Genomic DNA, 55,151 nt, shown 5'->3' with positions numbered 1-55,151 from the left:
CGTCGGTATCGACAACATCACCTGGGAAGGTGACTACCCGCACTCGGATTCGAACTGGCCGAACAGTCGCAAAAAGGTACACGACGCGATGATCGACGTACCCGACGACGAGGTCGAGAAGATGGTCGAAACCAATGCCCGTGCACTACTGCACTTCCCGCGCACCTAACCCCATCCTGACTGAGAGGGATCTCAAGACCGTGATCACACGTTCAGTTTTACGTACCGGTGTAGCAATTGCCGCACTGAGCTTGGTGCTCTCTGCCTGTGGCGGTGCAAGTTCCGATGACTCGACGCCGGCGTTGGGAGGCTCGATCGGGGCTGCAGTCGAAGACGCCGATTCAAACGGCAACCTCCGTGTCGGTCATACGGTGCCGACTCCAGCGTTGAATCCCCACAAGATGCCGTCAGCTCCTGCAGCGTACCCATATTTGACTCCGGTGTACGACAGGCTCACGCAGATGGTTGACAAGGAAGGATCGCTCGCTATTGCCCCAATGGTTGCGACTGAGTGGGACTTCTCCGAAGACGGCCGCGAGGTCGTCTTCACCCTGCGTGACGGGGTCACGTTCACCGATGGGGCGGTTCTCGACGCGGCTGCAGTCAAATCGACGTTGGATCATGCGAAGACTGCGGCGGGATCGACTGTTGCGACGACCTTTTCGATGATCGATTCGGTGGAAGTAGTCGATGCCAAGCGGGTGAAGGTCATCGCGAACCGACCCGCTGCCGACCTGCCGTACGTCCTTGCGGGTGTGGAAGCTTCACTGATCAGCCCGAAGGCCCTCGACAATCCGGATCTGGATGTCAATCCGGTGGGCTCGGGTCCGTATGTCGCGACCTCGGTCAAAGTGGGAGACTCCGCAACATACGAGCGTCGGGAAGGGTACTGGGATCCTGCGGCGCAGTTGTCGAAGACGATCACGATCACAGGCATTGTTGACGACAACGCCCGTTTGAATGCCCTGCGATCCGGTCAGATAGACCTGATGATCTCCAAGATCGGACAGTATCCGCAGTCGTCCTCTCTTGGCACCGGCTACGGATTCTTCTCGTACCCTCCTGCGCAGCTCTACACCATGACGATGAATACCGATAGCCCGGAATTCTCGGATGTCCGCGTCCGTCAAGCGCTGAACTTTGCGATCGATCGGGAGGGAATCAATTCGTCCTTGCTCAGTGGTCAGTGCCAGGTTGCGGGGCAACCGATCGTCGAGGGCACGGATGGGCACCTCTCGGATCCGCCATTTGATTACACCTACGATCCCGACCGGGCGCGTGCTTTGCTCGAAGAAGCCGGGGTTAACGGGTTGACGTTCAACACGCTCCTAGGCGCAGGACTATCACCACAGGACGAGATAGCGGCCGCACTGCAGGCGCAGTTCGCGGACATTGGTGTCACGATGAGCGCCAAGCCGGTAGATCTGGTCGATATGACTGCGAAGTTCGCGGCAAAGGCCGAACCGGCGCTCGTGAACGTGCGGGTGGGCGATCCGAGTTCCGCGCAGTTCCTCAACCGCAACTACACGGTTCCCAGACTATTTCCCGGAACACTGCCAGTCGAGTTCAGGGAGTCTTTGGTGCCGGCCTTCGATCCCAACGTGTCGGACGCTGAGCGCACCGCTGCTCTGGAAGCGACATCAGCTGTTGTGGTCGAGAATGCATTCGATGTTTTTCTCTGCGCTGTCAGTACCCAGTTTGCGTTCTCGGACAACGTAATTGGTGCAGCCAATATGGGTGTCTCGCATTACACTGGGGTGATGGACCTGCGCTACGTCGGTATAGCGAAATAAGTCGGCTTCGATAAACGACAGGCAATCCACTGTGTCATGAGGTTGTGTCGCGCGAATTTCGATGCGGCACAATCTCAGCCGGCATCGCCAGGCTTGTCGAGTGCAGTTCGATGTATGCCACCGTCGGTCTGCTGTTTCTTCCGGATGTTCATGGATCCGCCCCTGAATAGCGCCAGCGCAATCGGAGCACCACCAAGGCGATAGGACCTTCGGAATTGTTCTCCGGGAATAGGTTCGGGAACCACGCCCACGAGCGCTGCTGGAAGGGTTCGGCCCGCTTCGGTGTAGGCCGTCGATCTCGATGTGCACGGGTGCGAGGGTACGGAAGTGGCGGTATTGCGCGACAAGGCGGTTCGCGTATGCGGTTCGTCAATCTATAACTAAGTTGTCATCTATATAGAAGTTCACTTATTTGTACTGTATGTTGTGAGTCACGTTACCTCTGCTGTTTTGATACGTCTGGACTGCATGGCTGAGCCATCGTCCTTTGCCTGGTCCGAGGAGATCCTGTTCATGGCGACTGATCTACCGTTGTTGCTGCCCGACGAGGCGGATGACGATGTCCTGCGGATCGAGAATCTCTCGGTCGAATTTCCTACCGATCATGGATGGACCCGCGTCGTCGATGACGTGTCGTTGCGAGTGCCGGCTGGAGCTGCGGTCGGTCTGGTCGGAGAATCTGGATCCGGAAAAACTGTAACTTCCTTGGCTGCAATGGGATTACTGCCATCTCGCGGTTGCCGGGTGTCCGGATCGATCCGAGTCGCGGGCAGGGAAATTGTCGGACTGACAGAGCGGGAACTGTCGGACATTCGCGGTATCGACATGTCGATGGTCTTCCAGGAACCCAGGCGTAGCCTGTCTCCGGCATTTACAGTCGGCGACCAGATCGCCGAGGTGGTACGTCGGCACGAAGGCGTGTCGAAGAAGGACTCGTTTGCTCGCGCCGTCGAGATGCTCGATGCAGTAGGAATTCCTGATGCGCATCGCCGTGCCAAGTCCTACCCGCACGAATTCTCGGGTGGCATGTGTCAGCGCGTAATGCTGGCAATCGCGATGGTATGTCGGCCTAAGCTGTTGATAGCAGATGAGCCCACGACAGCGCTGGACGTGACGGTGCAGCGGGAGATGTTGCGATTGATGAAGGATCTGCAACATGAGTACGACGTGTCAATTCTGTTTATCACCCACGACTTGGGAGTCGTCGCTGAGATGTGCGACAGCGTGGCTGTGATGTATGCAGGCCAGGTTGTCGAATCCACTTTGATCGACGATCTTTTCGACGACCCCCGTCATCCTTACTCGGAAGGATTGCTTGCAGCGATTCCGGACCCAAGCGTCAAAGGTACGCGTCTGTCCTCGATTCCCGGGGCGGTGCCCGCTCCGTGGGACTGGCCACAAACATGTCGGTTCCAGACTCGCTGCAGTCACGCAGAGGCAGGCCTGTGTGACTCGGAACCGATCACGCTGGAGAGCATTGCTCCCGGGCGATCAGTTCGTTGTGTGCGCGACGGCCAGCTTGAGCTGAGAGGAATAGCCGGATGACGCCGTTGTTGGAAGTGACGGGATTGCACAAGTCTTACCCGGCCAAGCGGAATCTTCTGGGCCGTGTGACCGAGAGGTCCATTGTGACCAACGATGTGAGCTTCACAGTTGCGCGTGGTGAAACGCTCGGCATCGTCGGGGAGTCCGGTGCAGGAAAATCCACAATCGGACGTCAGGTTCTTCGCCTGATCGAGCCCGATGCCGGTACGATCCGGTTCGACGGACAGGATGTGCGTAGGTTCAAAGGTAAGGAATTGTTGGCCTTTCGGCAACGTGCTCAGATGATCTTTCAGGATCCGTTCAGCTCGCTCGACCCTCATATGACGATTCGCAACGCCGTTGGGGAGCCTTTATCAATTCACTTCGGAATCGCTGGGGCAGAGCGTGATCGCCGCGTAGTGGAGATTCTGCAGCGAGTGGGTATGCGTGAAGACCAACTCGACAAGTATCCGCGCGAATTCTCTGGAGGTCAGCTTCAGCGGATTGCTATCGCTCGCGCGCTCACGCTTGATCCCGACTTCATAGTGTGCGACGAACCTGTGGCTGCACTTGATGTTTCGATTCAAGCTCAGGTTTTGAACCTTCTGCTCGATCTCCAGGTGGAGCGAGGGTTGTCATATATTTTTATTTCGCATGATCTCTCGCTCGTGAGGTTTCTCGCCCACCGCGTCATGGTTATGTACCGGGGCGAGGTTGTCGAATCCGGCACCGCAGAGGAATTGTTCGAGAATCCGCAGCACCCGTACACCAAGACGCTGGTCTCAGCCGCTCCGGACCCGAGGTCCCGACGTCGCAGCGGCTCTGTTCCCACGCTGGAGGCATGATGGTCAACTTGCTCACCAAACGCCTACTCTCGGCGATTCCTCTGCTGTTGTTTCTGAGCTTCTTTGTCTACGTGCTGGTCGACTTCATGCCGGGTGATGCGGCAGCGGGCCTTGCCGGTGACAATGCAACCCAGGACGAGATTGCCTCTGTGCGAGAACAACTGGGTCTTGATCGGCCGCTGCTGCTTCGGTATATCGAGTGGCTTGGCCATATCATGACCGGTGATTTCGGTACGTCGCTCTACAGTTCGCAATCCGTCGCCCAAATTCTCGCAGATCGAATACCGATCACTCTGTCATTGACTGTGGTGACAATGGTGATCGTGATCCTGGTCGGTCTTCCGCTCGGTATCATTGCTGCGATGCGCGCAAACTCCCTGCTTGATCGGGCGCTGACAGCAGTCTCCTCTATCGCAATGGCGGTGCCACCCTTCATCATCGGCCTGGTCCTGGTTATCACCTTGGCTATCTCCGCACAGGTCTTTCCGGCGACCGGATACGCCCCGCTCAGTGACGGGTTTGGGCTGTGGCTTCAGCATCTGATTCTTCCTGCTCTCGCCATCGCTGCAATCTCCACTGCCGAGGTTGCGCGCCAGACTCGTGCCGCGATGGTCGACACGCTTGCCAAGGACTTCATCCGAACGACCCGGGCCAAGGGTTTGCGGTCCAAGCAGATTGTGCTGAAGCACGCACTCAAGGTTGCCGGTGTCCCAATCGTGACCGTCCTGGGCCTGCAAGTCAGTCGGGTATTCGCCGGTGCGGTGACAGTCGAGTTCGTATTCGCTCTACCCGGGCTTGGAACTCTCGCCGTCAACTCTGTCTTCAGCCGGGACATTCCAGTGATCCTTGGCATCGTCATGGTCATGGCGGTTGCGATCGTCATTATCAATCTGATCGTCGATATGGCCTATGGCTACTTCAACCCGCGGGTCCGGGTCTGACCCGGTCGGCTTTCGAAAGGTAATTCTCATGAGCGACACCACAATTGTCACGGGTCTGGAGAAGTCGGTAGCGGTGGCACCCCCTTCCAGTCGCGGTCGTTTTGTGCACACGCTACGGACCTCCCGGCCACTTCGGTTGTTGCGCAGGAACATACCGGCCCTGGTCTCTTTGGTATTCTTGATGCTGGTGTTGTTGCTCGCGGTTTTCGGGTCCGTGATTGCGCCACACGACCCGAGTTCTCAGAATCTGAGTAACAGCTTGGCGGGGATGTCCGGTGAACACTGGCTCGGCACCGATGTCTACGGTCGTGACGTACTCAGCCGATTGCTCGCCTCCGCCAGTGTCACGATGCTCGCGGTAGTCCAGGCTGTGGGTGTGGCGGCGCTGATAGGTATTCCGACGGGACTGTTCGCCGGGTTGGTAGGCGGATGGGCTGGAGGACTGATCAGTCGTATCTCTGACGCGTTGCAGTCTCTGCCTCCTTTGATTCTTGCCATCGCTATCATTGGAATCTTCGGTCCCGGTCTGACCAATGCGATGTTGGCGATCGGACTGGTCATGGCGCCGTCGCTGTACCGATTGTCGCGCGGTGCTGCGGAATCGGTGGCGACCGAAACGTATATCGAGGCAGCTCGCGCACTAGGCTGCGGCAAAGGTCGTCTGCTGTGGAGCCATGTGTTGCCTAATGCGGCTTCGCCGCTGTTGGTTCAGCTTTCGTTCTCGGCGGGAGTCGCAATTGTCGCCGAAGCAAGTCTGAGTTTTCTCGGACTCGGTGTTCAGCCGCCACAGACTTCCTGGGGTTCGATGGTGCGTGAGGCGTTCGACAATGTCTACACAGCTCCGGAGTTGATTGCTGCACCGGCGATCATGATTGTCCTGACGGTTCTGGCATTCTCAACGTTCGGCGACGGTTTGCGCGACGCACTCGAAGGTTCGGCCTCAACGTCGAAGCGTGACTGAGTACCGACCACGTGGTTCCAGAGTCTCTATGTAGGTAGAAGTTTCGAGGCCATCGTCAGATCCTCGTGATGGCCTCGAAACTTGTTTCCATGCATGTAGTGTGAATCAGAGTCTGTATCGGAGAAGTTAGTATCAGCTCGGTAGGTTCGCCGGTATCCAGTACGCGTCACGCTTTTCCATGAATGCTTGCATGCCCTCACGTGGCTCTGGCGAGGTTTCGAGTGCGCCGAACATGGTTTCGTAGTCGAACGATCCGTAGCGCTCGTTAAGCATTCGTTTGACTTGAGCTCGAGCCACAGGGGCAGTCTGCAGGACCTCGCGGGCGGCCTCGAGAGCTGCGGTTCGGAGACTCTCATGCGGCACAACCCGAGAAATGACGCCAAGCCGAAGTGCTTCTGCCGCATCGAACTTACGCGCGGAAAACATCAAGTCGCGCGCTGCGGCAATTCCGATGTGGGCCGGTAACACGGCAGCGAAGGTCGCGTCCGGTATACCGCGTAGAAGTTCGGGAACACGGAACGTGGCCCTATCGCTCGCGACAGCAATGTCCGACATCATCGCGATCAGAAGTCCGCCGGCCTGGCAGATTCCGTTGACTGCGGAGATGACGGGTGCGCGACTGTCGCGAATAGTCAGGAAGGGCACTATATCGATACTCGAAAGTCCCTCCGGCAATGCGTCTCCTGGATCTGATCGCCTTCCCAGATCTCCTCCGGGTGCGAACACGTCGTCAACTCCCGTGATGATCAATGCAGACAGATCCGGGTCGGAATTTACGAGACGGACTGCTCGCTTCAGTCCGTAGTACATCGCGGAGGTCAACGCGTTTCTGGCAGCCGGACGGTCGATGATGCACCATCCGATTGAACCCTCGCGTTCAAACCGTAAACCATTGGCACCAAGGGTATTTGACATATTCGGAGCGTATCGCATTCGCTATGTCTTGACCAGTAGCCGCGAACAATCCCGCGATGCGATTGGAGCACTGCGGTTCGAAAAGGCGCGTGCATTCGTAGTCGACTCAACGTCGCAGCGTGTCTTTGATCAGCGAACCGACACGGCGTGTTCCAGCTGGTGTGGTACCACCACCAGTCGACCGGACAGTCTGGGCTGTAGTACGACAATGCATCAGTACGACAATGCATCGATTCCCATACCGTAATTCCTGTCCAGCAGAGAATTTGGTGGCTGCCCGTTGTCCGTCTGCGTTTAGCCAACCGAATCGTGGATGACTGGTCGACGAGACGTTCCGGCTAGCGGAATGAGGATCGCACTCGGGTCTGCAAAAAGAGATACAGTCGGCCTGTCGGGACGAAACCTGGCACAGTTCAGGCAGATACACCTCTGGGAAGTTCGGCTACCCAGAGGCTCGTTTCAGATTGACCTGAAGGGTTTGAATCGCTCAGTTTCTTCGATTTCGACGAATATGTGTGACAAAATCGAACGACAGTACCGGAATGTACGATCGACATACCCAGTGTGTGACGATGATTCGATTCAGGACTACTTGCAACTCGACCGCTGCATTGGGTCGTTGTCAGCCTGGCTCTGCCCTTTCGGAATGAATATCAGCTGATTCTGCCCCTCGGAAACGAACATGGAGAACGCATGACAGTCGACGACCTGGAAACCGATCCCCTCGCCCCGTGGCTCCGTAAGATCAAGGACCAGCACGATTCATCCCGACACGTGGACGGTGTGCAGTGCCGCGGCTCTGTGGACCTCATCGATGAACCGGCCCGACTACGCGGCGTCTCCACAGTCAGATTCGGCAAAGCCATCTCCCTCGAACGTGAGGTGGAAACCCGCCCCGGGCGTCTGGCCGATGGTCGAGCTGTGGCGGAACTCGAGGCAGCGCAGTGGGAAAAGCTGGGGCTTGCCGAGATGCCGACCGGTCACGGATCAGTAGAACTGGATGTGCAGGTCGGCGTCCGCGGTATGCGCTCGGCCCATGGCGGTGACGTGATCAAGTACGACGCCCATGGAGTTCACAACACACACATGGACGGTTTGGCGCACATCGGTGCCGAGGGGTCGTGGCACGGACCGATCCCCGCCGAGGCATCCCTGACCGACGAGGACACCATGGTGGCGTGGGCGAACCACGGTATCGCCACGCGTGGTGTAGTCCTCGATGTTGCCGGAGCGCGAGGGGTTGAGTGGATCGATGCCGAACACCCCGTTACCGCCGAGGATCTGGACGCAGCGCTCGCGGCGACAGGGGTCACCCTCGAGCCTGGCGATGCGCTGATCATCTACCAGGGGCGCGATCGCTATGAGGCGGCCGGAAATATCTACCCGAGCGGCGCCGCCGCAGTGGCGCGCCCAGGTATCGGTGAGGACGGTGCAGTTTGGATCGCATCGAAAGATCCAGGCTTGGTGCTGTGGGACTTCCACGATGCCCGGAACAACCCGGCCGGTTCTCTCGAAGTGCACAACCTGATCTATGCCATCGGTCTGTGCCTTGTGGACAATTGCCTACTCGGTCCAGCCGTGTCCGCGTTGAAACAGACGAATACTTCGACAGGCCTTGTCGTCGCGGCCCCGACTGCGATCCACCGCTCGACGGGTGTCCTGATCAATCCGTTGTTCCTTTACTGACCTCTCGAGGAAGGTTGTCGGTGTTCGGATGCAGTGGCACCGTCTTTCGAGGATTGTGCTTCCGATAGTCCGAAATCTGCCGAGCTCATGATGCAAGTTGGCAAATCTGCTCGGCGCCGCACTGATTCGAATCAACCCAAGCTGTAACAAGGAGTGTGCTGTGACGATTTCCGCGATTCTGGACCTGCGACTCAAGAAAGAGAGTCTTGCTACCGCCCGCGAAGTAGTGGGACGAATCTTGACTGAAACCCGTGCTTTCGAAGGTTGCGAAGGTGTCGACGTATTGATCGATGCCGACGACGAAACGCATTGGCTGTGTTGCGAGAAATGGTCTACTGCCGAGGCAGATGCCGCATACCGCGAATGGCGCGCCGGCCCAGGCATGATCAAGGATTTGGGACCGCTTCTCGCAGGGGCGCCCGGTCTGGCCAAGTACGCACTCGACCCCGCGATCTGACTATTTGTTTGTCCAGATGGGGCGTGTCCTTCGTGCACAGTGTCGAAGAGCATGCCCCATTTCTTGGTCCTTGACGAATACTTTCGGGTAGGAGCCTCAGTCTTGTTCGGCCCGAATCGTTTTGTCAGTTATCTCGATCTTTCAGGAGTGTCATTGTGTCCCTTGTGACTGAAGCCATCAACGTATCCAAGGTCGAGCTGACCGACGAAGAAATCTTTGCCGCTCACGTCGGTGGCAAACTGTCGGTCGAGACCACCGCGCCGCTCGATACGCAGCGCGCCCTGTCGATCGCGTACACGCCGGGTGTGGCTCAGGTGAGCCGCGCTATCGCTGCGGACGAGACTCTTGCCGACCGTTACACGTGGACCAACCGACTCGTTGTCGTTGTCAGTGACGGCACAGCGGTTCTCGGTCTGGGCGATATCGGACCCCGCGCGTCGCTGCCCGTCATGGAGGGCAAGTCCGCACTGTTCAAGAACTTCGCCGGACTCAATTCCATCCCGCTGGTGCTCGACACCACCGATCCCGACGAGATCGTCGAGACCTTGATCCGCCTGCGTCCGAGCTTCGGCGCGGTCAACCTCGAGGACATCTCGGCGCCGCGTTGCTTCGAGATCGAAAAGCGTGTCATCGAGGCACTGGACTGCCCGGTCATGCACGACGATCAGCACGGCACCGCGATCGTGGTTCTCGCTGCACTCAAGGGCGCTGTGAAGGTGCAGAGCCGCGACATCACCACGCTCAAGGTTGTCATCTCCGGCGCCGGTGCTGCGGGTGTCGCGTGTGCGAACATCCTGCTCGCCGCGGGTATCAGTGATGTCGTCGTGCTGGACTCGAAGGGCATCATTTCCAGCGAGCGCGGCGATCTCAACGACATCAAGGCCGAGTTGGCGGCGCGCACCAACCCGCGCAGCATTCACGGTGGTGCTGTCGAGGCGCTGGCCGGGGCGGATGTCTTCCTCGGTGTCTCGGCGGGCAAGATCCCCGAGGAGCTCATCGCGTCGATGGCTCCGGAGTCGATCGTGTTTGCGCTCTCGAACCCGGACCCGGAGATTCACCCCGATACCGCGTCGAAGTACGCGGCGATCGTGGCGACGGGTCGTAGTGATTTTCCGAACCAGATCAACAATGTGCTTGCCTTCCCCGGTGTGTTCAAGGGTGCGCTCGACGCCGGTGCCCGTCGGATCACCGAAGGTATGAAGCTCGCTGCTGCCGAGGCAATCCTGTCGGTGGTCGGCGACGAGTTGGCCGCGGACAAGATCGTCCCCAGTCCTCTCGACCCTCGCGTGGCGACCGCTGTTGCGGAAGCCGTCGCGGCCGCAGCGCATGCTGAGGGCGTGACCAGCTAAGAGAGACTGAAGAGTAGCCGGAACCCGTCGCTTGAAGACACACCGGATTCACGCAGATTGTTGTGGGAGAGTTCTTCTCAACGCGGCCAATGGATCTGAATCGTCGCGCCGGCCGCGGGGGCCGGCGCTCTCGGGATTCACGAAACGGCCTTCATCGGAGCGGGTCCATTCGCGTACGGCCCAGCGTTCCTTGATCGCCCAACGCCCGTTTCGGCGCTCCATGTGGTCGATGAAGCGTGCGCCGCTGGTGAAGTTGATCATCCCGACGCCTTCGGGGCCGCCCCAGTGCGTAGACATCGAGTAGGCCTCGCTGATCGCGTGATCACCGTGCAGTTCGACGAGGTGGTTGCCGATGTGATGCATGGTGCCGCCGATGGCGGAGAGCTTCGGCTTCACCCAGGCAATGTACTCGTCGATGTTGCCGTCGAATCCGGTGTGATGATCGATGGCGTCGGGGTGATAGGCGCTACGAACGAGATCGAAGTCGAGCCGATCGATGCCACGGGCATACGTCATGACAACTTCGCGAATAGCCTGCTTGTCCAACAGATCCTGTAGCGATTGCTCCATTTCAGGCCTCCCTCACGCTGATCATCCAGTCGAGCAGTTCCGGTAATTCCTCGGCGGCGCAGTCGAATACGACCGGCCGGAAGACGACAACGGAGGCGCCACGATCAGACCAGTCGTGAGCTTTCTCGGCAGTGGCTTCGAGGTCGACGCTTCCGTTGTCGCGACGAACCGGTGAAGCGGATACCTGCACGCGAGCGGTATCCGGATCGCGATCATGTGCTTCGAATGTGTTGCGCAGCAGTGCAACACTGTCCGTGAAGGTGGCCAAGTCGGCGGGATTGACGGTCCAGCCGTCGGCGACGCGTGCGACACGGTCGAAGTTCCGCTGGCTGGGCCCGAACCCGAACAGGACGGGAACACGCTCTTGGGTGGAGAGCGGAATGCTGTGATAGTTCTCGAAGGCGAAGTCGCGCCCCTTGAAGGTGGCGGGTGCCTGCGTCCAGAGCTCGCGGCACGCCGCGACGGTTTCCTCCATGCGCCCGAACCTGGCGTCGAAAGGCATGTTCGTGGCGGTGTATTCGGCTTCCTGCCAGCCGACTCCGAAGCCCATGGTCACCCGTCCGTCCGACAGCGCGTCGAGGGTGGCGACCTGTTTGGCGAGCAGTGCCGGTGGGCGAACCGTTGCGATCAGAACAGACACTCCGAGGCGAGCGCGTTCGGTGACTGCAGCGATGGACGAGAGCAGTGAAATCGGCTCGTACCAAGGATGATCGAGTGGAAACAGGAAGTTGTGTTCGCTGACGCGCTGCGCATGGGCATCGGCATTGAACCCGAGGTGATCGCCCGTGCAGATCAAGTCGACCCCGACGCGATCGGCGGCAGCGGCAAAATCGAGGACCGGTCTGATCTTTCCCTCGAACAATGCTTCGAGGCCCAATACGTTGACACCGATTTCCATGCGGAGAAGTCCTTTTCGACGATCTACGGGAACGACAGGCGAGTTTCAGCTCTGCGGCAGCTGGCACTCGTCGACGACGAATTGGATGATCTTGGTCTGATCGATGAAGTTGGCTTCGTCGGCTCGGATGCGGTTGCCGACCTCTGGTCGAGCGTGAGTGGCCAGCATGTCGGCGTACCCGTCCTTGTCCTGGAACCACATTTCGGTGATGACATCAAATGTCGGGTCGGGGGTTTCCGCGGTGCGCAGAACCTGAGTGAGATCGGGGAAGTTCCGGCGGTATTCGATGATCTGCGGGAAGGTTTCGGTAATCAGCGGGGCATGGTTGTTCTCGTAGTAGTCGATGAACTCTTCCCTCGAGAGTCCAGGCTTACGAGTGAGTAATGCGATTGCTTTGAACATCGTTCGTCTTCCCGTAGAAGGTGCTGCGAGGTGTATTCAGAGTGATCGGTTGGCGTGAGCTGACAACTCGCCCATGCTGTCCATGCAGAGAAGCCGTGAGCTGAACTGCCACGATCCGTCAACGCAGGTAAATCGATCGAAATAGCGACCCGATAGAATCGGTTGCAGGGCAAAATCTTCGGTGCCCTGTATGACCGTGATGTAAGACAGCGCCGCGGCCACGTTCCCGTCGACCGACACGCGGGTATTGGTCAACAGGTGCTTCGTTTTCGGGGTCGGGGGAGTGCCGTACATCCGGATGAAGCCGGTGCACGCCGCAAACACAGCGTCGGCGTCGGACGAAATGACAGTGGTGGCAACGCCGTCGGGTCCGCACTGGCCGTAATCGGAATGCGCGAATAGTGCTGCTACTTCACGCAACCTGCCCTGATCGATCAGGTGCGTGTATTCGCAGAGCAAGTCACGGATCGCCGACTCGGCGACGATCCGTGACAGCTCTTCGGTCATACCGTGATCTCGCGGCGAACCATCTTTCCGGTTGCGTTGCGGGGCAACAGATCACTGGTGATGCGCCACTTCGACGGCACCTTGAAGTAGGACAGGCGCTCGGCAGCGTATTCCCGGAGTTCTTCTTCTGTGGTGGTCGAGCCGGGACGCAGGACGACGACGGCTGACACTTCCTGGCCGAGGTCCGCGTGAGGTGTACCGATGACGGCGCACTCGATCACGTTGGGGTGCTCGTCGAGGGTCTGCTCGATCTCGGTGGGGTAGACGTTTTCTCCGCCACGCAGGATGAGGTCGGAACGGCGGCCGGTCAGACGGAGTCGACCGTTCTCGATGACACCGAAATCGCCTGTGCGGAGCCAACGTCCGGAAGAAATTGCCGAAGCGGTAGCCTCTTCGTTTTCCCAGTATCCGAGCATGACGAACGGGCTGCGTACACAGACCTCGCCCTCGATGCCGTCGGGGAGCCACTCACCGAAGGGGTCACGGATTTCCATGGACACGGTGATGATCGGGCGTCCGAGAGTGCCGGGGAATTCTTCGAGTTCGGCTCCCACGGCGACGGCGATGGCCGTGCTGCACTCGGTGAGACCGTAGCTGTCGACGAGGGCGTTGCGCGCGAACGGCACCTGCTCCTTGAGACGCTCCTTGAACGCCGGTGACGACGGTGCGGATGCCAGCGAGAAAGCAGTCAGCGACGAAACGTCGTACTTGCCGATGTTGCCGTGCTCGAGCAACCGCGACGCCATGGTGGGAACGGCGCCCCAGTTCGTGATTCGTTCGCGCTCGACCAGGCCGAGCACCTTGTCCACGTCGAAGCTGCCTTCGGTCATGACCACGGCGCTGCCAGTTGCCAGGCGCGGGATGACCAGGTTGTGGAGGCTCGCGATGTGGAACAGGGGAGACGTCAGCAGGTAGCGCAGCGGGCTGGGCTTGGAACCGTCGTACTCGCGTCCCGTGAATGCAGCGCCGATAGCGTCGCTGTACTTGTGGTAATCGACAACAGCCATCACGTTGCGGTGTGAGTGCAGCGCGCCCTTGGGCCGGCCGCTGGTGCCACTGGTGAACAGGATGACAGCCGGATCGTCCTCGTCGATGTCCACGGCGGGCACATCGGCGCCGGCGTATTCGGCGATGAGCGCGGGCAGATCCTCTTCCATGGTCAGAACCGTGACGTCTGACGGCAACTCAGGAAGCGCTGCGCCGCGCTTCGCGTCGACCACCAGCACCTTCGGGCTCGACAGCTCGATGCCGTGTGACACCTCGCGAGGAACCCACCAGCCGTTGAGGCCGACAGCGATGGCACCGAGCGCCTGCGCCGCGAAGAAGGTCATGACCCATTCAGGGGTGTTGGCCGCGAGGATTCCCACCCGATCGCCCTTGCGGACGCCGAACTTGTCACGCAGAGCCGTCGCGAGCGCGGCTACGGCGTCGGCGTGCTCCGTGAACGAGATACGACGGTTACTGGTGACCAGGTAGTCGCCGTCGCCCCAGGCCCGAGACGCGGAGATGAGCTCACCGATGGCATGTCCGCGATTCTTCATCACGGGCATGACGGTGCCGAGAACCTCTTCTTCGACGATCTCGAACGGCCCACCGGGACCGGTGAGGCGCGAGACCGCCTGGTCCAGGAGCAACTGCGGATCTGCGGGGGCAGTCATGGATTGGCCTTTCGTATTGTGGCGCTTTTCACGTCACAAAATGTCACGGGACAATCTTATCTGTGGGGCGGTTACCACTGAGCGAGACTGAGCGCGTTGCTCCCATATCGCGCAGTTAGCGTTCCGAAAGAATCGCAGCCGAAGGAATGAGCGTGAGCGCACACGAATTCCTTCCCCTCTCGAGTAGGACACAGGATCACGATGACGAACACCGCCACCGAAGCACCGACGAGTAGTTCCGTTGCCACTCCGCAGCGTGAGGACGTCGCACAGATGTTGATCGATCGTGTGGGCGATCAGCATCTGGGTCTGCGGACGCGCACTCAGGACTGGACGTGGGACGAAGTTGTCCATGAAAGTGCTGCCCGCGGTTCGTACGCCAAGTCGCTTCGCGCACCTGGTCCCTTCCACATCGGTGTTCTCCTCGAGAACGAGCCCGAGTTCCTGTTCTGGCTCGGCGGCGCCGCGCTGACGGGTGCCACGATCGTCGGCATCAACCCGACTCGCCGTGGAGCCGAGCTCGAAGCCGAGGTTCGATACGTCGATTGCCAGATGATCGTCACGGACAAGGCCGGCCACGAGAAGCTCGCGGGTCTCGACCTCGGTCTGACCGAAGACCGCTTCATCCTCGTCGACGACGCGTCGTACGCCGAAACTGTTGCTGCGCATCGCGTCGAGACGCCACAGATCGACCTGGGTGTCGACGCGTCGACACTCTTCCTTCTCCTCTTTACCTCCGGAACAACCGGTATGTCGAAGGCTGTGCGATGCAGCCAGGGACGTCTGACCCGGTTGGCGTATGCAAACTGCGCAAAGTACGACATCGATCGCGACGACGTCTGCTACTGCTGCATGCCGCTCTTCCACGGCAACGCACTGATGGCGCTGTGGGCTCCCGCGCTGTCACAGGGCGCTACTGTCTGCCTCGTCCGTAAGTTCACGGCCTCGGGTTTCATGCCGGACGTTCGGTACTACGGCGCAACGTATTTCACGTACGTCGGGAAGGCGCTCGGCTACCTGATGGCGACGCCGGAAAAGTCCGACGACATCGAGAACACCCTCACGCACGGTTTTGGCACCGAAGCGTCGCCGGGTGACAAAGCCGAGTTCATTCGCCGCTTCGGCGCACAGCTTTTCGAGGGTTACGGCTCGAGTGAGGGGGCCGGTTCGGTGGTCCTCGATCCGAATCAGCCTGCGGGAGCGCTGGGACGTCCGGCCAACGAGAACATCGTCATCGTCAATCCCGACACGAAGGAAGAGCGTCCCCGCGCGATCCTGGACGAGCACGGTCACGTACTCAACTCGGACGAGTCCATCGGCGAAATGGTCGACAAGGCAGGTTCGCAGAAGTTCGAGGGCTATTACAAGAACGAAGACGCCATGGCGGAGAAGATCCGTGACGGCTGGTACTGGACAGGCGATCTCGGTTACGTCGACGAAGCAGGATTCATCTACTTCGCCGGACGCAAGGGCGACTGGATCCGCGTGGACGGTGAGAACACGTCGGCTCTGATGATCGAGCACATCCTGCGCCGCCACCCCAAGGTGATCGCAACCGGTGTGTTTGCCGTTCCGGACCCGCGCTCGGGAGATCAGGTCATGGCGGGCATCGAGGTTGCGGATCTGACAGACTTCGACCCGGTCGAGTTTGCCGCTTACCTTGCCGCACAGGCAGATTTGGGAACCAAGTCGGCGCCGCGCTTCATTCGCGTGTCAACCAACCTGCCCGTCACAGGTTCCAACAAGGTGCTCAAGCGTGACCTTCAGGTCGATCGCTGGCGCAGCGATGAGCCCGTGTACCACTGGGTGGGTCGCGGCGCTCCCGAGTACACGCTGATGACAGAAGCCGACATCGAAAGCCTCGAGAAGGAGTTCGAGACTCACGGCCGTTCGAGGTTCCTGTGAACCGAGTAGCGCTGGTAACCGGCGCTTCTCGCGGTATCGGCCGCGAGTGCGCGCTGGCGTTTGCGCGCGCCGGGTTCGACGTCGCGATCACCGCCCGCACTGTCCGTGAAGGTGAAGGCCGCGCGGCACCGCGAACGCGCGACGGCGAGCAGGTTATCCCGGTTACCGGAAGCCTCGAGACGACAGTGGCCGAAATCGAGGCCTGCGGCGTGCGGGCATTGGCGGTTCCGATGGATCTGCTCGATCGGGCATCGGTTGTTGCGGCCGGGGAGCAGGTCCTGCGCGAGTGGGGCCGGGTGGATGTGCTGGTCAACAACGCCTACGCACAGACAGTCGGCAACATGGACCGGATTCTCGACATCGAGATCGACGATGCGCAGGCGATGGTTATCGGAAACTATCTCCACCAACTCGCGTTGGTCCAGGTGGTCCTGCCGTCGATGGTGAAGAGCGGCAACGGTGTTGTCATCGGCCTCGCATCCGGTTCGGCTACCATGGACCCACCGGCGCCTCCTGGTGAAGGCGGCTGGGGCTTGTCGTACGCCGCGTCGAAGGCCGGCTTCGGACGCATCGCCGGTGCGATCAACGCGGAGTACCGCGGCGCCGGAATCAAGGCATTCAATCTGAGTCCGGGGTTTGTGATCACGGAATCAGGTAAGGCTCGCGGCGGCTCGGACGCGATCGTGGACGCAGGATTTGCAGCCACACCGGCGTCGGTTCCGGCCGCGGCCGCAGTCTGGCTGGCAACCGATCCCGACGCCGACCGATTTCTCGGCCGGGTTGTCGACGGTCCGAAATTGATGGCGACGCTTCAGAAGACGGAGTGAAGCTCGGCGGCGTCGAACCGGTGGCACTCGGAACGTGGTGGTGATCCGGGCTGCGGCCTGACGAACCGAGAGCAAATTCGTAGCACCCCACAGCACTCGATCGCGGTGTTAGCATCCGATGGTGCTTGGGTGAACAGCTCGGGCACGGGCATTTTTTGCTGTCCTATGTCAGCGAAAATGCAAGTACAGCAACCCGCTTCACATTATTTTCACATAAGGAGTTTCACATGGGATCGATCTCGGATCTTCTCGCTCAGAGCCAGTCACTGGCTGCACTCAAGTACCTCCTCGGTGTGCTCGGTGGAGCGTTCGGTAGCTGATAGCGCGCCCGGACTGCGGTGACTCTCGGTAGTCGCCACCGCACTTCACACTGCGCTCTATCCGAGCGCGATCAACTTTTCTTTGCGGGCCGTTCCTTCGGCCTGGTCAATCATGGAGGCACACAATGGGTTCCCTTTCCACAATTCTGATGATCCCGGTCGGCAGTGCAGACCTCGTTCTCAAGGGCGTGTTCGAGTCGCTCACGAACACCGTGAACAGCCTCGTCGTTGTTTTCGGTGGTCTGAGCTAGTTCCGCATCGGAATTCACCTGCAGAAGGTCCGCGTGCCAGTGGCGCGCGGACCTTCTCGCGTTTGAGGTTACGGCCGTGCGCTCGTGTCGTAGGCGTACACCGAGACCCAATCGAGCATCAGGTTCCCGTTGCTGGTTCCGGTGCCCTTTGTCTCGGTCTGCAATTGCCAGCGCATCGGCGTCGACGGAACCCATGAGGTGCTTTCCAGCACTACCTGGTCGTCGAGTAGATATTTGATCCGGCCGGGCGACCACTCGATCGTGTATGTGTGCCAGTCGGTGAACCGTGCTCCGATATCTGTCGCGAGTTCCTGGCATCCGCCCACGCACGATCCCTCACCGGAGTAGTGATGGAAGCCGCCGGCGGTGCCTGCCAAGCCGCCTTCGGGAAAGTCGAATTCACCGTCGCGTGGCCACACCTCGGACTGAGGCCATAACAACCAGGCGACGTAATACTCATTGAGGTTTGGATTATCGACCTTGAATCTGGCTGAATAACGGCCGTAGGTCTGATTTTGATTTTGGCCGTTGATGACGGGTGACGGGCTTGCTCCTGCTGGTTGTCCGTTGACATTGTGCAGATTGAAATTGAGCACGCCATTCTTGACGCTGAGAACTTGATCGGAGCGATACGGTCGCTTCTGGTACGTATCGAGATAGCAAGACGGGTAGGCTCGCCACTTTTGTCCTTGCGCACCGGTATAGACGATCTTGTTGGGATCGCAAGTACTTGCCCAGGTTCCCAGCGCAGCATCTTTGGTGAAGTCGTCGTAGAAGATCTGACGCCATCCGTTGAGATTGCCGACCGGTACCGAAACCCCGGACGGAGACGGCGGCGTCACGACGGCACCTGTGTAAGACCAATTCTGGGCCGGCGTCCCATCGCATACCTGAACCACAGCGGGATTGCCGTTTGCGTTGATGCCGCCGCGATTCTCGACGCAGAGTCCGTTGACCTGGCTTCGAACCGTGCCTCCTGGCCCGGAAGTCCATCGTTGGAATGTCGCGCCGGTGCAATTCGATATGACCAGGGCGGTCCCTGCCACGAGGGAACCACCTTGCGGGCCCAGGCATTTTGTCTGTACGCGAATAGTTCCATCGCTTTCAGTGCTCCAGATCTGCGCAGCACTGCCGTTGCAGTCGTAGATCTGCACCGGGTTACCGTCCGACGTCACGCCCCACTTGTTCTCCAGGCATCGCCCGTTTGGTGTCTTGACCGCGCCGATCACTGTGGCATCCGCGGTGGGCGGTGAAAACACCAGCATTCCCATCGACATGACAATGACTGCGATGAGATAACAAACGGTCTGTTTCGAATGCCGATTCTTTGTTGACGATTCCCCCGAAATGTACGAAAACACAGTCTCTCTCATTGTGATTCCATTCTTTTGTGCGGCGAGAACCAAGCCTTTTCGGAAACAATTCCGAAAAGGCTTTGACGGCCGAAATGCTACACAAAAGATTCGGGTCTATTTGCACCTTTCGAGAAGGTTGGAATAGTGCAAATATTGACGAAGTTCGCTGGTGAGTGATGCTCCCCGGTTGCTGCCGGAGTCAGTCGAGTGAAGGAGCGTCCGTCGCTTCTGCATCGAGGATCATTTCGCCATTCGTGGATTCTTCCGGGAAGACGAATTTGCGCATCGCCCACCAACGGAAAGCCGTTGCCAGCAGGGTTCCGATGATGGATCCACTGATGAAGTCGGCGAAGTTCTCCATCAACACGGAGACATTGGGCTGGCGGAGGTCGAAAACGTAGCTCGAAATCCAGAGCGGCACCTGGTTGATGGCCAAGCCGATACCGGCGACGATGAAGAACAGAGCCGCTTCGTGGTGGCGCTGGCGCCCGCCACGCTCTGCGAACGACCATTCACGGTTCAAGACGTACGACAGGACTGTCGCAACCAGGACTGCGATGATGTTGGCGGTAACCGGATGTTGCGGCAGAACGGTCCACTTGATACCGAAGAACAGCACGGTGGTGACGATGAAGGCGATGCCGCCGACCACCAGAAACTTGAGCATCTCCGCGTGTGGCAGAACCCGCACGAGAATCTTCTCAGGAAGCCAATTGACCAGTTTTCCTACAAACGCCATTGGTCGAGGCTAACCGGGTTGGTGCCGTTGAGCATAAAAATCGCTCGCGCCGAAGCGTTCGGAAAGTCAGAAACCATATCCCATTACCGCGGGGCGCGTGGTATCGAAAGCAATGTCGATGTCCCGTATCTCCTGAGGGGTCGAGGCCTGCACACGGCCTGCTGCCGCGAAGATTCGGGCCTGATGCGAACCCAGGTAGATGCTGGACAAGACATCGGACGGCATCGTGATTCTGGCGTCGGCGTCCGTAGGCCGGCAGGTGGCCTTTCCACCACGGATGCTGAGCGCGAATGTGCCTCCCGCGTCGAGGAACGGATCTTCGATCTTGATGACGGTGTCGAGGTCAGCGGCATATTCTCGAGCTTCGAGCGCCGCTGGAACGTCCATGATCCGTATCCACAGACGGTCGGATCGACGCGTTGTCCGGACCGAGCGGTAGTCCGTCAGCATCAATCGCAGCGGATCATCAGGATGCTGCTCGGCCTCGATACGGGTCACCAGATCGAGTCCGCACATCGTCCGCCACAACGCGGCATACGCGTCGACATCGATCGCAACGAACTCGGCGATATCGACGACGCTGTCGGAGCCGTCGCGTCGGTGCCGGTAGGAAACGTAGCCGTCGGGATGTGTCAGAAAGAACAGTCCGGACGCGCCGGCTCGATGGTCCGACGGGTCGGCAAAAGTGAAATCCCAATGCGCCTGGGGACGCCTTTGAGCGCCGGGAGTGACGAGGCGCCAGCGGTCGTAGATTGCCGGCAGCAGCGTGGCTGCGGTCTGCGCGTCGGTGATCCGCACACCGCTGCCGGTCGGAGCTTCGCGGCGGAAATCGGCAGAACGTCGATCGATCGTGATGCTCTCACTGACGGTTGCGGGGCCGTAACCGAACCGGTTGTAAATGCGCGCATCGCTGGCCGTCAGAGCCACCAGGGGAGCGCCGGTCGACGCGATGTGTTGGTGCAGCCGGACGAACATCGAGCGCAGGATCCCGCGGCGACGGTGCGTCGGGGCGACGGATACCCAGGTGATTCCCCGAGTCGGCAGCTGATGCCCGCCGGGAACGGTGAATTCCATGTCGAACTCGATGGCCAGCCCGACCACTTGATCACCCTCGGTCGCGACAACGATGTCTTCGGGGCGGTAGAGCGTGCGGGTGAGTGTTTTGTCGGCTGTCGACGGGTGGAATCCGAACCCCGTGGAGTCGAGCAACTGGATTGCCGGCCAATCGGCTTCAGTGGCAGTTCGGATGGTGATCTGGTTGTCGGGGCTCACGCTCATTGATGCTGGCACAGATTCCGCGGTGACGCACGTATAGCGCGAGCAGACGTTTCACCGGCGATTCTCGGGGGTACCGTCCGACGAACCGGCCCCGCGACAGGAGAGAGCACAGTGGCGATCACCGATATCAAGGAATATGCGCACCTCACCGAGGAAGATGTCGAGGCACTCGGGCGTGAACTGGATGCTATTCGGCTCGACATCGAGGAGAAGCGCGGTGCGCGCGACGCTCGATACGTTCAGCGAACTATCGCGTTTCAACGCTCTCTTATGGTGGCCGGTCGTGTTGTCCTGTTTGCCAGCAAGAAGAAGCCTGCGTGGATTCTGGGGACAGCGCTGCTGGGGGTGGGCAAGATCATCGAGAACATGGAACTCGGCCACAACATCATTCACGGTCAGTGGGATTGGATGAACGATCCCGAAATTCACTCGAGTAACTGGGAGTGGGACAACACCTGTCCATCTTCGGGTTGGAAGCGCTCGCACAACTTCACCCATCACAAGTTCACCAATATCGTCGGTCTCGACAATGACGTGGGCTACGGCATCATGCGGGTCACGCGAGATCAGAAGTGGCACGCGGACTATCTGTTCCAGCCGATCACCAATTTTGCGCTGGCGACTCTGTTCGAATGGGGAGTGGCGCTTCACCATCTGGAGACGGACAAGCTCCGTAAAGGGGAGGTGAAGTGGTCGGACAAATCCGAGATGGCAAAGGAAGTCGGCAAGAAGATCGCACGGCAAGTGACCAAGGATTACATTCTGTACCCGGCTCTGACCGGTCCAGCATGGAAGACCACACTGACGGCAAATATCGTTGCGAATCTCATTCGCAATTACTGGAGTTACGCGGTCATCTTCTGCGGGCATTTTCCGGACGGAGCCGAGAAGTTCACACTCGAGGAATTCGAGAACGAATCGCGCTCGCAATGGTACCTACGGCAGATGCTGGGATCGGCCAATTTTCATGCCGGACCGATCATGGCATTCATGAGCGGCAACCTCTGCTATCAGATCGAGCATCATTGCTTTCCCGACCTACCGAGCAATCGATACTCGGAAATCGCTGTGCCCCTTCGTGAATTATGTGACAAGTACGATCTTCCGTACACCACAGGCCCGTTGTGGAAGCAATACGGACTGACACTGCGCACCATCTGGAAGTTGTCGCTTCCCAACAGGTTTCTCTCGGCCTCTCAGGACGACGCACCGGAAACGCATTCCGAATTGAAGTTTCGCGTCCGGGGTGGCATCAAGGAAGTGTTCGGCGTCGATCCGCAGACCGGTAAGCGTCGTGGGCTGCGAACAGCAATCGCCATGATTGCGGGTTGACGCTCGCCACTACTTGCCGAGCAGAATAACCGGCACGTCTTCGGCGAAGTCGACAACAAGTTCGCGACGCGAGAAGAGCCAGGTTCCGTCGACCTTTTCGAAACTGTCCTGGTAGCGAATCTCGATTCGGTTGTTCCGATACCCGTCGCCGCGGGGATAGATGTGGTGCGCGGAGCAGTACGCCTCGCCGTGCGCAGTGGTGGCGCTGTCCGAATCGAGGACCTGCTGCTGCACGATGTGCCGCGTCGAGTGCAGGTGTGAGACGGCGTCGACTACCGACGACGCAACTACCGTATTGCCCTGGATCTCCGTCGGAGCGTCGGTGCCGTTCAACGCCGGCGGCAGGACGAACCTGGCGTCTTCGGTGAACAGCGCGGCGAGAGCGGAGGGATTTCGCCTGTCGACAGCCTGCGCGTATCTGGCAGCCAAGTCGGTGAGTGCGACGCGATCCGAAGATTCCATGCACCCATCCCAGCGCATGTGACCGCGCTCATGTTTGTTCCTCCCGCTCAACGAGACATATTCAGCGACCCGATGTGCATCTGGATAGCGTCCAGCCCAAGAGTTGCCAGCCATGAATGCCATAGGAGAACAGCGATGGATCTGAGGGAATCGCCCGAGCAGCAGGAGCTCCGCAAGGAGCTGCGCGCGTATTTCGCGACGCTGCTGCCGGAGGAGAAGCGCCGCGCTGCCGGTGAACAAGGTGTGGGCGGCGAGTACTTCCGTGAAATCGTGAAGTTGCTGGGCAAGGACGGCTGGCTCGGTATCGGCTGGCCCAAGGAGTTCGGTGGCCAGGGACGCTCCATCGAGGAGCAGTTCGTGTTCTTCGACGAGGTTCAGCGTGCTGGACTGCCGTTCCCCTTCGTGACGGTCAATACCGTCGGGCCGACGTTGATGAAGTACGGCACCGAAGAGCAGAAGGAACGCTTCCTGCCCGGCATTCTGGCCGGCGATATCGTTTTTGCCATCGGCTACACCGAGCCGGAAGCCGGAACCGACTTGGCTTCGCTCAAGACCCGTGCGGTCCTCGACGGTGACGAGTGGATCGTCGACGGCAACAAGATCTTCACCAGTGGTGCCAACACTGCCGACTACGTGTGGCTGGCTTGCCGCACCGACGCGGACGCCCCCAAGCACAAAGGCATCTCGATCCTGATCGTTCCCACGGAGGACGCAGGCTTCGAGTGGTCACCGATCAACACCGTCGGCGGTCTGATGGTGACGTCGACCTACTACTCCGGCATTCGCGTCCCGTCGAAGGATGTTGTCGGCGAGGTCAACGGCGGCTGGCAGCTCATCACGGCGCAGCTCAACCACGAGCGAATCGGCTTGGCGGCCATCGGTGGCCGTACCTACGGTCTGTGGAACCTGGTCCTGGACTGGGCCAAGGAAAACGGCGCCATCGACATCCCCTGGGTCCAGCAGGACTTTGCGCGCACACATGCCAAGCTCGAAGCAATGCGGCTGCTGAACTGGAAGATGACGGCCGCCGTGGCGCAGGACACGCTTTCCGGAGCCGATGCGGGTGCAACCAAGACGTACGGCACCGAAACCCACGTCGACGTCTACCGCACCCTGCTGGGAATTCTCGGCTCCGCCGGACGCATCCGCCCCGAGTCTCCGGGCGCGCTGCTTGCCGGTCAGATCGAGCAGATCTCGCGTCAGGGTGTCGTGAACACCTTCGGCGGCGGCGTCAACGAGGTTCTGCGCGACATGGTCGGCACCATCGGCTTGGGTCTCGTTCGCGAAAAGAGGGTCAAGTGAGCGACATTTCGGCGCAACTCGACGCTTTTGTCGGCCAGACTTTGGTTCCCACGACGTGGGGACCCGACGAGGTCAACATCCCCATGATCCGCCATTGGGCCGAGACCATGGGGGATACCAACCCCGTCTACCTCGACGACGAAGCTGCCCGCGCCACGGGCCGTGACGGCGTCGTTGCTCCCGCCCAGATGCTCCAGGTTTGGATCATGCGGACGTTCACCGACAAGATGGCAGGCAACGACCCGTCGCCGGTGTGGACCGATCTGATCGCCACCCTCGACGCAGCAGGTTACAGCTCCGTCGTGGCCACCGATTCCGATCAGGAGTTCCTCACCGAACTGCGTCCCGGCGATCGTGTGAACTACACGGAGGTCATCGAATCGATCTCCCCGGAGAAGAAGACCGGCCTGGGCGTCGGACACTTCGTCACGACGCTCAAGACGTACCGCAACGGCGACGACGAGGTTGTCGGCACGCAGCGGTGGCGGACACTGCGGTTCAAGCCGCAGGAAGCCAAGGCTCCGGAAGCTCCGCGTGCACTGCGCCCGCGCCCGGCTCTCAACGCGGACAACGCTTTCTGGTTCGAAGCCGCCAAGGATCACCGTCTGGTGATCCAGCGCTGCACGTCCTGCAAGACGTTGCGTCATCCCACCGGCCCGATGTGCGGGGAGTGCCAGTCACTCGAGTGGGACACGATCGACGCGTCGGGCCGTGGCACGGTGTACAGCTTCGTGGTCAATCACCACCCCAAGATCGATGCGTTCGACTACCCGCTCATCGTTGCGGTCATCGAACTCGAAGAGGGGACCCGATTGATCGCCAACATGGTGGGTATCGCGCCCGAAGATGTCGTGGTCGACATGCCCGTGGAACTTGACTGGATCGACGCCGACCCGGATTTGACGCTTCCCGCGTTCCGGCCGGCCGCACGCGAGGAGCACTGATGGACTTCAATTTCAGCGAAGAGCAGGACGCAATTCGCTCACTGGCCGACGAGGTCTTCACCAGCAAGGCCACGATCGAGCGCACCAAGGAGATCGAACTCTCCAGCGAGCGCGTCGACCGTGAACTGTGGCGCGAACTCGCGACCACGGGCCTGCTCGGTATCGCCCTGCCCGAGGAGTTCGGCGGCGGCGGTCTCGGCTTGTCCGAGCTGTACACCCTGCTCGAGGAGCAGGGTCGCCACGTTGCGGCCGTACCGATCTGGGAGACAACGCTCGCAGCGTTGGCGATCAACGAGTTCGGTTCCGATTCCCTTCGCGCCGAGCTTCTTCCAGGTGTCGCCGACGGCAGTCGATTCCTGACGATCGGGCTCGAGGAATTCGGCCCGTACACGGGCAGCGACCCACTGACGACGGCTACGCAGGACGCCGACGGCAACTGGACGCTCACCGGCGAGAAAGCCGTTGTGCCGATGACTCACATCGCGAACCTCGCGCTCGTTTCGGCAACCACTTCCACCGGTACGGCATTGCTGCTGGTGGACCTGAGTGCCGAAGGAGTGACGCTCGAACAGACACAATCCACCAACTGGGAGATCTGCGCCAACGTCACCTTCGCCGGTGCACCGGCGAAGCTCATCGGCGCTGCCGACGGTTCCACGGTGCCGTGGCTGATCGACCGAGTTGAACTGGCATTGGCCGCAATTCAATGGGGTGTCGGTTCGGGCGCTGTCGCGCAGGCTGTCACCTACCTGAACGGACGCATGCAGTTCGGCCGTCCGCTCGCGACCTTCCAGGCTGTCAACCACCAGCTCGCTGACTGCTACATCGATCTCGAAGCGATGCGAGTGACACTGTGGCAGGCCGCTTGGCGCATTTCCGAGGGGCTGGATCTCGGCACCTCGGTACTCGTCGCCAAGTGGTGGGCCACCGACGGCGGACAGCGCGTCGTGCATCGCACGACACATGTCCACGGCGGCATGGGCGTCGACACCGACTACCCGGTTCACCGTCACCTGCTGTGGGGCAAGCAGATTGCTGCCACCCTCGGCGGTTCCAGCTCCGACCTCGCGCGTCTGGGTGCGCAGCTTGCATCCGGTGTGGAGGTGCTCGCATGACCGTTCTCGTCGGTCGTAGCTACGCGGACATCGAGGTCGGCGAGGCTCTCCCCGAGTTGGCGATCCCGCTGACCCGCACATTGATCGTCGCGACCGCTATTGCCACCCGCGATTTCCAGGACGTGCACCACGATCCGAGCCTGGCGCAGGAACGCGGCTCCAAGGATGTCTTCATGAACATCCTGACGAGCAACGGTCTTGTCGGCCGGTACGTCACCGACTGGGCCGGATCGGCGTCGACCCTGCGTCGGATCGCCATTCGTCTCGGCGCACCCAACTACCCGGGTGACACCATGACGATGACCGGTGAGGTCGTGTCCAAGGAAGACGGTGTTGTCGTGGTCAAGGTGCAGGGCGCGAACAGCCTCGGCAACCATGCATCCGGCACCGTCACAGTCGCTTTCAAGGAAGAGGGGAGGCCCTGATGGCGATCAGCCCACTCTCGGGAGCCGCTGCCATCGTCGGCATCGGATCGACCGAGTTCTCCAAGAACTCCGGCCGCACGGAACTGCAGTTGGCGTGTGAGGCCATCGTCGCCGCACTCGCGGACGCGGGTATCGCACCGTCCGAGGTCGACGGACTTTCCACGTTCACCGCGGAAACCAACGGCGAAGCCATCGTTGCCCGCAACTGCGGTCTTGGTGAGCTGACGTTCTTCTCTCGCATCGGTTACGGCGGTGGCGCTGCATGTGGACCCGTGCAGCAGGCAGCGATGGCCGTTGCGACGGGCGTTGCCGATGTCGTTGTCTGCTACCGCGCCTTCAACGAGCGATCCGGTGAGCGTTACGGTCTGGGCCAGCACGATCGCCCGATGGCGACCACTGCGGACCGTGCGGCGTATGCGTGGATGACCCCGCAGGGTCTGTCGACTCCCGCTCAGTGGGTCGCTATGTTCGCCCGGCGCTACATGCACCAGTACGGTGCGACGAGTGAGGACTTCGGCCGAGTTGCAGTGGTGGCGCGCAAGCACGCCGCCAACAACCCGGCTGCCTGGTTCTACGAGCGTCCGATCACGCTCGAGGATCACCAGAATTCCCGCTGGATCGCCGAGCCGCTGCACTTGCTCGACTGCTGCCAGGAAACAGACGGTGGCCAGGCGCTCGTCGTCGTCTCCGCTGAACGCGCCAAGGATCTGGCCAACAAGCCGGCTTTCATCAAGGCCGCCGCTCAGGGCAGTGGCAAGGATCAGCACATGATGACCAGTTACTACCGCCCCGACATCACGGGTATTCCGGAGATGGGTTTGGTCGGTCGTCAGCTGTACAGCCAGAGTGGCCTGACGCCGGACGACATCAACGCCGCGATCCTGTACGACCACTTCACGCCGCTGGTGCTTCCGCAGCTCGAAGAACTGGGCTTCTGCAAGCCCGGCGAGGCGAAGGACTTCATCCGCGAGGGCAATCTCGAGATCGGTGGACGCTTGCCGGCGAACACTCACGGTGGTCAGGTCGGCGAGGCGTACCTGCACGGTGTCAACGGCGTTGCCGAAGGTGTGCGACTGATTCGCGGTACGTCGACCAATCAGCCCGAGGGTGTCGAGAACGTCTTGGTCACTGCCGGAACAGCAGTACCCACCAGTGGTCTCATTCTCGGCGCTGTGTGAGAGAGGAATTGAACGTGACTACTTCGGAAACAACGAAGACCGCCGGCGATTGGCGCGGAGCGGACCTCGGTACCCGTACCGTCGCCTACACCGAGCGCGACGCGATCCTGTACGCACTTGCCGTGGGCGCCAAGGCAACCGAGCTGGACCTTGTCTTCGAGGATCAGCTTCGGGTACTGCCGACGTTTGCTCTGACGCTGGCGCAGTGGGCCCCGGACGCTCTGGGTTCAGCGGGCGCTTTCGACACCTCGACGGCGTTGCACGGCTCGCAGGAACTGAAAGTTCTTGCCCCGCTGCCGCGTAGCGGTGAAGTGACGTTGAAGGCTTCGGTCGGCGAGGTGTGGGACAAGGGCGCCGCCGCGGTGTTCGAGGTGAAGGTCGAGTGCGAGTACTTCGTCGCGACCTGGTCACTTTTTGCTCCCGGCGCTGGTGGATTCGGCGGAGAACGCGGACCGTCGCGTCCCGCGGAGCCGACTGGTGAGCCGTCGCTGACCGGTGTGCTGACCACAGCAGAGAACCAGACCGCGATGTACCGACTCCTGGGCGACATGCACCACATCCACATCGACCCCGCGGCCGCAGCGCGCATCAATCAGCCGCGTCCGATCATGCACGGCTTGTGCACGTTGGCTGCGAGCACACTCGAACTGGCTCGGGTCGCCGGAGTGCATCCGGCCGACCTCGTCAGCCTCGAGGGTCGCTTCGCCGCGGCCATCCATCCGGGTGAAGCGCCGTCCATCGTGGCCTGGGGAACTCCCGACGACCTGGCATTCCAGGTACACAAGGATGGTCAGGTAGCGATTTCCGGTGCGCGAGTGAGCTTCTCCGCTCGCTGACCGGTACCAGACTCAACTGCGGGGCGCTTGACCTCCCCGTCGCGCCCCGCAGTTGTTCACACGAAACAAGGAAGTCCTCGAGCGATTGCTCGAGGACTTCCTTGTTTATACGGTCTTACGAGCTGGTGCGCGTGAACAGCTCGGGGTGGGTTGCCAGGTATCGGGCCGGGTACTCGCCGCCGCCGTGGACGGCGATGTCGGTTCCCGTGACGTACGACGAGAGTGAACTTGCCAGGAACAGGCAGGAATTCGCGATATCCGACGGTACGGCCATGCGCTCCATCGGGATGATTTCGGTTACGGCTGCTCCGCCGTCGGGGCCGTAGACCTCTGCGGCGGCTTCCGTGCGGATCAAGCCGGTCGTGATGTGGTTGATGCGAACCTTGGGTGCCCACTCGAGCGCCAAAGCCTTTGTCAGGACCAACAGTCCGGCCTTGGCGGCGCTGTATGCCGCGGTGCCGGGCTGTGGGTCGATGCCCGAGACACTGCCGATGTTGATGATGGCGCCGCCGTTGTCCTGCGTCTGCATGACTGCGTTTGCAGCCTGGGCAACGTTGAAGGGTGCCAGCAGGTTCAGGGCCACGATCTTCTCCACGAAACGAGGGGAAACGGTGGCTGCGTCGGCGTCGGGGGAGCCGCCGGCGTTGTTGATCAGAACGTCGAGGCGACCGAAGCGATCAACGGCATCCTGGACGAGCGCTGCGGCATCAGCGGGATCACGGACATCCGTGGATTTGAACGCAGCGGTTCGACCGTCAGCCGACGGCAGCTTTTCCGGCTCGTTTCGGCCACAGACCAGCACGTTTGCTCCGGCAGCGAGGAAGGTTTCGGCGATGACAAAGCCGATGCCCTTGGTGCCGCCGGTGACGATCACCGAGCGTCCGCTGAAATCGACGGGGTTGGGGAGTGTCACGGTGGAGCCTTCCTGCTGTTGGGGCCGAGCCGATTTGCCGCCCAGTGTGATTGACGCGACAGTGTCGGTCGTCATAGGGTCAAGCAAATGCTTGGTTGCTTAGTTCGTTGAGTGTAGACGACCAACACCGGCAGTCACCAGAATCGACCAGTCCCCTCCCGCAAAAGGACATTGGAGCAATCACATGGGCAAGCTCGACGGCAAAGTTGCACTCATCACCGGTGCAGGTCAGGGAATCGGCCAAGGCATTGCCTTGGCCCTGGCCAAGGAAGGTGCCGAGATCGCGGTAGCCGGTCGCACCGAATCCAAGCTCCACACAACTTGTGGACTTCTCGCCGACATCGGTGCCCGCGGCGAGGTAGTCGTCTGTGACGTCAGCAAGAAGGACGACATCACTGCAGCAGTGGACCGTACCGTCGAACTGTTCGGCGGAATCGACATCCTGATCAACAACGCGAACGACTGCAAGCCCGGCGCACTGCTCACGGTGCTCGACGAAGACTTCGAGCGTTCCTTCGCGACGGGACCGCTCGCGACCCTGCGCATGATGCAGGCGTCGTACCCCCACCTGAACAGCCGCGGCGGCGGCGTCATCATCAACATGGTCACTTCCGCAGCAGTGCGCTGGGATGCCAGTAACTACGGTGCCTACGGCTCCGTCAAGGAAGGCATGCGCGCACTCACCCGCGCCGCGGCCTGCGAGTGGGGCAAGGACAACATCCGCGTCCTCAACGTTGCGCCCCACGCGCAGACACCGGCCCTGCAGTGGTGGATGGACAAGAACCCGGAAGAAGCGGCAGCCTTTGTCGCGGGAATCCCGCTGGGGCGCGTCGGAGATCCCGAAACCGACATCGGGCGGGCCGTCGTCTTCCTGGTCGGCGAAGATGCCGGCTATCTGACGGGTGCAACCATCCCGCTCGACGGCGGACAGTCGCGCTGGGGGTAATTCTGCCGCGCGCTGTCGAGCCACTCGATGGCTTCCGCCGGGAAATCCGTGGTCGTGCCGTCCACGTCGAGTTCGAGGGCTCGTTCGGCATCTTCCGGTGTGCGCAGGGGCCAGGCGTGAACTTGCAATCCGGCTTCGTGGAGGTCGCGGACCAGTTCTGCGGTCAGCCCGTTCCAGCCGCAGTAGAAGGCACCCGAACCGGTGGCGGCAAGAACGGATTCGACGCCGGCGGGGTGAGCGTCGGCGGCCGGATACTCGGACACGATCAGTCCGCGCGGTATGAACGGTGCGGCCTCTGCAACAGCGAGCAGAGCCTCGGCTGAGAAACTCGTGAACTGAATGCGCTGAGCGTCTTCCGGGCGTGCCGCCACGATTCGTCCGAGTTCCGGCACCACCTCGATGGCCTTGATCTCCACCTGCAAGGTCACTGTGGTGTTGTCGAGCGCCTCGTCGAAGGTCAAGACCCCGCGTCCGGAGTCCAATTCGATGTCTTTGATCTGGTCGAAGGTCAGTTCAGCGACGGGGCCGAGTCCGCGACCGGTGTCGTCGGCGGCAGTGCGATCGAGCGTCGCGTCGTGGAGCACGATCGCAACGCCGTCAGCGGTCAAGCGCACGTCGAGTTCGATCTCGTCGACGCCCATCTCTTCCGCGAGGCGAAATGACGCGATGCTGTTCTCGGGTGCGTGAGCCATGGCGCCGCGATGGCCCACCAGGGTGAATGATTCGGATCGCATGGTCAGGCCACCTTGCTTTCGTAGAGTTTGCGTACAGATTCTGTGTCTGCGCGCAGCTTGGTTGCCGTTGCCTTCAAAGTTGCTTCGGCGTTGGCATTTTCGGTGTACAGCTTCTGAATTGCGGTGCGCATCTCCGTGATGGTGCTCTGGACGTACCGTCGAACTGCGTCAGGCTGGCGGGCGAGCTCGAGTTGGTCGACGGCCAGTTTGTAGTTCGGGTTATCGGCCATGACCTGGCGGACCTTGGTGGAATTTGCCGCGGAAATGGTCGACGGTAGGTACCCCGTTCCGACGGTCCAGGTCGACGACGCTTCCTCGCCGGACAGATACGCGAGTACCTGGGCGGCGGCTTCCTTGCGTTCCGGGCTGGCGTTCTTCATGATTCCGAGCCCGGCACCACCGGTCGGCACGCCGTGTGTGCTCTGTTGAGGCAGGAAACCGGCACCGACTTCGAACTGAGCGCCCTTGATCAATCCGGTCAGAGAGCCGGTGGAGTTCGTGATGGTTGCGACCTGGCCGTTGATGAAGTCGTTGTTGATCTCCTGTGCGAGGTACGCGATCTTGTCGTCGTTGATCACAGCCCGATCGAACTCTGCTGCGGCAATCGCAGCGGCCGAGTCCACGGTGACGTCGAGGCCGTCGGAGATCGATCCACCGAAGTTCCAGATCAATCCCTGCATGTACCAGTCGTCGGCACCGGTGTACGCGCGCATCTTCAGCGAGTTGCCGTTGTAGTTCTGGCCGCTGATTTGCCTTCCCCACGAACGGAATTCATCCCAGGTAGCGGGGGCGCGATCCGGCAGGCCTGCGGACGAGAAGATCTCCTTGTTGTAGTAGAAGAGTGGCGTCGACCGGCCGAACGGAATCCAGTAGGACTCGCCGCGGACAACACCCTCGGTGAACAGACGCTCGTTGAACGTACTCGGGCCGAAGTTGTTGTCGAAGTATCCGCCGAGCGGTTCGAGTGTGTCGTTGAGGAAGAATTTGTTCCACGAGACGTCGGAGAAGACGCCGATATCGGGGATCTGCCTGGCCTGGAGGCCGGCGGCGATCTTCTCGGTGACGCCGTCGTACCCGTTGAACTGTTGAACTTCTGCGTAGATATCGGATTGTGAGCGGTTGAAGCCGTCGACCACTCCGGTGAAGACCTCGTGGTTGTTACCCGACCACGGACTCCAGATGACGACGTTGGTCCTCCCGGAAAACTCGCTGGGGGCCTTGACGTCCGGCGCCGAAAATGACGCCGTACCGCCGGCGGGACTACCGCACGCCGCGAGTACGGGTAGTGCGATCGCCGTCATGCCGGCAGCAGTGAGAAAGCTGCGGCGAGAGATGTTCACAGGCTTCTGCGCTGAGCCTGATCGGGCAAAAAGCGACATGGTGGTTATCTCCTGGAAGATGCTGAACTGGCAGGGAAAGGTCGGAAAACCGATCAGCGTCGGACAGACGCTCCGGCAAGCCCGGCGACGATGAATCGCTGAGCGAAGAGAAAGAGCAGCAGCATGGGGAGGACAACCATGGTGGTGCCTGCCATGATTGCGCCCCAGTTGTCCACACCCTCACTCTCCTTGAGTGCCATCAAACCGATGGGAAGAGTGCGCATCTGGACGGAATTGGTGACGAGAAGAGGCCAGATGAAGTCGTTCCACTCGTCGATGACAGCGATCAGCGCAACGGTGACGACCGCGGGAACGGACATCGGCAACGCAAAGTAGAACAACTTGCGGATGTGTCCGGCACCGTCGAGCTCTGCTGCCTCCATGACTTCCTTCGGTAGACTCAGAAAGTGTTGGCGTAGAAGGAATGTCCCGAAGGCACTTGCGAGTCCGGGCAGAATGATTCCCGCATACGTGTTGATCAATCCGAGATTGCCGATGGTGATGTAGTTGAGCAACAGCGTCACGTGACCTGGCACCATCAAAGCTCCCAAGACCGCAAGGAAGAGCCACTTCTTACCGGGAAAGGGAAGGAACGCAAAGGCATAGGCGCTGAAAACTGCCAAGGTGACCTTCGCGGTGGCACCGGCGATTGTGACGATCAGTGAGTTGACGAAGAAGTCACCGAACGGAACGGCATTCCACGCGTGGCTGAAGTTCTCCCACGCCAGGCGGCTGGGGACGAGTTGCAGTGGCCACTGGTAGATCTCGTTCTCCGGCTTGAATGCCGACGAGATCATCCAGTAGAACGGGATGGCGAAGACAAGGCCGACAACTACAAGTCCGATCCAGGACAGGCGAAAGCGAATGCGCGTCTTTGTCGGGGTTGTCGTTCTGCTGGGTGCGGACATCAGTAGTGCACTTTCTTCTCGACGAATCGCATTTGGAACACTGTGACGCCCATCAGGACGACAAACATCACCATGGATCCGGCGGCGGCAGTGCCGGCACTGAATGCCTTGAATCCCTCTTGGTAGATGAACCAGCTGAGAGTGGTTGTGGCGCCAGCGGGTCCGCCGCTTGTCATCATCGCGATGACGTCGAAGGACTGAAAGGCGCTGATGACCTGTGTGATGAGGAGGAAGAACGTTGTCGGTGAGAGCAGCGGCATGGTGATGTGCCGGAATGTCTGCCAGGCACCTGCCCCGTCGAGACGAGCCGCCTCGAGGACGTCGGCGGGCATCGATTGAAGTGCGGCCAGGTACACGATGGCTACAAAGCCGACACCTTTCCAGATCGAGACGATGATCAGCGCAGGCATCGCCCACGAACTCGACGTCGTCCAGTGTGGTGAATCTGCTCCGAACAACCCGAACAGCGCGCGGGAGAGTCCGTAGTTCGGATCGAAGATGAACAACCAGATTGCGGCGACCGCGGCGCCCGAGAGAATGTGTGGTGAGAATGCCAAAGCGGAAACGGCTGCGCGTCCACGCGATTGGCGATTGAACAGGCACGCCAGGGCGAGTCCCGCGGTGAGGCTGATGCCGACAATCGCAACAACCCAAACCAAGGTCAGACGCAATACTCGGAGAAACGCTGGATCACTGAACAACTTGGTGTAGTTGTCGATACCGACGAACAGCGGCGTCGGAGCGATCATGTCCCATTCGGTGAGGCTGAGATAGATATTGCCGATTACGGGCCAATATGCGAAGACCGCTATCAACAGGAGGTTCGGGAAGGTGAAGAGCACAAAGAGCTTGTAGCCCTTGCGTTCACGCTTTCGTGTAGGGCGACCCCGGGTTGATCCGCGACTCGCAGGAGTGGAGACCGTCGGCGGTGCCGGGCGTTGAGTTGTCAACGACATGTCGAGACCATTTCTTCCGGGGGTATCGCTTTCTTGATGCGAGACGGTGAAGATCACATCGACGCTGTTACGTCTTCGTTGATCGCAGTGATCGTTTCACTCGGGCAGGTGGCCGTCAAATGGTCAAATCGGTCATCGTTGAAGAGGTGCCGATGAGTGGTGAGATTGGTAAATATGTTGTTGTGCAGCATGTTTAAGGGCTTGCGACATGACGGCATCGGTGCTGAGCGAGCTGGAATTTCAGTTTGTCACGCCCAAGATTCTCGACTCGTTCATCGAGCATTCATATCAGGAAGAGTGATATAAATGACGTGTAATCACACCAGCAACAGCAAGGTATTGGATGAGTCGACGATTGATCACCCACACCAGGCAAGAACGGTTGGACGGCATTCTCGAATGCCTGATGGCAGATGAATCGGCGTCCGCGCAATCGCTGGCCGCTCACTTCGACATCTCGTTGATGACGGTCCACCGTGATCTCGACGAACTTCAACGTCGCGGCATAGTCCGGAAGTTCAGGGGTGGCGTCAGCATCGAACGAACCAGCAGTTACGAAATTGCGGCACCGCTGAGGCGTCGTATCGCCACTGAACAAAAGTTGGTGATCGGCGCCGCTGCTGCCACGGAGGTTGCACCGGGGCAGGTGATAATGCTCGACGATTCCACCACCGCCTCCCACATGATCCGGCATCTGATCGAGATCGAAGAACTTCGGGTCGTGACGAACTATCTGCCATCTCTTCGTGAACTATCCGAAGTGACCGGCATTTCGGTGACAGCCATCGGCGGGGACTTCGACTCCGGCCATGAATCGTTTGTCGGCGAAGGCGCAGCCAAAGCAGTTCGTGAGCTGCGCGTCGACGCTTTGTACTTCTCGACGTCGAGCGCCGATCGAGACGGCATGTACCACCAGGAAGAGAAGGTGGTTCGGCTCAAAGCGGAGATGATCCGGTGCGCCGGCCGTCGGGTTCTGCTGATGGACAGTTCCAAATTGGCGCAGACCTCGCTACACCGAGTGTGTGGGTGGGATGTGATCGACGAATTGATCACCGATGGCGCTGCGCCACTGGGGATTATCGAGGATATCCGTGCGCAGGGTGTTGTGGTGCGTGTCGTTTCATCCGATCGTGTCGAGCTACAAGAGGAAGGGAAGTCCTGATGCTGCAAGCGGTCTTCTGGGATATGGACGGAACATTGGTGGACACCGAGCCGAGTTGGTTTGCGGCGGAGCGTGCCTTGATGTCGAGGTACGGAGTGGAGTGGTCTGACGAACAGGCAACAGCACTGGTGGGCAAGGCCCTGCCGGACTCTGCTGCGGTCCTTCGAGCGGCAGGCGCAGATCTGCCCATCCGCGAGATCGTCGACGAACTGGTGGCCGCCGTCGTGGCGGGTGTTCGGCAGTCGATCGAGTGGCGTCCGGGTGCCCGGGAGTTGTTGGCGCAGGTTCGCGCGGCCGGAATCCCCTGTGTGTTGGTGACGATGAGTGAGGCGCCGCTGGCGGAGGCTGTGGCAAGCGCGCTCCCACCGGGAACATTTCAGCTGATGGTTACCGGAGACATGGTGGAGCGCGGTAAGCCTCACCCGGAGCCCTACTTGCGGGCCAGGGCCGATCTGTCGGCCCTGGCGGGTCCGATCTCCATGGATCAGGTTGTGGCGATCGAGGATTCGATTCCCGGTTTGGCGTCGGCGATTGCTGCGGGTGCCGTCGCAGTGGGCGTCCCGAACATGGTGAGTCTGCAGGAAGATCCCGGCGTTGTCCTGTGGGCGACGTTGGCCGGCAAGTCGGTCACGGATCTCGAGGAGTTGGTGGCTGGGCGGGCAGCAACGCTCGAACTGCAGTCCATCTGAAGACGCGAAGGTCCCGCCGCTGACGAACCGCGGCGGGACTTTCGCGTCTTCAGGGCTTATACGTGTACGGCCGTGTCGTCGGTGGACAGGCGGGTACCGGTGGTCGGGTCGAAGAGGTGCATACTCTCGGCTACGGGGAGCACGTCGAACTGCGCTCCGATCGGCGGCGCGGTGTTGCCTTCCTCTCGAATTACCAGCTCATGGCGCTTACCGTTGATGGTGGTGTGGCCGTACACAAATGCGTCAGCGCCGAGTTCCTCGACGACGTCGACGGTGACTGTGATTCCGCTCTCGACCCGCACAAAAGATTCCGGCCGGATGCCCACTGTGACATGGGGAGTCAGTGACGCGTCGGCGACGGATCGTGGAACGCGGTACGTCGTCCCGCCGAGTGACATTTCGCCGTCGTCGAGGTCGAGATCGATGAAACTCATCGCGGGTGAGCCGATGAATCCGGCAACAAAGATGTTGGCGGGACTGGTGTAGAGGCGGCGAGGTGTGTCTACCTGTTGGAGCACACCGTCTTTGAGTACCGCAACACGGTCGCCCATGGTCATTGCTTCGACCTGGTCGTGGGTGACGTACACGGTGGTGACACCGAGTCGCCGGGTCAGGGAGGCGATCTGGGTACGGGTCTGAACGCGCAGCTTGGCGTCGAGATTGGAGAGCGGCTCGTCCATCAGGAATACCTGAGGATTGCGAACAATGGCCCTACCCATGGCAACTCGTTGCCGCTGTCCACCCGACAGCGCCTTCGGTTTCCGATCGAGATACTGCTCGAGGTCGAGCACCCTCGCGGCTTCGAGGACTCGAGCTTCCCGCTCCTGCTTCGGGACCCCGGCGATCTTGAGGGCAAAGCCCATGTTTGCTCCCACGCTCATATGTGGATATAGAGCGTAGTTCTGGAAGACCATCGCAATATCGCGATGCTGAGGTTCCACGTCGGTGACATCACGATCACCGATCAGGATGCGACCCGAATCAACGGGTTCGAGTCCGGCAAGCATCCGCAGAGACGTCGACTTCCCGCATCCTGACGGTCCGACGAGGACAAGGAACTCTCCGTCTGCGATGTCCAACTCCAGTTGGTCGAGTGCGGGGCGATCGGTACCCCCGTATGAACGAGTTGCGCGGTCGAAAGTAACGCTGGCCATGATGAATTCCCTTCACGGGCAGGAACGTGCCCGACGATCCGAGTGAGTGGGCGAGAGTATCGCCTCTGCAACTGAACACGAGTCGGGTGAACGGAGTGTGTCCGTGTAGTAGATCTTGCGCAATACGTTTTAGTCACTTAGACTAAAACGTATGAACACGGTCAAGAACGATCTCGAAACTGTCGAGGCGGCAACAACCTCGACCGAGCTGTTCGGAAGTGCCACCGCGGATACGGAATTGCGCCGGCAGGCGAAGCGTCAATTCCATTGCCTGGTTGCTGCGGTCCATCCGGATCGGGCGCGGGCAGGTGATGTCGCGCGATGTGCTGCCGCAACTACTCGGCTGAACGAGTTGTACCGCAGTTGGCTGGCGGAATCGGAAGCAGTGCATTCCGCGGTGACATACGTCGGGGATAACGGCGAGTACGTGTTGGGTGATCTTGTTGCTCGGGGTTCAGTGTCGACGGTGTACCGCGCACAGGACCGATCTGGGGCACCTGTTGTTCTGAAGATCCCTCGCAGTCGGCGAGCAAACCTGCTGATGGAATCTGAAAGGTCGGCGCTCACCACCATCTGCGGGGCGCCTTACACTCCGACGCTGATCGACCGCATTTCGGCAGCCGACCCGGCTTCGGGGGAAGTGCGCCGGATCAATGTGCTCGATGATCGCTCTACCGGCTTTGTCACCCTTGCCGATGTGCGCCGCGCTTACCCGGACGGCCTCGATCCACGGGATTGGGCCTGGATGCACCGACGCCTGTTACGGGCACTTGCGGCAGCACATCAGACGGGGTGGGTCCATACCGCGATCGTGGACGAGAACGTGCTGATACAGCCCGATCTGCATGGAGTGGTGCTGGTGGGCTGGTCGTTTGCGACTCGTTCGGGGATGCGACCGGCAGCGAAGATCAGTTCCTGCCGAGATGCCTACCCGCCGGAACTTGGCGAAGTGTCTTCCCCGGGATGGGACGTCTACATGGCACATCGGCTGATGAACTCCATGCTCGGTGATCGAATTCCCAGTCGTATGAATACTTTTGCGCTGGGGTGTATGCAAGATAATCCACGGCTGCGACCTGACGCAGTCGACCTTCTCGGCGAGTTCGACGAACTCCTCGAGCTTCTGTACGGCGAACGTACTTTCCGGGCGTTCAGCGTCCCCGCAATCTGAAAGGCAGTGATCATCATGGGATATGGATACTGGGACGACAACACGTATCTGGCGGGCAAGACATTTCGTGCCGCACGCGGTGTCGACGATTTCGGGTACACGGATGCGCTCCGGTCGCGTCCGCGGAGCAGTTGGAAAGCAGATCCCACTCTTGATCCGTTCGGCGTAGACACTCGAGAGTGCCGAGATTCGAACGGGCACCCTGATTCTTTACCTATTGCAGTGCTTTTCGACGTCACCGGATCGATGGGCGCCGTTCCGCGCATCATGCAGGACAAGCTCGGGAAGCTGCACGGATTGCTGCAACGTAAGGGCTATGCAGATGATCCTCAGATTCTGTTCGGTGGGATCGGCGACGCGGATTCCGATCGGGTTCCGCTGCAGGTAGGGCAATTCGAGTCGGGCAATGCGATGGACGAGCAGCTGCGGACCATCTTTCTCGAAGGGAACGGTGGTGGTCAGAAATCGGAAAGCTACGAACTGGCAGCCTATTTCATGGCCCGTCACACACGCACCGACGCTTGGGAGAAGCGGGGACGCAAAGGTTATCTGTTCATCATCGGCGACGAATTGAACAAGCCGCGACTGTCGGGTCGTCACATTCGCGACGTCATCGGCGACAAGGTTCGACGGGACATTTCCGTTCCCTCGGTGTATCGCGAGCTGGAGGAAAAGTGGAACGTCTACTTCGTGTTGCCCAACCAGTCGTCGTATTACAACGATCCGGAGATCGCCGGCCACTGGACGGATTTGTTGGGGGAGCGTTTCCTCAAGCTCGACGATCCCGCGGCCGTGTGTGAACTCATTGCCCTGACCGTGGGGATCGGTGAAGACCGCATCGACTTGAATGACGGGTTGGCTGACCTGCGGGATGTGGGATCGACGGCAGAGGCCAAGACTGTCGGGCAGGCGCTGGCGAGAATCACGAAAAAGTCTCCCGCACGGGTGGCCGCCTTGCCGAGTGATCTCGGAACAGGCACGGATGACGTCGATTTCGACTGAAGGAGGACGGAGACTGAAGGAGGACACAATGGACGCTTTGGGTGATCGTGACATCGTTGTTGTCGACCTGGGCTTCGGTGACGCCGGGAAGGGCGCCACGGTCGACTGGCTCTGCTCACCACAGGCAGATCTTGATGTGGCGGTAGTCGTTCGGTTCAACGGAGGAGCGCAAGCCGCTCACAACGTCGTAAGCGGAGAACGTCACCACACCTTTTCGCAATTCGGATCGGGAACACTCAACGGCATTCCTACCTTTCTCTCGAAGTTCGTGCTCGTCGAACCGATCTCCTTGGCGAGGGAAGCGCGAGCGTTGGAAGCCATTGGCGTACAAGATCCATTCGACCTGTTGACCGTCGACAGTCGGGCATTGTTGACGACGCCGATTCACGTGGCGGCCAACCGGGCTCGTGAGGATGCGCGAGGTGGCAACCGGCACGGCTCGTGTGGCAAGGGAATCGGTGAGACGGCAGCGTATGCGCTCGGCCACCCTGACGCGCCGACCGTCGGAGACTGCCGACGACCGGATGCGCTCGCGCGCAAACTCGAGAACCTGGCAGAGTACTACGGGAGTTTGATCTCCGGCGGTCGTCACAGGTTTCCCGCACTAGTGGACATGGTCGACATGTACGCGGAATTCGCTGCGGTAGTGGATATTGTCGGACCTGGCGCGTTGGAGTCCGTCGGTGCCCGTGGTCGACTGGTCTTCGAAGGTGCGCAGGGTGTCCTCCTCGACGAGTGGCGTGGATTTCACCCGCATACCACGTGGTCGACGGTGGAGCCGTCCAATGCCCGCGCAATGATCGCCGAAATGAGCAGGGAGAGTTATGTGCTCGGTGTGACCCGCACGTACACCACGCGTCACGGTGCCGGGCCGTTTCCCACCGAAGACAGAGTGCTCGGGGCAGTCCTGCCGGAACCGCACAACGGCGTCGGCGAGTACCAGGGCTCATTTCGGGTCGGTCACCTCGACACAATGTTGTTGCGGTACGCGGTGGAGGTCAGTGGCGGCGTCGACGGGCTGGCTCTCACGCACCTCGACGCGCTGGAACGTGCAACGTCGGCGGGCACTCCGATTCAGGGTGTGGACAGGTACGACTGGTGCACGTCGATACCCGTCGGAAAGTGGAAGGATCTCGAACATCAGGCAGCGTTGACGGAAGCGCTGCGGGCCATGTCGACTGTGCGGCGGGAAGTTCCGGATGACGCCGAGCAATTCGTCGATTACCTCGGCAGCAAGATCGCGGTTCCGGTAGTGCTTACCTCGGACGGACCAGACCGGGCCGATCGTCGGCTTCGCGCCGGCGTGCCTGCATGATGGATGGCGTGGAACAGTCACTTGTCTCGATCGACGTCATCGCTCTGCGTTTCGGCAATCCGGAACCTGGCCACTTGCGATTTGCCGTGGCCGAGCGGCAGGCAGAGCCGTACACCGGGCAGCGTGCGTTGCCCGGTGTACTGCTCGGCGCGGGTGAACGACTCCAAGATGCGGCGCGGCGAGCGGTGACTACCAAGCTCGGGCTCCCCGACGACGCGATTCTTGCGAGCGGACAGTTGGCGGTGTTCGACGAACCCCACCGAGACCCGCGTGGTCCGACACTGTCGGTGACGATGTGGGCGATCATCACGCCCAGCGATGTGCCTACCGGTGACATCACTCCTGAATGGGTGAGCTGGGACAACCCGGGTGATCTTGCCTTCGATCACAATCGGATAGTTGCGGATACTCGGCAGATCCTGGCGGACTCTCTCTTGTGGCGCGATCAGGTTTTCACTCGGGCTCTGACCGGGGCGTCGTTTCCGGCGTCCTACGCGCTGGCCGTCGCCGAGGAACTCTCCGGCGCCCGCCCCGACCCCGGCAATCTCAACCGCACACTCAAATCCTTACCCGGACTGGAACGTACCGACGAGCGTGTGCGGGTCAGTGCAACGGGTCGCCCGTCGGTTGTGTGGCAGTGGAGCGCAGATACCTAGAAGTTTCCACGCTAGAAGTTTCCAGCCCTAGAAGTTTCCACGCAGCGCCTGCTCGCGCTCGATCGCCTCGAACAGTGCTTTGAAATTGCCCAAGCCGAAACCGAGTGATCCGTGGCGTTCGATGAGTTCGAAGAACACGGTGGGTCGATCGCCAATCGGCTTCGTGAAGATCTGCAGGAGGTAGCCGTCCTCGTCTCGATCGACGAGGATGCCACGTTTCTGCAGTTCTTCGATGGGAACCCGCACCTTGCCGATCCGGGCGCGCAGTTCCGGGTCTTCGTAGTACGACGCCGGTGTCGACAGAAACTCGATTCCTTCGGCAACAAGTGCGTCGACGGCGGTCAGGATGTCGGCAGTGGCGAGCGCTAGATGTTGGGCGCCTGGACCTTGGTAGAACTCCAGGTACTCGTCGATCTGTGATCGCTTCCTCGCGATTGCGGGTTCGTTGAGCGGAAACTTGACGCGGTGGTCGCCGCTGGAGACGACTTTGCTCATCAGTGCTGAGTAGTCGGTCGCGATGTCGCCACCGACAAACTCCGCCATGTTGGTGAACCCCATGACGCGCCGGTAGAAGTCGACCCACTCGTCCATCTTCCCGAGTTCCACATTCCCGACTACGTGATCGAGAGCTTGGAAGATTCGCTCGGGGGCGCCATCGCGGGCGACGAATGACGATGTGCGACTGACATATCCGGGCAAGTACGGTCCGTGGTATCCGGACCTGTCGACCAGAGTGTGCCGCGTGTCGCCGTACGTGGCGATGGTCGCCAATCGGACGCTGCCGTGATCGTCGGCAATGTCGTGCGGTTCGGCGACAATCCGCGCGCCCTGCGTGATGGCGTGCGCTATGGCTTTGTCGACATCGGGGACGTTCAAGGTGATGTCGCGGATACCGTCGCCATGGATGCGGTGGTGCTCGATCAACTCGCTTGCCGGGTCTACAGCTCCCTTGACGATGAAACGTACTGCGCCGCTTTCGAGTACAAACGCGTGGTGGTCGCGGTTGCCGGTGGACGGGCCCGAGTACGCCACCAACGTCATGCCGAAGGCGGATTGATAGAAGTGGGAGGTCTGGGTGGCGTTACCGACGATCCACTCGAGTCCGTCCCATCCGTGGACCGGAAAGGGATCCGAAGCGTCGTCGTATTCGATCAGTCCGACCAGTTGGCGTAGCTGCTCGAGATCGAGTCCGGCCAACCGTTCCTCGTCGGTGATGTGTTCGATGGTCATTTCGCGTCCTCCGGGCAGTGTCGCGGTGCGACAGATTCTTCCGATGCATGTAGCTAAGTCCGACGCGATGCAGCTAGTCAACGTGTGCGTTTTCTGCTAGTCGTTCCGACGGAATACGGCGAGATCCGTGGGGTTTTCCAGTCGCTGTGTATAGGTTGGAAGCTATGGCGGAATCGGTACGCGGTGCAGTGTCGATCGACGGTCTCGATCTGGCCCTGCTCGAAGCGATGCACACGCATCCGCGAGCGGGGGCACTCGAACTGTCGCGGGTGACCAGGGTTGCCCGGGCCACTGTGCAGGCCAGACTGCGCAGACTCGAGGACGGCGGAATCATCGCCGGCTACGAACCGCATATCGACTTGGCTGCAGCAGGTTTCGGTGTGCAGGCATTTGTGACTCTGGAGATTGCCCAGGGTGCACTCGATACCGTTACGGTCAAACTCGAAGCCATACCCGGTGTGATCGAAGCATTTGCGACCACGGGAACCGGTGACGTTCTGTGCCGAGTGGCGGCAGCGTCGCATCAAGGTTTGCAGCAGACCCTGCTCGACCTCAATCGCTCAGGAGTGGCCACCCGCTCTACGAGCGTCATGGTTCTGTCGGTAGTGGTGCCGTTTCGGGCGTTGCCGTTGCTCGAGACCCTCGAGGCTCGCAGTGGCACCAAGGCGCCCGCGTATCGGCAGTGACGTCTAGCGCAGGCGCTGACGGGCCTTGCTGCGGTGGCGGTCCACCGCGTCGTAGTTGCCGCACCGGGGCGAGCAATAGGCGCGTCTTCCATTGCGGCTCGTGTCCACAAAAACCTTCGAGCAACTCTCCCGGGCGCACGCGCCGAGTCTGAGCCCCTCGGACTCGACCAGAAAGAGCGAAAGGCTCCCGGCCGTCACGGCCATGATTCGTCGGACCAGATCGTCGTCGTCCCGCATGAAGTGCAGGTGCGGGCGTAGTCCGTCATGCGATGTCAGATGCATCCGGGTGGCTGAGCGGCCGAGAAGATCGTTGAGTTCCTCGCAGCGTCGCGTGATGTCCCGTTGTGAGAAGACAGAGTGTAGGCGTCGGCCCCAATCCAGAATTTCCTCGCGCGCGCCGGCGCTCACGTCAGGTCTTCTGATCTGGTGCGCGATAAACAATTCCTGCACATCGTCGCAGGTTGGCGCGGCCGTCTTCGTCATGTTGGCCAGGTCTGCAGCGAGCATGACTCCCGTCATGTTGTCATGGTTGAACTGCATTGACCCATTAAAGCATCGTGGTCCGGGTGCATCTCGTGACCTCCGCCATCGTCCCCGTAGTCATCCTGCTAGTTCTGGGCTTTGTCATCCGACAGAAATTTGTCCAGGACCACGGCTTCTGGCGAGGTCTGGAATGGCTGAATTACCACGTCTTCACGCCGTCACTGTTCATCAGTTCGATTGCCGTCACCGAGGTGAGGACTATGCCGGTGTGGCCGTTGTTCCTGACCCTGGCAGCGCCGCTCGTCGCAACCGCGTTGATGCTTGTCGGGTTGGGGCGCTTGCTGCGATCCGACGGCCCCCGCCTTACCTCGGTGGTGCAGGGCAGCATCCGCATCAACACGTACATCGGGCTGGTCTTTGCCTCCGCGCTCAACGGAGCCGAGGGCGTCGCGACCTTTGCTCTCTGCTCGGCCGTGGTGGTGCCCACGGTGAACGTACTGTGCATTGTCGTCCTTGCGCGCTACGGCGCTGGCGAAAAGATGGTCACACCAGGGCATATCGTCCGCGAGTTGGCGACCAACCCGCTGATCCTGTCCTGTCTGATCGGCCTTTCCCTGAGCGTTGCCGGTTTCTCGCTTCCCGATCTTGTCGGCGAAACTCTCGGCCTCCTGGCCTCACCCGCCCTCGTGACGGGAACTCTTGCGGTGGGGGCAGGACTTACGCTGCGTCTGCGTCTGCGGGACGTGGCCGACGTCGGACTGTCGTCGACATTGCGGCTGGTGGCGCTGCCGCTGCTCGTCGGTTCCCTGGCCGCTTCCATGGGAATCCAAGGGACTCTTCTGGCTAGTGTGATCCTGATCAGTTCGGTGCCGACTGCGCCTTCGGCCTACATCCTGGCCGGCCGGATGGGCGGCGACACCACACTCATGGCGTCGATAACCGGGGTTCAGACGCTCTTGGCTGGTGTGACCATGCCACTGATAGCGGTTATGTGAGCAGGCGCCGTTCTCTGCGGTCAGCGCAGGTTCTCGCGGCGGGCCATCGTGCTGCGCAAACCTTCGGCGGCTGCGCGCAGGACGGTCACCTGGGTTTCGGGCTTGAACCGACTGGTGGGACCGGTGACGCTGATGGCGGCCACAAGTTTGTCGTTGCTTCCGAAAACCGGGGCGGCTACACACGTGAGACCCGGCGCTGATTCCTCGCGCTCGAAGGCAACACCGGTTTCGAAGACCCGATCGAGTTGGGTGCTCAGGATGCCGGGCGCGACGATCGTGTGCGGGGTGCGTCGGGTCATCGGTGCCGCGAGCACTTCGCGCCGGAAATCCGGCTCCGAGTAGGCGAGCAATGCCTTGCCGATTGCCGTGCAGTACAGCGGAATCCGTCCACCCGTGCGCGAGGGGGAGTTAGCCTGGCGATGCCCGCCGATCTTGGCGATGTACACGACGTCGTGTCCGTCGCGTACACCCAGATGCACTGTTTCGTGGGTTCGCTCGTACAGGTCTTGCAGGAACGGCATCGCCATTTCCAGGAGGCTGCGCTCGAGCGAAGCGAGCATCCCGAGTTCGAACAGACCGCCGCTGAGGCGGTAGCCGCCCTCGACGCGGTCGAGTAACCGGTTCGCGACGAGTTCACCGGCGAGGCGGTGCACCGTTGCCTTGTGCAATCCGGTCCGCGCGACGAGCGTCGCGAGGGGCACGGCGTGGTCGTCGGGCCGGAATGCGCGCAGGATCGTCACGGCTTTACCGAGCACGGTGTCGAGGTTCGCGCCACCAGTCATTCGTCAATCGTATCGGTGAGTGAGACATCAACCTGGCGTAGTGGGGTGCAAGCCTGGAAAGTAGGGGTCATGAGCCAGCCCTCGAACTCCAGTACAGCGAGCGAGACCGACATCGCCGCTGCCGCGGATCGCCTCGCGACCGCCGCCGCAACCGGCGTGCCCTGCGCACCCGTGCGGGATCTGATCGGAAGTGAAGACCTTGTTGCCGCCTACGCCGTGCAGCGCCGCGTCGACGAAATCCGTCGCAACGCAGGTGCCGTCGTGGTGGGTCGCAAGATCGGCCTGACCTCGGTAGCGGTCCAGCAACAGCTCGGCGTCGATCAGCCCGACCTCGGTGTTCTGTACGCCGACATGGACTTCTCCGGCAGCGACTCGATCCCTATGGATCGCCTGATTCAGCCGAAAGTCGAGGCCGAGGTGGCCTTCGTGCTCGGCTCCGACCTCGTGGACGGACCGCTCGACAGCGCGCAGGTCCGCGACGCGATCGAGTACTCCGTCGCCGCGATCGAGATCTGCGACAGCCGCATCGAGTCCTGGGACATCAAGTTCGGTGACACCGTAGCCGACAACGCGTCGTCCGGCGTCTACGTCCTCGGAACCGAGCGCCGCACCCTCGCCGAGGTCGAACCCGCCGAGGTTGTCATGTCGATGAGCGTCGACGGTACCGAGGTATCCACCGGCGTCGGAACCGCCTGCTTGGGTGATCCGATCGAGGCAGTTGTCTGGCTCGCCCGCACCGCCCGTGAACTCGGTCAGCCGTTGACTGCAGGTCAGGTCATTCTCTCCGGCGCTCTCGGCCCCATGGCGCCGGTCGTAGCGGGAAATGTCGTCACCGTGAACGTATCCGGACTCGGTTCGGTCACCACAAGTTTTTCCAGCAAAGGGGACAACGCATGAGCAAGGTCAAGGTCGCGATCATCGGATCGGGCAACATCGGCACCGATCTGATGATCAAGGTGCTGCGTAATTCCGACCACCTGGAGATGGGTGCCATGGTCGGCATCGATCCGGCGTCGGACGGTTTGGCTCGCGCCGCGCGTCTGAACGTGCCGATCACGGCTGAAGGCGTCGAAGGCCTGGTCGGTCTTCCGAACTTCGACGAGATCGAGATCGTATTCGACGCGACGTCGGCAAAGGCGCACGTCGCCAACAACGCCCGCCTGGCACCGCTCGGCAAGCGCATGATCGACCTGACACCGGCTGCGATCGGCCCGTACGTCGTGCCGGCCGTCAATGCGGACGAGCACCTGGACGCACCTAACGTCAACATGGTGACGTGTGGTGGCCAGGCCACGATCCCGATGGTTGCCGCTGTTTCTCGGGTAGTTCCGGTGGCATACGCGGAGATCGTCGCGTCCATCGCTTCCAAGTCGGCCGGTCCCGGAACGCGCGCCAACATCGACGAGTTCACCGAGACCACGTCCGAGGCGATCGTGGCAGTCGGCGGCGCTCGCCGCGGCAAGGCCATCATCATCCTCAACCCCGCTGAGCCGCCGCTGATCATGCGCGACACGGTCTTCTGCCTCGTCGACGCCCCGGATCCGGCTGTTCACGACGAGATCCGTCAGTCGATCGAGAAGATGGTCGGCGACGTTTCGGCATACGTCCCGGGCTACCGCCTCAAGCAGGAAGTCCAGATCACCGAGATCCCGGCCGACCAGCCGGTCGAGACGTTGCTCGTCGACGGCAATCGCCCCACCCACCAGGTGTCGGTATTCCTCGAGGTCGAGGGTGCTGCACACTACCTGCCTGCCTACGCCGGCAATCTCGACATCATGACGTCCGCCGGAATGCAGATCGCGGAGCGCATCGCCCAGCAGAAGGAAGCAGCCAAGTGAGCAACCGTAAGATCTTCGTCCAGGACGTCACCCTTCGTGACGGCATGCACGCCGTTCGCCACCGCATTTCGCCGACGGACGTCAAGCGGATCGTCACAGCTCTCGACGCTGCCGGCGTCGACGCGATCGAAGTTGCGCACGGTGACGGCCTCGCCGGTGGCTCGCTCAACTACGGTCCCGGCTCGAACACCGACTGGGAATGGATCGAAGCAGCAGCCGAGGTGCTCGAGCACGCTCGCCTCACCACGCTGCTGCTGCCGGGTGTCGGCACGATCAGTGAACTCAAGCATGCCTACGACCTGGGCGTACGCTCCGTTCGCGTTGCCACCCACTGCACCGAGGCCGACGTCTCCGCGCAGCACATCGAGACCGCCCGCGAGATCGGCATGGACGTCTCGGGCTTCCTGATGATGAGCCACATGGCACCGGCCGAAGAACTGGCGAAGCAGGCCAAGTTGATGGAGTCGTACGGCGCGCACTGCGTCTACGTCACCGACTCGGGTGGACGTCTGGTGATGAACGACGTCGCGGATCGTGTTCGCGCGTACCGCGACATCCTCGACGACGGCACCGAAATCGGTATCCACGCGCACGAGAACCTCTCGCTCTCCGTTGCCAATTCCGTTGTGGCAGTGCAGAACGGCGTCACCCGTGTCGATGCATCGCTCGCCGGACACGGTGCCGGTGCCGGTAACTGCCCGCTCGAGGCGTTCATCGCCGTTGCCAACATCGAGGAGTGGGAGCACGGCTGCGACCTGTTCGCTCTGCAGGATGCTGCCGACGACATCGTCCGTCCGTTGCAGGACCGGCCGGTTCGCGTCGACCGCGAAACCCTCACGCTCGGCTACGCGGGTGTCTACTCGAGCTTCCTGCGCCACGCGGAGACCGCGTCGGAGCGTTACGGCATCGATGTCCGCACACTGCTGCTCGAAGCCGGCCAGCGCCGTCTCGTCGGCGGTCAGGAAGACATGATCGTCGACATCGCGCTCACCCTCGCTGCAGAGCGTGACCGCGAATCTGCCTGACGCTCACCAGCCGTCAAGCCAAAGGCGCTGCCGTCGATTCCGACGGCAGCGCCTCTTTGCTCTTCTGCCGTCCGGGTGCCCAGAATCCGAGAACGACCGCAGAAACCCAGATGATGACGGCCAAGGTCAACGCAGCTTGATTCATTCCTTCGATGAAGGCTTCGCGGGCGAAGTCCGCCAGTTGATCACCTTGTGGTCCGGCACTTTCCGCGATGTGCAGAGCCGCAGCCAGGGAACCCGAGACCGGTTCCTTGGCCGGTTCAGGCAGCACGTCGACGGCAGGTTGAACGTGCCGAGCGTACGTCGCGGCCAAGATGCTGCCCGCAAGCGCAACGCCTATCGCAGAACCGATTTCGCGCGTGACGTCGTTGATCGCCGACGCGACGCCCTGTTTGGCGTCCGGTGTGTTGGACACGATTGCGGCGGTGGCCGGTGTGGTGCACAGTCCCAATCCGATGGCGGCAACGATGAGGGGAATGCACACGTCGACATAGCTCGATCCCAACTCCAACCTGGTCACGAGTGCGATTCCGGTGCCGAGAAGCGCAATTCCCACTGCGGTGAGAATGCGGAGTCCGACGAGCGGGATCAGTAGCGGCGAGACTACGGACAGCGCCATGACCGGGACGGCCATCGGGAGAAGCGCGAGCGCCGATTGCAGCGGTGAATAGTCGAGCACGAGTTGCAGGTACTGCACGAGCATGAAGAACATGCCGAAGGTGGCGAGGAACTGAAGTACGAGTGATGTTGCGCTGCTGCCGAATGCGCGGTTGGCAAACAGTCCGACATCGAGAAGCGGATGGGCGGAACGCAATTCCACGAAGCTGAACACGACACCCATGGCGATTCCGCCGATCAGAAGTGCAAGAACCACGGGGTTCAACCAGCCGCGGACGGGCGCTTCGATCATGCCGAGGACAAAAAGGCCGATCGCCGCGGCAATCAGTGCGGTGCCCAGGAAATCCAGCGGAGTTGTCTCCTCGTCCTTCGACGACGCGATGGTGAACGAGGCCACCAGGATCAGTCCGGAGACGACGGCGAGGCTGATGAATATCGAATGCCACGACCACTTTTCGATCAGGAACCCGGAGATGACAAGTCCGGCGATGGCGCCCGATCCGGCCACACCGGACCAGACGCCGACAGCTCGACTGCGTTGGGTGGCCGGAAAGCCGGCGGTAAGCAGCGAGAGTGTCGCGGGCATGACAAATGCGGCGCCCACTCCGGAGACGACCCGGGAGGCGATGATCCACGACGGTTCGTCGATGAAGACGGGGATCGCGCTGCCTGCCGCAAAGACGACCAATCCGAACATCAGTAGTTCACGTCGGCCGTAACGGTCACCGAGCGCGCCGGCAGCCAGCAGCAGGCAGGCGAGCACGAGTGTGTAACCGTCGACGATCCAGGTGAGCTGTGTTTGGGTGGCGCCGGTGTCACGGGCTATGTCGGGCAGTGCGGTGTTGAGTGCGGCCATGGCTGCGACGACCAATGCCACCGCGCAGCACGAGACTGTCAGCATCCAGATCTGCCGCGGCGTCCAGGTGCTCTGTTCGATCTCCGTCTGACTGGTCACGAAGCCTCCCCATAGAAACAAGACCATCAGTATCGTTGGGAGAATGGTAGTTCCACAACCCCCGATTGGGTATAACTGTGGTTGTGACAACGGTTGACGCAGATCGGCAGGCAGCAGACGAGGATCCGCGCAAACTGCGATCCCGGACTCGATTGCTCGACGCTGCAACAACACTTCTTGCCGAAGGCGGAGTCGATGCGGTCACGATCGACGCCGTCACCAAGCTCGCGAATGTTGCTCGCGCGACGTTGTATCGGCATTTCGACAGCGGCACCGAGTTGGTGGCCGCGGCGTTTGCGCGACTGCTGCCGTCCGTGCCTGCGCTGTCGGGAGAGGGCGATCTGCGAGCCCAGCTGCTCGAGCTTCTCACCAATCAAGCCAAGGCGATCGAGAGCGCTCCTATCCAGGTCACAGCGATGTGCTGGCTCGGTTTGGGACCGGATCTGACCGGCTACTCGAGCACGGCGGCGCTGGCCGAGCGGCAACCGGAGATCCGGTCGCTGCGACAGATGATCATCGAGCAGTACCGGGACGCGTTCGACCGGGTCTTGCGTACGCCCGAGGCAATCGAGGAGTTGGGGGAGTACGACTACGACGTTGCGCTCGCGCAGCTGGTCGGTCCGTTGGTGCTCACCAAATTGGCAACGATGACGCCGTTGGGAGAATCAGCGTGTGCGCAGATCGTCGACGATTTCCTCGCTGCTCGACGCGCGTGAGTCAGCTACGGTTCGAGATTGCGTCGTAGCACGTACTGCTCCAGGCGGTCGATGCCGCGCACGCGCCGCGGCCGGAGGTGGCGGAGCTTGAAATTGTCGTCGTCGCTCACCGCTGCGGCCAATTCCGAGTCGATCAGTACCGTGCCGGGGCGCGCGGAACTGGTCAGCCGGGCAGCTTTGTTGACCACGGACCCGTACAGATCGCCGAAACGGACGAGTGTCGGACCCATGGCGAGCCCCACTCGCAGTTGTGGATCGTCGTGGTCGGCGAGCACGGCGCTTTGAATCTGCAAGGCGATTTCGGCGGCGTGATGAGGGCTTTCCACGGCGAACATCACCTCGTCGCCGACAGTTTTGACGACCCACCCGAAGTTGCGGCCGATGATTTCGGTGGATGCGGATTCGAAGCGTTCGAGCAAATCGTTCAGTTCGGTGGGGTCGAGTCCTCGGGTCAGTGAGGTGTATCCGACGATGTCCGCAAAACCGACGACCAAGATCCGGCTGGAGAATTCTTCTCCGGGATTTCCGACGTTCCGACCCGTCGACGACGCGACGTGCCGCTTCCACACATAGGTCTGGAGCGATTCGACAGCGGGGATGATCTCGGCGCCGAGCCGCAGAATTTGCTTGCGGATCGCCTCGGGGTCGTCATCTGCGGACTCCGTCAACTGATCGACGATATGAGTGCCGATGATCGAGACCTGCCATTCGGCGAGACGCGACATCGATTGGCCCAGCGCGCGTGCCGCAGCGACTTCGCCACTGCGCGAGATGATTCCACGATCGACCATTCTGATGATGCCCTGCAAGGCATCGGCGTCCTGTTGGGTGAACATGACGGCGTCCGGGTCGTCGTTGATGGCAAAACCCATCGCGACCCACAGTCGATCTGCACGCTCACGGGAAACGCCCGCGAATTCGGCGATCTGAGATTGCGTGTAACACCGCGGACCACCGAGGAGGAATTCTTCGACATCGGACTGAATACGGCTGAAGGTGGGAGCGTCGAAACCACTTCGGGACAGTGAAATGCCGGGTTCGGTGCCCTCGTCGATCGGTGCTGATTCCGAACTGTTCACTGTGCTCCTTGCGTCCCATGTTCTGTGTTTCCGACACTATCTTTCACGTGCGCTCTGCCGAACAGTACTGAATTCGGCGAACCTGACAGGCGGTGAGCGGGAACGCGTCGGTGCCCTGTGCAAGAGTTGCCCCGAGAAAAGCTATACCGACACTCTCGAAAGGATTTGCGCATGCCACCCCGTAGACGTTCCGGCGCTACCGCATCAACGCCGGATCACCTCACTGCGGAAAACTTGGCAGCTCTCGCCACGGCAGTCGCCGAAGGCAAACGCGCCACCGTATACCTACGCGAGGCAACACCCAGCCTCGGCATCGACGCAGGCACGTCCGCGAAGGTGGTGTCGGTGGACGGAAACACCGTGCTGATTCGCCCCAAGGGCGTCAATGACGAATTGCCTTTCGAGGCAGAGGAATTGCGCATCAACCGCGTGGCGTCCACACCCCCCAAACCCGCGCCCCGCCCTAAACCAGTTGTGGAGTCCGAACCGCTCATGGAACCACTCGTCGAAACTCGGCCGAAGCCCCGAACCACGCCGGCCCCTTCACCCGCTCCGGTCGCTGCGCCCACCGCGACTCCGGCGCCTCGCCCGGCGGTCAAGCGTGCCAAGAAACTGCCGCCGGGAGTCAGCGTCACCATCCACGCCGGCGCCGACAACGACTGGAGCGTCACCGTCACGTTGGGGGCCAAGCGGCCGGGCAAAGCGGTTCCCGTGGCACCCGACGCTGTTGAGCGTGCCATCCGCGAACTGGGTGAGCCGACGGCCATCGAGGCCGTTGAATCGATCATCGTGGAGGCTCGCGACGCCGCTGCCGCCAGGGTGGACGAGCTCAGCCGTCAACTCGACGAAGCACGCAAGATGCTCGAGGCGCTGGGAACCAACGAGTAACTCTCCTGCGTAGGTGCCGAGTTTCCGGGGTATGCGATTTGTGCAGCGGGGACTACTCGGCGGGGAGTGTGTGATGTTGCAGAGAATCATTTCCGTATTGGCAGCGGTCGTAATTGCACTGGGACTCGGGTTGGTGGTCAGTGGGACGGCCGTTGCCGCGGCAACACCCCTCGGCGGGGGCAGCGGCATCATCATCAGCGGCGAGACGATATGTACGTTGACAACGATCGGGCGTGACAACGGCGGTCGGCTGGTGGGAATCACCGCAGGTCACTGTGGTGGACCCGGTTCGACGGTTGTTCCAGAGGACGACGAGGGAGCCGGGGTCGTCGGCACCTTCGTCAAGTCCAATTCAGAGCTCGACTATGCGATCATCGAGTTCAATCCGGCAAAAGTAACGCCCGTTCGGACCGTCGACAGTGCAACCATCACGTCGATCGGACAGCCCGCGAGCTTCCCAGCCATCGCCTGCAAAGAAGGTCGCACAACAGGGCAGACGTGCGGCGTCGTGTGGGGAAATCTGAGCGCCGACGCTCAGACCTGGACCCAGGTGTGTGTTGACCACGGCGATTCCGGAGCCCCCGTCACTGTCGGAACCACATTGGTGGCGATGGTGAACGCCTACCTGTACGTGCCGTGCCTGGGGCCGGAACTCGGCACCAACATGTCCTCGATCATCGCGGATATCAATTCCGATGGAGGCGTCGGTGCCGGGTTCCAGCCGATCTAGGTCGGTGCGCTATCTGGACTCGGTGCGGTATCTGTACGGCTTCAGCCGCACACTGCTCCACCTGACGCTGATCCCACCAGCTTGGTGTACTTCGCCAGCACGCCGCGCGTGTAGCGCGGGGGCAACGGCTCCCAACCTTCTTTGCGGGCAACCAGTTCCGCGTCGTCCACGAGAAGTTCCAGCAGACCGGTACTGACGTCGAGCCGGATCTGATCGCCGTCACGAACAAACGCGATAGGTCCGCCGTCCACAGCCTCCGGCGCGACGTGCCCGACGCACAGGCCGGTGGTTCCGCCGGAGAATCGTCCGTCGGTCAGCAGCAGGACGTCTTTACCCAGGCCCGCGCCCTTGATAGCGCCGGTAATGGCCAGCATCTCGCGCATTCCGGGTCCGCCCTTGGGGCCTTCGTACCGGATCACCACAACATCGCCGGCGGTGATGGTGCCGTCCTCGAGCGCGTCCATGGCGGCCCGTTCGCGTTCGAAAACGCGTGCAGTACCGGTGAATACGTCGGACTCGAAGCCGGCGGACTTGACGACCGCGCCGCCGGGAGCCAACGAGCCCTTGAGGATCGTGATGCCGCCGGTCGGGTGAATGGGCTTGTTCATCGCCCGCAGAACCTTGCCGTCCGGATCGGGTGGGGTGATGTGCGCCAGATTTTCCGCCACGGTCTTACCGGTGACCGTCAGGCAATCGCCGTGCATGAGACCGGCGTCGAGCAACGCCTTCATGATGACGGGAACTCCGCCGATGCGGTCGACGTCGGTCATGACGTGTTTTCCGAAAGGCTTCACGTCGGCGAGATGCGGAACCTTGGCTCCGACGCGAGCAAAATCGTCGAGCGTCAGCGGGACATACGCTTCGTGTGCGATCGCGAGGAGATGAAGCACCGCGTTGGTGGAGCCACCGAAAGCCATGACCACCGCTATCGCGTTCTCGAACGCTTCCTTGGTGAGAATGTCGCGGGTGGTGATTCCTCGGCGAAGGAGTTCGACGACGGCTTTGCCGCTCTCGCGGGCGAACCCGTCGCGGCGACGGTCCGGCGCCGGCGGCGACGCGCTGCCGGGTATCGACATGCCCATGGCCTCCGCAGCGCTGGCCATGGTGTTTGCGGTGTACATGCCGCCGCACGCACCCTCGCCCGGGCAGATGGAGCGCTCGATGATGTCGACGTCTTCGCGGCTCATCAACCCGCGGGAGCACGCACCGACAGCTTCGAAGGCGTCGATGACGGTGACTTCGCGTTCAGTGCCGTCGGACAGTTTTGCGACACCAGGCAACGTGGAACCGGCGTAGAGGAACACGCTGGCGAGGTCGAGGCGAGCCGCCGCCATGAGCATGCCCGGCAGTGATTTGTCGCAGCCGG

The 55,151-nt window shown here is 61.1% G+C and carries 56 protein-coding genes (1 of these 56 cut by a window edge); 34 read left to right on the top strand and 22 right to left on the bottom strand.

All coding sequences use genetic code 11. The annotated features are described in order from the left end of the window. From ACFRFQ_RS28675 to ACFRFQ_RS28650, 6 genes are all read left to right on the top strand, one after another. On the top strand, positions 1-169 hold a 169-nt coding region (locus tag ACFRFQ_RS28675), incomplete at its 5' end, for an amidohydrolase family protein (RefSeq protein ID WP_378665002.1). A 292-nt stretch (positions 170-461) separates the two neighbouring features. Then, on the top strand, positions 462-1,793 hold the full coding sequence (locus tag ACFRFQ_RS28670; RefSeq protein ID WP_378664993.1) for an ABC transporter substrate-binding protein: 1,332 nt from the start codon (positions 462-464) through the stop codon (positions 1,791-1,793). A 513-nt stretch (positions 1,794-2,306) separates the two neighbouring features. Beyond that, the gene (locus tag ACFRFQ_RS28665) at positions 2,307-3,338 is read left to right on the top strand and encodes an ABC transporter ATP-binding protein (RefSeq protein WP_378664992.1); all 1,032 of its coding nucleotides are present in this window, start codon (positions 2,307-2,309) and stop codon (positions 3,336-3,338) included. Beyond that, positions 3,335-4,162 carry an ABC transporter ATP-binding protein gene (locus ACFRFQ_RS28660; protein WP_378664991.1) on the top strand — a complete coding sequence of 276 codons (828 nt, stop codon included), beginning with the start codon at positions 3,335-3,337 and terminating at the stop codon, positions 4,160-4,162. Before ACFRFQ_RS28665 ends, ACFRFQ_RS28660 begins: the two co-directional genes overlap by 4 nt. Beyond that, a complete protein-coding gene (locus tag ACFRFQ_RS28655; protein ID WP_378664990.1) occupies positions 4,159-5,103 on the top strand; it encodes an ABC transporter permease in 945 nt (314 codons plus the stop codon). Before ACFRFQ_RS28660 ends, ACFRFQ_RS28655 begins: the two co-directional genes overlap by 4 nt. A gap of 28 nt (positions 5,104-5,131) precedes the next feature. After that, complete coding sequence (locus ACFRFQ_RS28650; protein ID WP_378664989.1) at positions 5,132-6,064, top strand: ABC transporter permease; 933 nt, start codon at positions 5,132-5,134, stop codon at positions 6,062-6,064. Positions 6,065-6,196: 132 nt separating this feature from the next. On the opposite strand, the gene ACFRFQ_RS28645 is transcribed toward ACFRFQ_RS28650, so the two are convergent. After that, complete coding sequence (locus tag ACFRFQ_RS28645; protein WP_378664988.1) at positions 6,197-6,979, bottom strand: enoyl-CoA hydratase/isomerase family protein; 783 nt, start codon at positions 6,977-6,979, stop codon at positions 6,197-6,199. A 693-nt stretch (positions 6,980-7,672) separates the two neighbouring features. Between ACFRFQ_RS28645 and ACFRFQ_RS28640 the strand changes: the two genes are divergently transcribed. The 3 genes from ACFRFQ_RS28640 (at position 7,673) to ACFRFQ_RS28630 (ending at position 10,471) form a co-directional block, all read left to right on the top strand. Further along, positions 7,673-8,665 carry a cyclase family protein gene (locus tag ACFRFQ_RS28640; RefSeq protein WP_378664987.1) on the top strand — a complete coding sequence of 331 codons (993 nt, stop codon included), beginning with the start codon at positions 7,673-7,675 and terminating at the stop codon, positions 8,663-8,665. Between the two features lie 160 nt (positions 8,666-8,825). Continuing rightward, a complete protein-coding gene (locus ACFRFQ_RS28635; protein ID WP_378664986.1) occupies positions 8,826-9,122 on the top strand; it encodes a putative quinol monooxygenase in 297 nt (98 codons plus the stop codon). 155 nt (positions 9,123-9,277) lie between these two features. After that, positions 9,278-10,471 carry an NADP-dependent malic enzyme gene (locus ACFRFQ_RS28630; protein WP_378664985.1) on the top strand — a complete coding sequence of 398 codons (1,194 nt, stop codon included), beginning with the start codon at positions 9,278-9,280 and terminating at the stop codon, positions 10,469-10,471. Between the two features lie 48 nt (positions 10,472-10,519). Here the strand turns inward: ACFRFQ_RS28630 and ACFRFQ_RS28625 are convergent, their stop codons facing one another. The 5 genes from ACFRFQ_RS28625 to ACFRFQ_RS28605 are packed head-to-tail and all read right to left on the bottom strand — an operon-like array spanning position 10,520 to position 14,506. Further along, positions 10,520-11,041, bottom strand: coding sequence for a nuclear transport factor 2 family protein (locus ACFRFQ_RS28625; protein ID WP_378664984.1), 522 nt, complete (start codon positions 11,039-11,041; stop codon positions 10,520-10,522). 1 nt (position 11,042) lies between these two features. Then, positions 11,043-11,939, bottom strand: coding sequence for a TIGR03619 family F420-dependent LLM class oxidoreductase (locus tag ACFRFQ_RS28620; RefSeq protein WP_378664983.1), 897 nt, complete (start codon positions 11,937-11,939; stop codon positions 11,043-11,045). Positions 11,940-11,984: 45 nt separating this feature from the next. Beyond that, positions 11,985-12,341, bottom strand: a complete 357-nt coding sequence (locus tag ACFRFQ_RS28615) for an EthD domain-containing protein (RefSeq protein WP_378664982.1) — start codon at positions 12,339-12,341, stop codon at positions 11,985-11,987. Between the two features lie 36 nt (positions 12,342-12,377). Continuing rightward, positions 12,378-12,848 (bottom strand): nuclear transport factor 2 family protein, encoded by a 471-nt coding sequence (locus ACFRFQ_RS28610; protein ID WP_378664981.1) that lies wholly within the window; start codon positions 12,846-12,848, stop codon positions 12,378-12,380. Continuing rightward, entirely contained in the window at positions 12,845-14,506 is a 1,662-nt protein-coding gene (locus ACFRFQ_RS28605) for a class I adenylate-forming enzyme family protein (protein ID WP_378664980.1), read from the bottom strand. Before ACFRFQ_RS28605 ends, ACFRFQ_RS28610 begins: the two co-directional genes overlap by 4 nt. A 273-nt stretch (positions 14,507-14,779) precedes the next feature. Between ACFRFQ_RS28605 and ACFRFQ_RS28600 the strand changes: the two genes are divergently transcribed. The 3 genes from ACFRFQ_RS28600 to ACFRFQ_RS28590 all read left to right on the top strand — a co-directional run bounded on the left by ACFRFQ_RS28600 (position 14,780) and on the right by ACFRFQ_RS28590 (position 17,809). Further along, on the top strand, positions 14,780-16,411 hold the full coding sequence (locus tag ACFRFQ_RS28600; RefSeq protein WP_378665001.1) for an AMP-binding protein: 1,632 nt from the start codon (positions 14,780-14,782) through the stop codon (positions 16,409-16,411). Then, positions 16,408-17,238 (top strand): SDR family oxidoreductase, encoded by an 831-nt coding sequence (locus ACFRFQ_RS28595; protein WP_378664979.1) that lies wholly within the window; start codon positions 16,408-16,410, stop codon positions 17,236-17,238. Before ACFRFQ_RS28600 ends, ACFRFQ_RS28595 begins: the two co-directional genes overlap by 4 nt. A 445-nt stretch (positions 17,239-17,683) precedes the next feature. After that, positions 17,684-17,809, top strand: coding sequence for a hypothetical protein (locus ACFRFQ_RS28590; protein ID WP_255285241.1), 126 nt, complete (start codon positions 17,684-17,686; stop codon positions 17,807-17,809). 68 nt (positions 17,810-17,877) lie between these two features. Here ACFRFQ_RS28590 and ACFRFQ_RS28585 read toward each other — a convergent pair whose 3' ends face one another. The 3 genes from ACFRFQ_RS28585 to ACFRFQ_RS28575 form a co-directional block, all read right to left on the bottom strand. Beyond that, on the bottom strand, positions 17,878-19,080 hold the full coding sequence (locus tag ACFRFQ_RS28585) for a ricin-type beta-trefoil lectin domain protein (RefSeq protein ID WP_378664978.1): 1,203 nt from the start codon (positions 19,078-19,080) through the stop codon (positions 17,878-17,880). Positions 19,081-19,363: 283 nt separating this feature from the next. Continuing rightward, positions 19,364-19,903: a GtrA family protein gene (locus ACFRFQ_RS28580; RefSeq protein ID WP_138870431.1), complete on the bottom strand. Its 540-nt coding sequence runs from the start codon at positions 19,901-19,903 to the stop codon at positions 19,364-19,366. Between the two features lie 66 nt (positions 19,904-19,969). After that, positions 19,970-21,181, bottom strand: a complete 1,212-nt coding sequence (locus ACFRFQ_RS28575; RefSeq protein WP_378664977.1) for an enhanced intracellular survival protein Eis — start codon at positions 21,179-21,181, stop codon at positions 19,970-19,972. Between the two features lie 111 nt (positions 21,182-21,292). Between ACFRFQ_RS28575 and ACFRFQ_RS28570 the strand changes: the two genes are divergently transcribed. Further along, positions 21,293-22,513 (top strand): fatty acid desaturase family protein, encoded by a 1,221-nt coding sequence (locus ACFRFQ_RS28570; RefSeq protein ID WP_378664976.1) that lies wholly within the window; start codon positions 21,293-21,295, stop codon positions 22,511-22,513. A gap of 9 nt (positions 22,514-22,522) precedes the next feature. Here ACFRFQ_RS28570 and ACFRFQ_RS28565 read toward each other — a convergent pair whose 3' ends face one another. Then, positions 22,523-22,975 carry a nuclear transport factor 2 family protein gene (locus ACFRFQ_RS28565; protein WP_378664975.1) on the bottom strand — a complete coding sequence of 151 codons (453 nt, stop codon included), beginning with the start codon at positions 22,973-22,975 and terminating at the stop codon, positions 22,523-22,525. Positions 22,976-23,110: 135 nt separating this feature from the next. Between ACFRFQ_RS28565 and ACFRFQ_RS28560 the strand changes: the two genes are divergently transcribed. The 6 genes from ACFRFQ_RS28560 to ACFRFQ_RS28535 are packed head-to-tail and all read left to right on the top strand — an operon-like array spanning position 23,111 to position 28,775. Further along, entirely contained in the window at positions 23,111-24,277 is a 1,167-nt protein-coding gene (locus tag ACFRFQ_RS28560) for an acyl-CoA dehydrogenase family protein (protein WP_033236626.1), read from the top strand. Next, entirely contained in the window at positions 24,274-25,221 is a 948-nt protein-coding gene (locus ACFRFQ_RS28555) for a MaoC family dehydratase N-terminal domain-containing protein (protein WP_378664974.1), read from the top strand. Before ACFRFQ_RS28560 ends, ACFRFQ_RS28555 begins: the two co-directional genes overlap by 4 nt. Then, on the top strand, positions 25,221-26,336 hold the full coding sequence (locus ACFRFQ_RS28550) for an acyl-CoA dehydrogenase family protein (protein ID WP_378664973.1): 1,116 nt from the start codon (positions 25,221-25,223) through the stop codon (positions 26,334-26,336). Before ACFRFQ_RS28555 ends, ACFRFQ_RS28550 begins: the two co-directional genes overlap by 1 nt. After that, the gene (locus ACFRFQ_RS28545; RefSeq protein ID WP_378644162.1) at positions 26,333-26,761 is read left to right on the top strand and encodes a MaoC family dehydratase; all 429 of its coding nucleotides are present in this window, start codon (positions 26,333-26,335) and stop codon (positions 26,759-26,761) included. The genes ACFRFQ_RS28550 and ACFRFQ_RS28545 overlap by 4 nt, the downstream gene beginning before the upstream one ends. Then, entirely contained in the window at positions 26,761-27,939 is a 1,179-nt protein-coding gene (locus ACFRFQ_RS28540) for a lipid-transfer protein (RefSeq protein WP_378664972.1), read from the top strand. The genes ACFRFQ_RS28545 and ACFRFQ_RS28540 overlap by 1 nt, the downstream gene beginning before the upstream one ends. Before the next feature lie 14 nt (positions 27,940-27,953). Continuing rightward, positions 27,954-28,775: a MaoC/PaaZ C-terminal domain-containing protein gene (locus tag ACFRFQ_RS28535; protein WP_378664971.1), complete on the top strand. Its 822-nt coding sequence runs from the start codon at positions 27,954-27,956 to the stop codon at positions 28,773-28,775. Between the two features lie 115 nt (positions 28,776-28,890). Here the strand turns inward: ACFRFQ_RS28535 and ACFRFQ_RS28530 are convergent, their stop codons facing one another. Next, positions 28,891-29,688, bottom strand: a complete 798-nt coding sequence (locus tag ACFRFQ_RS28530; RefSeq protein WP_378665000.1) for an SDR family oxidoreductase — start codon at positions 29,686-29,688, stop codon at positions 28,891-28,893. Between the two features lie 184 nt (positions 29,689-29,872). On the opposite strand from ACFRFQ_RS28530, the gene ACFRFQ_RS28525 reads away from it, so the two are divergent. Beyond that, positions 29,873-30,634 carry an SDR family NAD(P)-dependent oxidoreductase gene (locus ACFRFQ_RS28525; protein WP_378664970.1) on the top strand — a complete coding sequence of 254 codons (762 nt, stop codon included), beginning with the start codon at positions 29,873-29,875 and terminating at the stop codon, positions 30,632-30,634. Here the strand turns inward: ACFRFQ_RS28525 and ACFRFQ_RS28520 are convergent. From ACFRFQ_RS28520 to ACFRFQ_RS28505, 4 genes are read right to left on the bottom strand one after another with little or no spacing between them, the layout of a single operon-like run. Continuing rightward, positions 30,580-31,368: a glycerophosphodiester phosphodiesterase gene (locus ACFRFQ_RS28520; protein ID WP_378664969.1), complete on the bottom strand. Its 789-nt coding sequence runs from the start codon at positions 31,366-31,368 to the stop codon at positions 30,580-30,582. The genes ACFRFQ_RS28525 and ACFRFQ_RS28520 overlap by 55 nt on opposite strands. Positions 31,369-31,370: 2 nt before the next feature. Further along, positions 31,371-32,747 (bottom strand): ABC transporter substrate-binding protein, encoded by a 1,377-nt coding sequence (locus tag ACFRFQ_RS28515; protein WP_378664968.1) that lies wholly within the window; start codon positions 32,745-32,747, stop codon positions 31,371-31,373. Between the two features lie 53 nt (positions 32,748-32,800). Further along, complete coding sequence (locus ACFRFQ_RS28510) at positions 32,801-33,655, bottom strand: carbohydrate ABC transporter permease (RefSeq protein WP_378664967.1); 855 nt, start codon at positions 33,653-33,655, stop codon at positions 32,801-32,803. After that, on the bottom strand, positions 33,655-34,611 hold the full coding sequence (locus tag ACFRFQ_RS28505; RefSeq protein WP_378664966.1) for a carbohydrate ABC transporter permease: 957 nt from the start codon (positions 34,609-34,611) through the stop codon (positions 33,655-33,657). The genes ACFRFQ_RS28510 and ACFRFQ_RS28505 overlap by 1 nt, the downstream gene beginning before the upstream one ends. A 343-nt stretch (positions 34,612-34,954) precedes the next feature. On the opposite strand from ACFRFQ_RS28505, the gene ACFRFQ_RS28500 reads away from it, so the two are divergent. Both ACFRFQ_RS28500 and ACFRFQ_RS28495 read left to right on the top strand, forming a co-directional pair. Continuing rightward, the gene (locus tag ACFRFQ_RS28500; RefSeq protein ID WP_378664965.1) at positions 34,955-35,773 is read left to right on the top strand and encodes a DeoR/GlpR family DNA-binding transcription regulator; all 819 of its coding nucleotides are present in this window, start codon (positions 34,955-34,957) and stop codon (positions 35,771-35,773) included. Beyond that, the gene (locus ACFRFQ_RS28495; protein ID WP_378664964.1) at positions 35,773-36,462 is read left to right on the top strand and encodes an HAD family hydrolase; all 690 of its coding nucleotides are present in this window, start codon (positions 35,773-35,775) and stop codon (positions 36,460-36,462) included. The genes ACFRFQ_RS28500 and ACFRFQ_RS28495 overlap by 1 nt, the downstream gene beginning before the upstream one ends. Positions 36,463-36,518: 56 nt before the next feature. Here the strand turns inward: ACFRFQ_RS28495 and ACFRFQ_RS28490 are convergent, their stop codons facing one another. Further along, positions 36,519-37,616, bottom strand: coding sequence for an ABC transporter ATP-binding protein (locus ACFRFQ_RS28490; protein WP_378664963.1), 1,098 nt, complete (start codon positions 37,614-37,616; stop codon positions 36,519-36,521). A gap of 151 nt (positions 37,617-37,767) precedes the next feature. Between ACFRFQ_RS28490 and ACFRFQ_RS28485 the strand changes: the two genes are divergently transcribed. From ACFRFQ_RS28485 to ACFRFQ_RS28470, 4 genes are read left to right on the top strand one after another with little or no spacing between them, the layout of a single operon-like run. Then, on the top strand, positions 37,768-38,787 hold the full coding sequence (locus tag ACFRFQ_RS28485; protein WP_378664962.1) for a hypothetical protein: 1,020 nt from the start codon (positions 37,768-37,770) through the stop codon (positions 38,785-38,787). 15 nt (positions 38,788-38,802) lie between these two features. Continuing rightward, the gene (locus ACFRFQ_RS28480; RefSeq protein WP_378664961.1) at positions 38,803-39,789 is read left to right on the top strand and encodes a hypothetical protein; all 987 of its coding nucleotides are present in this window, start codon (positions 38,803-38,805) and stop codon (positions 39,787-39,789) included. Between the two features lie 28 nt (positions 39,790-39,817). Beyond that, on the top strand, positions 39,818-41,104 hold the full coding sequence (locus ACFRFQ_RS28475; RefSeq protein ID WP_378664960.1) for an adenylosuccinate synthetase: 1,287 nt from the start codon (positions 39,818-39,820) through the stop codon (positions 41,102-41,104). Beyond that, the gene (locus tag ACFRFQ_RS28470; protein ID WP_378664959.1) at positions 41,101-41,760 is read left to right on the top strand and encodes an NUDIX hydrolase; all 660 of its coding nucleotides are present in this window, start codon (positions 41,101-41,103) and stop codon (positions 41,758-41,760) included. Before ACFRFQ_RS28475 ends, ACFRFQ_RS28470 begins: the two co-directional genes overlap by 4 nt. Before the next feature lie 27 nt (positions 41,761-41,787). Here the strand turns inward: ACFRFQ_RS28470 and hppD are convergent, their stop codons facing one another. Next, positions 41,788-42,990 carry a 4-hydroxyphenylpyruvate dioxygenase gene (gene hppD / locus ACFRFQ_RS28465; protein ID WP_378664958.1) on the bottom strand — a complete coding sequence of 401 codons (1,203 nt, stop codon included), beginning with the start codon at positions 42,988-42,990 and terminating at the stop codon, positions 41,788-41,790. A 164-nt stretch (positions 42,991-43,154) separates the two neighbouring features. On the opposite strand from hppD, the gene ACFRFQ_RS28460 reads away from it, so the two are divergent. Further along, positions 43,155-43,676 (top strand): Lrp/AsnC family transcriptional regulator, encoded by a 522-nt coding sequence (locus tag ACFRFQ_RS28460; RefSeq protein WP_378664957.1) that lies wholly within the window; start codon positions 43,155-43,157, stop codon positions 43,674-43,676. Positions 43,677-43,679: 3 nt separating this feature from the next. On the opposite strand, the gene ACFRFQ_RS28455 is transcribed toward ACFRFQ_RS28460, so the two are convergent. After that, a complete protein-coding gene (locus ACFRFQ_RS28455) occupies positions 43,680-44,195 on the bottom strand; it encodes a CGNR zinc finger domain-containing protein (RefSeq protein ID WP_378664956.1) in 516 nt (171 codons plus the stop codon). A gap of 47 nt (positions 44,196-44,242) precedes the next feature. On the opposite strand from ACFRFQ_RS28455, the gene ACFRFQ_RS28450 reads away from it, so the two are divergent. Then, complete coding sequence (locus ACFRFQ_RS28450; protein WP_378664955.1) at positions 44,243-45,154, top strand: AEC family transporter; 912 nt, start codon at positions 44,243-44,245, stop codon at positions 45,152-45,154. Between the two features lie 20 nt (positions 45,155-45,174). Here the strand turns inward: ACFRFQ_RS28450 and ACFRFQ_RS28445 are convergent, their stop codons facing one another. After that, the gene (locus ACFRFQ_RS28445; protein ID WP_138870406.1) at positions 45,175-45,936 is read right to left on the bottom strand and encodes an IclR family transcriptional regulator; all 762 of its coding nucleotides are present in this window, start codon (positions 45,934-45,936) and stop codon (positions 45,175-45,177) included. A gap of 69 nt (positions 45,937-46,005) precedes the next feature. Between ACFRFQ_RS28445 and ACFRFQ_RS28440 the strand changes: the two genes are divergently transcribed. Genes ACFRFQ_RS28440 through dmpG form a run of 3 tightly spaced genes read left to right on the top strand, consistent with a single transcriptional unit; the run spans position 46,006 to position 48,799 of the window. Beyond that, complete coding sequence (locus ACFRFQ_RS28440) at positions 46,006-46,833, top strand: 2-keto-4-pentenoate hydratase (RefSeq protein WP_138870405.1); 828 nt, start codon at positions 46,006-46,008, stop codon at positions 46,831-46,833. Continuing rightward, on the top strand, positions 46,830-47,774 hold the full coding sequence (locus ACFRFQ_RS28435; RefSeq protein WP_378664954.1) for an acetaldehyde dehydrogenase (acetylating): 945 nt from the start codon (positions 46,830-46,832) through the stop codon (positions 47,772-47,774). Before ACFRFQ_RS28440 ends, ACFRFQ_RS28435 begins: the two co-directional genes overlap by 4 nt. Then, positions 47,771-48,799, top strand: coding sequence for a 4-hydroxy-2-oxovalerate aldolase (gene dmpG / locus ACFRFQ_RS28430; RefSeq protein WP_138870403.1), 1,029 nt, complete (start codon positions 47,771-47,773; stop codon positions 48,797-48,799). Before ACFRFQ_RS28435 ends, dmpG begins: the two co-directional genes overlap by 4 nt. A gap of 13 nt (positions 48,800-48,812) precedes the next feature. Here dmpG and ACFRFQ_RS28425 read toward each other — a convergent pair whose 3' ends face one another. Continuing rightward, a complete protein-coding gene (locus ACFRFQ_RS28425; RefSeq protein ID WP_378664953.1) occupies positions 48,813-50,399 on the bottom strand; it encodes an MFS transporter in 1,587 nt (528 codons plus the stop codon). 56 nt (positions 50,400-50,455) lie between these two features. On the opposite strand from ACFRFQ_RS28425, the gene ACFRFQ_RS28420 reads away from it, so the two are divergent. Next, on the top strand, positions 50,456-51,088 hold the full coding sequence (locus ACFRFQ_RS28420; protein WP_378664952.1) for a TetR/AcrR family transcriptional regulator: 633 nt from the start codon (positions 50,456-50,458) through the stop codon (positions 51,086-51,088). A 5-nt stretch (positions 51,089-51,093) separates the two neighbouring features. Here the strand turns inward: ACFRFQ_RS28420 and ACFRFQ_RS28415 are convergent, their stop codons facing one another. Beyond that, positions 51,094-52,167 (bottom strand): adenylate/guanylate cyclase domain-containing protein, encoded by a 1,074-nt coding sequence (locus ACFRFQ_RS28415; protein ID WP_378664951.1) that lies wholly within the window; start codon positions 52,165-52,167, stop codon positions 51,094-51,096. A gap of 171 nt (positions 52,168-52,338) precedes the next feature. Between ACFRFQ_RS28415 and ACFRFQ_RS28410 the strand changes: the two genes are divergently transcribed. Both ACFRFQ_RS28410 and ACFRFQ_RS28405 read left to right on the top strand, forming a co-directional pair. Further along, complete coding sequence (locus tag ACFRFQ_RS28410; RefSeq protein WP_378664950.1) at positions 52,339-53,055, top strand: DUF6319 family protein; 717 nt, start codon at positions 52,339-52,341, stop codon at positions 53,053-53,055. Positions 53,056-53,128: 73 nt separating this feature from the next. Further along, a complete protein-coding gene (locus tag ACFRFQ_RS28405; protein ID WP_378664949.1) occupies positions 53,129-53,785 on the top strand; it encodes a serine protease in 657 nt (218 codons plus the stop codon). Positions 53,786-53,826: 41 nt separating this feature from the next. Here the strand turns inward: ACFRFQ_RS28405 and ilvD are convergent, their stop codons facing one another. Beyond that, positions 53,827-55,151 carry the 3' portion of a dihydroxy-acid dehydratase gene (ilvD, locus tag ACFRFQ_RS28400; protein WP_378664948.1) on the bottom strand. 370 nt of this gene lie beyond the right edge of the window, so 1,325 of the gene's 1,695 nt are visible here — the last part of the coding sequence; its start codon lies off the right edge, out of view; the stop codon is at positions 53,827-53,829.

The organism is Rhodococcus sp. NPDC056743 (assembly GCF_042790355.1).
Classification (GTDB): Bacteria; Actinomycetota; Actinomycetes; order Mycobacteriales; family Mycobacteriaceae; genus Rhodococcus_F.
The sequence above is the reverse complement of the archived record's forward strand: the minus strand, read 5'-3'. Positions and strand labels throughout refer to the sequence as shown.

Coding starts and splice junctions, on each gene's coding strand:
- ACFRFQ_RS28520 (WP_378664969.1), bottom strand. CDS start 31,368: ATGCGATCCGAATCATTCACCCTGGTGGGCCATCGCGGCGCCATGGCT.
- ACFRFQ_RS28550 (WP_378664973.1), top strand. CDS start 25,221: ATGGACTTCAATTTCAGCGAAGAGCAGGACGCAATTCGCTCACTGGCC.
- ACFRFQ_RS28670 (WP_378664993.1), top strand. CDS start 462: ATGGTTGACAAGGAAGGATCGCTCGCTATTGCCCCAATGGTTGCGACT.
- ACFRFQ_RS28455 (WP_378664956.1), bottom strand. CDS start 44,195: ATGACGGGAGTCATGCTCGCTGCAGACCTGGCCAACATGACGAAGACG.
- ACFRFQ_RS28575 (WP_378664977.1), bottom strand. CDS start 21,181: ATGAGCGTGAGCCCCGACAACCAGATCACCATCCGAACTGCCACTGAA.
- ACFRFQ_RS28490 (WP_378664963.1), bottom strand. CDS start 37,616: ATGGCCAGCGTTACTTTCGACCGCGCAACTCGTTCATACGGGGGTACC.
- ACFRFQ_RS28565 (WP_378664975.1), bottom strand. CDS start 22,975: ATGGAATCTTCGGATCGCGTCGCACTCACCGACTTGGCTGCCAGATAC.
- ACFRFQ_RS28545 (WP_378644162.1), top strand. CDS start 26,333: ATGACCGTTCTCGTCGGTCGTAGCTACGCGGACATCGAGGTCGGCGAG.
- hppD (WP_378664958.1), bottom strand. CDS start 42,990: ATGACCATCGAACACATCACCGACGAGGAACGGTTGGCCGGACTCGAT.
- ACFRFQ_RS28585 (WP_378664978.1), bottom strand. CDS start 19,080: ATGGGAATGCTGGTGTTTTCACCGCCCACCGCGGATGCCACAGTGATC.
- ACFRFQ_RS28650 (WP_378664989.1), top strand. CDS start 5,132: ATGAGCGACACCACAATTGTCACGGGTCTGGAGAAGTCGGTAGCGGTG.
- ACFRFQ_RS28445 (WP_138870406.1), bottom strand. CDS start 45,936: ATGACTGGTGGCGCGAACCTCGACACCGTGCTCGGTAAAGCCGTGACG.
- ACFRFQ_RS28620 (WP_378664983.1), bottom strand. CDS start 11,939: ATGGAAATCGGTGTCAACGTATTGGGCCTCGAAGCATTGTTCGAGGGA.
- ACFRFQ_RS28590 (WP_255285241.1), top strand. CDS start 17,684: ATGGGTTCCCTTTCCACAATTCTGATGATCCCGGTCGGCAGTGCAGAC.
- ACFRFQ_RS28470 (WP_378664959.1), top strand. CDS start 41,101: ATGATGGATGGCGTGGAACAGTCACTTGTCTCGATCGACGTCATCGCT.
- ACFRFQ_RS28505 (WP_378664966.1), bottom strand. CDS start 34,611: ATGTCGTTGACAACTCAACGCCCGGCACCGCCGACGGTCTCCACTCCT.
- ACFRFQ_RS28615 (WP_378664982.1), bottom strand. CDS start 12,341: ATGTTCAAAGCAATCGCATTACTCACTCGTAAGCCTGGACTCTCGAGG.
- ACFRFQ_RS28405 (WP_378664949.1), top strand. CDS start 53,129: ATGTTGCAGAGAATCATTTCCGTATTGGCAGCGGTCGTAATTGCACTG.
- ACFRFQ_RS28410 (WP_378664950.1), top strand. CDS start 52,339: ATGCCACCCCGTAGACGTTCCGGCGCTACCGCATCAACGCCGGATCAC.
- ACFRFQ_RS28660 (WP_378664991.1), top strand. CDS start 3,335: ATGACGCCGTTGTTGGAAGTGACGGGATTGCACAAGTCTTACCCGGCC.
- ACFRFQ_RS28605 (WP_378664980.1), bottom strand. CDS start 14,506: ATGACTGCCCCCGCAGATCCGCAGTTGCTCCTGGACCAGGCGGTCTCG.
- ACFRFQ_RS28580 (WP_138870431.1), bottom strand. CDS start 19,903: ATGGCGTTTGTAGGAAAACTGGTCAATTGGCTTCCTGAGAAGATTCTC.
- ACFRFQ_RS28460 (WP_378664957.1), top strand. CDS start 43,155: ATGGCGGAATCGGTACGCGGTGCAGTGTCGATCGACGGTCTCGATCTG.
- ACFRFQ_RS28560 (WP_033236626.1), top strand. CDS start 23,111: ATGGATCTGAGGGAATCGCCCGAGCAGCAGGAGCTCCGCAAGGAGCTG.
- ACFRFQ_RS28510 (WP_378664967.1), bottom strand. CDS start 33,655: ATGTCCGCACCCAGCAGAACGACAACCCCGACAAAGACGCGCATTCGC.
- ACFRFQ_RS28540 (WP_378664972.1), top strand. CDS start 26,761: ATGGCGATCAGCCCACTCTCGGGAGCCGCTGCCATCGTCGGCATCGGA.
- ACFRFQ_RS28525 (WP_378664970.1), top strand. CDS start 29,873: ATGGGCAAGCTCGACGGCAAAGTTGCACTCATCACCGGTGCAGGTCAG.
- ACFRFQ_RS28435 (WP_378664954.1), top strand. CDS start 46,830: ATGAGCAAGGTCAAGGTCGCGATCATCGGATCGGGCAACATCGGCACC.
- ACFRFQ_RS28425 (WP_378664953.1), bottom strand. CDS start 50,399: ATGGTCTTGTTTCTATGGGGAGGCTTCGTGACCAGTCAGACGGAGATC.
- ACFRFQ_RS28475 (WP_378664960.1), top strand. CDS start 39,818: ATGGACGCTTTGGGTGATCGTGACATCGTTGTTGTCGACCTGGGCTTC.
- ACFRFQ_RS28485 (WP_378664962.1), top strand. CDS start 37,768: ATGAACACGGTCAAGAACGATCTCGAAACTGTCGAGGCGGCAACAACC.
- ACFRFQ_RS28665 (WP_378664992.1), top strand. CDS start 2,307: ATGGCGACTGATCTACCGTTGTTGCTGCCCGACGAGGCGGATGACGAT.
- ACFRFQ_RS28625 (WP_378664984.1), bottom strand. CDS start 11,041: ATGGAGCAATCGCTACAGGATCTGTTGGACAAGCAGGCTATTCGCGAA.
- ACFRFQ_RS28500 (WP_378664965.1), top strand. CDS start 34,955: ATGAGTCGACGATTGATCACCCACACCAGGCAAGAACGGTTGGACGGC.
- ACFRFQ_RS28610 (WP_378664981.1), bottom strand. CDS start 12,848: ATGACCGAAGAGCTGTCACGGATCGTCGCCGAGTCGGCGATCCGTGAC.
- ACFRFQ_RS28495 (WP_378664964.1), top strand. CDS start 35,773: ATGCTGCAAGCGGTCTTCTGGGATATGGACGGAACATTGGTGGACACC.
- ACFRFQ_RS28655 (WP_378664990.1), top strand. CDS start 4,159: ATGATGGTCAACTTGCTCACCAAACGCCTACTCTCGGCGATTCCTCTG.
- ACFRFQ_RS28480 (WP_378664961.1), top strand. CDS start 38,803: ATGGGATATGGATACTGGGACGACAACACGTATCTGGCGGGCAAGACA.
- ACFRFQ_RS28645 (WP_378664988.1), bottom strand. CDS start 6,979: ATGTCAAATACCCTTGGTGCCAATGGTTTACGGTTTGAACGCGAGGGT.
- ACFRFQ_RS28515 (WP_378664968.1), bottom strand. CDS start 32,747: ATGTCGCTTTTTGCCCGATCAGGCTCAGCGCAGAAGCCTGTGAACATC.
- ACFRFQ_RS28600 (WP_378665001.1), top strand. CDS start 14,780: ATGTTGATCGATCGTGTGGGCGATCAGCATCTGGGTCTGCGGACGCGC.
- ACFRFQ_RS28440 (WP_138870405.1), top strand. CDS start 46,006: ATGAGCCAGCCCTCGAACTCCAGTACAGCGAGCGAGACCGACATCGCC.
- ACFRFQ_RS28640 (WP_378664987.1), top strand. CDS start 7,673: ATGACAGTCGACGACCTGGAAACCGATCCCCTCGCCCCGTGGCTCCGT.